Annotated in this window: 58 protein-coding genes and 1 pseudogene (1 of these 59 cut by a window edge); 49 read left to right on the forward strand and 10 right to left on the reverse strand. The window is 38.7% G+C overall.

Annotation, left to right across the window (positions count from 1 at the left end; genetic code table 11):
* Both ACFQZ1_RS01755 and ACFQZ1_RS01760 read right to left on the reverse strand, forming a co-directional pair.
* Positions 1–569 carry the start of a transglycosylase domain-containing protein gene (locus tag ACFQZ1_RS01755; protein WP_377880381.1) on the reverse strand. The gene continues 1,489 nt to the left of window position 1, outside the view, so only the first 569 of its 2,058 coding nucleotides appear in the window; the start codon lies at positions 567–569; its stop codon lies beyond the left edge, outside the window.
* 81 nt (positions 570–650) lie between these two features.
* Positions 651–1,376: a glycerophosphodiester phosphodiesterase gene (locus ACFQZ1_RS01760; RefSeq protein WP_377880382.1), complete on the reverse strand. Its 726-nt coding sequence runs from the start codon at positions 1,374–1,376 to the stop codon at positions 651–653.
* Between the two features lie 237 nt (positions 1,377–1,613).
* Here ACFQZ1_RS01760 and ACFQZ1_RS01765 point away from each other — a divergent pair, with 237 nt between their 5' ends.
* The 8 genes and pseudogenes from ACFQZ1_RS01765 (at position 1,614) to argS (ending at position 7,741) form a co-directional block, all read left to right on the forward strand.
* Positions 1,614–2,021 carry a MerR family transcriptional regulator gene (locus tag ACFQZ1_RS01765; RefSeq protein WP_377880383.1) on the forward strand — a complete coding sequence of 136 codons (408 nt, stop codon included), beginning with the start codon at positions 1,614–1,616 and terminating at the stop codon, positions 2,019–2,021.
* A 5-nt stretch (positions 2,022–2,026) separates the two neighbouring features.
* Positions 2,027–2,152 carry a hypothetical protein gene (locus tag ACFQZ1_RS01770; protein ID WP_377880384.1) on the forward strand — a complete coding sequence of 42 codons (126 nt, stop codon included), beginning with the start codon at positions 2,027–2,029 and terminating at the stop codon, positions 2,150–2,152.
* Positions 2,133–2,453, forward strand: a pseudogene (locus ACFQZ1_RS01775) (MFS transporter); the annotation flags it as partial. The gene ACFQZ1_RS01770 and the pseudogene ACFQZ1_RS01775, both read left to right, overlap by 20 nt.
* 185 nt (positions 2,454–2,638) lie before the next feature.
* Positions 2,639–3,466, forward strand: coding sequence for a spermidine synthase (gene speE, locus ACFQZ1_RS01780; protein WP_377880385.1), 828 nt, complete (start codon positions 2,639–2,641; stop codon positions 3,464–3,466).
* A 324-nt stretch (positions 3,467–3,790) separates the two neighbouring features.
* Positions 3,791–4,666: an agmatinase gene (gene speB / locus ACFQZ1_RS01785; RefSeq protein WP_020059760.1), complete on the forward strand. Its 876-nt coding sequence runs from the start codon at positions 3,791–3,793 to the stop codon at positions 4,664–4,666.
* Between the two features lie 348 nt (positions 4,667–5,014).
* Complete coding sequence (locus ACFQZ1_RS01790) at positions 5,015–5,374, forward strand: YxeA family protein (RefSeq protein WP_377880386.1); 360 nt, start codon at positions 5,015–5,017, stop codon at positions 5,372–5,374.
* 259 nt (positions 5,375–5,633) lie between these two features.
* Positions 5,634–6,071, forward strand: coding sequence for a YwiB family protein (locus ACFQZ1_RS01795; RefSeq protein ID WP_377880387.1), 438 nt, complete (start codon positions 5,634–5,636; stop codon positions 6,069–6,071).
* A complete protein-coding gene (gene argS / locus ACFQZ1_RS01800; RefSeq protein WP_336482138.1) occupies positions 6,071–7,741 on the forward strand; it encodes an arginine--tRNA ligase in 1,671 nt (556 codons plus the stop codon). The genes ACFQZ1_RS01795 and argS overlap by 1 nt, the downstream gene beginning before the upstream one ends.
* 168 nt (positions 7,742–7,909) lie before the next feature.
* Here the strand turns inward: argS and map are convergent, their stop codons facing one another.
* Positions 7,910–8,704 (reverse strand): type I methionyl aminopeptidase, encoded by a 795-nt coding sequence (map, locus tag ACFQZ1_RS01805; RefSeq protein ID WP_377880388.1) that lies wholly within the window; start codon positions 8,702–8,704, stop codon positions 7,910–7,912.
* Between the two features lie 147 nt (positions 8,705–8,851).
* On the opposite strand from map, the gene ACFQZ1_RS01810 reads away from it, so the two are divergent.
* From ACFQZ1_RS01810 to ACFQZ1_RS01825, 4 genes are read left to right on the forward strand one after another with little or no spacing between them, the layout of a single operon-like run.
* Positions 8,852–9,754 (forward strand): ABC transporter ATP-binding protein, encoded by a 903-nt coding sequence (locus tag ACFQZ1_RS01810; RefSeq protein WP_377880389.1) that lies wholly within the window; start codon positions 8,852–8,854, stop codon positions 9,752–9,754.
* Positions 9,751–10,485: an ABC transporter permease gene (locus ACFQZ1_RS01815; RefSeq protein WP_377880390.1), complete on the forward strand. Its 735-nt coding sequence runs from the start codon at positions 9,751–9,753 to the stop codon at positions 10,483–10,485. The genes ACFQZ1_RS01810 and ACFQZ1_RS01815 overlap by 4 nt, the downstream gene beginning before the upstream one ends.
* Positions 10,486–11,613, forward strand: coding sequence for a sensor histidine kinase (locus ACFQZ1_RS01820; protein WP_377880391.1), 1,128 nt, complete (start codon positions 10,486–10,488; stop codon positions 11,611–11,613).
* A complete protein-coding gene (locus ACFQZ1_RS01825; RefSeq protein WP_377880392.1) occupies positions 11,610–12,212 on the forward strand; it encodes a response regulator transcription factor in 603 nt (200 codons plus the stop codon). Before ACFQZ1_RS01820 ends, ACFQZ1_RS01825 begins: the two co-directional genes overlap by 4 nt.
* Positions 12,213–12,279: 67 nt before the next feature.
* Here ACFQZ1_RS01825 and ACFQZ1_RS01830 read toward each other — a convergent pair whose 3' ends face one another.
* The 3 genes from ACFQZ1_RS01830 to cls form a co-directional block, all read right to left on the reverse strand.
* Positions 12,280–14,970 carry a DUF4084 domain-containing protein gene (locus ACFQZ1_RS01830; RefSeq protein ID WP_377880393.1) on the reverse strand — a complete coding sequence of 897 codons (2,691 nt, stop codon included), beginning with the start codon at positions 14,968–14,970 and terminating at the stop codon, positions 12,280–12,282.
* A gap of 86 nt (positions 14,971–15,056) precedes the next feature.
* A complete protein-coding gene (gene uvsE / locus ACFQZ1_RS01835) occupies positions 15,057–16,010 on the reverse strand; it encodes a UV DNA damage repair endonuclease UvsE (protein ID WP_377880394.1) in 954 nt (317 codons plus the stop codon).
* A 22-nt stretch (positions 16,011–16,032) separates the two neighbouring features.
* Positions 16,033–17,226 carry a cardiolipin synthase gene (cls, locus tag ACFQZ1_RS01840; RefSeq protein ID WP_377880395.1) on the reverse strand — a complete coding sequence of 398 codons (1,194 nt, stop codon included), beginning with the start codon at positions 17,224–17,226 and terminating at the stop codon, positions 16,033–16,035.
* A gap of 335 nt (positions 17,227–17,561) precedes the next feature.
* Between cls and ACFQZ1_RS01845 the strand changes: the two genes are divergently transcribed.
* The 8 genes from ACFQZ1_RS01845 to pyrG all read left to right on the forward strand — a co-directional run bounded on the left by ACFQZ1_RS01845 (position 17,562) and on the right by pyrG (position 27,470).
* The gene (locus tag ACFQZ1_RS01845; RefSeq protein ID WP_377880396.1) at positions 17,562–19,670 is read left to right on the forward strand and encodes a 4Fe-4S dicluster domain-containing protein; all 2,109 of its coding nucleotides are present in this window, start codon (positions 17,562–17,564) and stop codon (positions 19,668–19,670) included.
* Between the two features lie 108 nt (positions 19,671–19,778).
* Positions 19,779–20,975 (forward strand): acetyl-CoA C-acetyltransferase, encoded by a 1,197-nt coding sequence (locus ACFQZ1_RS01850; RefSeq protein WP_377880397.1) that lies wholly within the window; start codon positions 19,779–19,781, stop codon positions 20,973–20,975.
* A gap of 17 nt (positions 20,976–20,992) precedes the next feature.
* On the forward strand, positions 20,993–21,844 hold the full coding sequence (locus ACFQZ1_RS01855) for a 3-hydroxybutyryl-CoA dehydrogenase (protein WP_377880398.1): 852 nt from the start codon (positions 20,993–20,995) through the stop codon (positions 21,842–21,844).
* Between the two features lie 90 nt (positions 21,845–21,934).
* Positions 21,935–23,065 (forward strand): acyl-CoA dehydrogenase, encoded by a 1,131-nt coding sequence (locus ACFQZ1_RS01860; protein ID WP_377880399.1) that lies wholly within the window; start codon positions 21,935–21,937, stop codon positions 23,063–23,065.
* 13 nt (positions 23,066–23,078) lie between these two features.
* Positions 23,079–24,218, forward strand: coding sequence for an acyl-CoA dehydrogenase AcdA (acdA, locus tag ACFQZ1_RS01865; RefSeq protein ID WP_377880400.1), 1,140 nt, complete (start codon positions 23,079–23,081; stop codon positions 24,216–24,218).
* A 69-nt stretch (positions 24,219–24,287) separates the two neighbouring features.
* Positions 24,288–24,917 carry a TetR/AcrR family transcriptional regulator gene (locus ACFQZ1_RS01870; RefSeq protein WP_377880401.1) on the forward strand — a complete coding sequence of 210 codons (630 nt, stop codon included), beginning with the start codon at positions 24,288–24,290 and terminating at the stop codon, positions 24,915–24,917.
* Between the two features lie 161 nt (positions 24,918–25,078).
* Positions 25,079–25,606, forward strand: a complete 528-nt coding sequence (gene rpoE, locus ACFQZ1_RS01875; protein WP_377880402.1) for a DNA-directed RNA polymerase subunit delta — start codon at positions 25,079–25,081, stop codon at positions 25,604–25,606.
* A 256-nt stretch (positions 25,607–25,862) separates the two neighbouring features.
* Positions 25,863–27,470 carry a CTP synthase gene (pyrG, locus tag ACFQZ1_RS01880; protein WP_377880403.1) on the forward strand — a complete coding sequence of 536 codons (1,608 nt, stop codon included), beginning with the start codon at positions 25,863–25,865 and terminating at the stop codon, positions 27,468–27,470.
* A gap of 37 nt (positions 27,471–27,507) precedes the next feature.
* Here pyrG and ACFQZ1_RS01885 read toward each other — a convergent pair whose 3' ends face one another.
* Positions 27,508–28,035 carry a DUF2529 domain-containing protein gene (locus tag ACFQZ1_RS01885; RefSeq protein ID WP_377880404.1) on the reverse strand — a complete coding sequence of 176 codons (528 nt, stop codon included), beginning with the start codon at positions 28,033–28,035 and terminating at the stop codon, positions 27,508–27,510.
* A gap of 190 nt (positions 28,036–28,225) precedes the next feature.
* Here ACFQZ1_RS01885 and ACFQZ1_RS01890 point away from each other — a divergent pair, with 190 nt between their 5' ends.
* From ACFQZ1_RS01890 to ACFQZ1_RS01950, 13 genes are all read left to right on the forward strand, one after another.
* Complete coding sequence (locus tag ACFQZ1_RS01890) at positions 28,226–28,594, forward strand: response regulator (RefSeq protein WP_377880405.1); 369 nt, start codon at positions 28,226–28,228, stop codon at positions 28,592–28,594.
* Positions 28,595–28,804: 210 nt separating this feature from the next.
* On the forward strand, positions 28,805–29,662 hold the full coding sequence (locus tag ACFQZ1_RS01895) for a class II fructose-bisphosphate aldolase (protein WP_098310043.1): 858 nt from the start codon (positions 28,805–28,807) through the stop codon (positions 29,660–29,662).
* 259 nt (positions 29,663–29,921) lie between these two features.
* Positions 29,922–31,211, forward strand: coding sequence for a UDP-N-acetylglucosamine 1-carboxyvinyltransferase (locus ACFQZ1_RS01900; RefSeq protein ID WP_377880406.1), 1,290 nt, complete (start codon positions 29,922–29,924; stop codon positions 31,209–31,211).
* A 175-nt stretch (positions 31,212–31,386) separates the two neighbouring features.
* Positions 31,387–32,352, forward strand: a complete 966-nt coding sequence (glpX, locus tag ACFQZ1_RS01905; protein WP_377880407.1) for a class II fructose-bisphosphatase — start codon at positions 31,387–31,389, stop codon at positions 32,350–32,352.
* Between the two features lie 212 nt (positions 32,353–32,564).
* Positions 32,565–33,836, forward strand: coding sequence for a transcription termination factor Rho (gene rho, locus ACFQZ1_RS01910; protein WP_377880408.1), 1,272 nt, complete (start codon positions 32,565–32,567; stop codon positions 33,834–33,836).
* Between the two features lie 141 nt (positions 33,837–33,977).
* Positions 33,978–34,223 (forward strand): type B 50S ribosomal protein L31, encoded by a 246-nt coding sequence (locus tag ACFQZ1_RS01915; protein ID WP_098543833.1) that lies wholly within the window; start codon positions 33,978–33,980, stop codon positions 34,221–34,223.
* 111 nt (positions 34,224–34,334) lie between these two features.
* Positions 34,335–34,919, forward strand: a complete 585-nt coding sequence (locus ACFQZ1_RS01920; protein ID WP_377880409.1) for a thymidine kinase — start codon at positions 34,335–34,337, stop codon at positions 34,917–34,919.
* A 270-nt stretch (positions 34,920–35,189) separates the two neighbouring features.
* Positions 35,190–36,257, forward strand: coding sequence for a peptide chain release factor 1 (gene prfA / locus ACFQZ1_RS01925; RefSeq protein ID WP_154713440.1), 1,068 nt, complete (start codon positions 35,190–35,192; stop codon positions 36,255–36,257).
* Positions 36,257–37,105, forward strand: coding sequence for a peptide chain release factor N(5)-glutamine methyltransferase (prmC, locus tag ACFQZ1_RS01930; RefSeq protein WP_377880410.1), 849 nt, complete (start codon positions 36,257–36,259; stop codon positions 37,103–37,105). Before prfA ends, prmC begins: the two co-directional genes overlap by 1 nt.
* Before the next feature lie 100 nt (positions 37,106–37,205).
* Positions 37,206–38,039, forward strand: a complete 834-nt coding sequence (gene spoIIR / locus ACFQZ1_RS01935; RefSeq protein WP_377880411.1) for a stage II sporulation protein R — start codon at positions 37,206–37,208, stop codon at positions 38,037–38,039.
* Between the two features lie 52 nt (positions 38,040–38,091).
* On the forward strand, positions 38,092–38,550 hold the full coding sequence (locus ACFQZ1_RS01940; protein ID WP_377880412.1) for a GNAT family N-acetyltransferase: 459 nt from the start codon (positions 38,092–38,094) through the stop codon (positions 38,548–38,550).
* Between the two features lie 107 nt (positions 38,551–38,657).
* Positions 38,658–39,701, forward strand: coding sequence for an L-threonylcarbamoyladenylate synthase (locus ACFQZ1_RS01945; RefSeq protein ID WP_377880413.1), 1,044 nt, complete (start codon positions 38,658–38,660; stop codon positions 39,699–39,701).
* Positions 39,702–39,758: 57 nt separating this feature from the next.
* Positions 39,759–40,319, forward strand: coding sequence for a manganese efflux pump MntP (locus ACFQZ1_RS01950; protein ID WP_377880414.1), 561 nt, complete (start codon positions 39,759–39,761; stop codon positions 40,317–40,319).
* 321 nt (positions 40,320–40,640) lie between these two features.
* Here ACFQZ1_RS01950 and ACFQZ1_RS01955 read toward each other — a convergent pair whose 3' ends face one another.
* Positions 40,641–41,249 carry a flavin reductase family protein gene (locus ACFQZ1_RS01955; protein WP_377880415.1) on the reverse strand — a complete coding sequence of 203 codons (609 nt, stop codon included), beginning with the start codon at positions 41,247–41,249 and terminating at the stop codon, positions 40,641–40,643.
* Between the two features lie 173 nt (positions 41,250–41,422).
* Positions 41,423–41,809 (reverse strand): DoxX family protein, encoded by a 387-nt coding sequence (locus tag ACFQZ1_RS01960; protein WP_377880416.1) that lies wholly within the window; start codon positions 41,807–41,809, stop codon positions 41,423–41,425.
* 359 nt (positions 41,810–42,168) lie between these two features.
* Here ACFQZ1_RS01960 and ACFQZ1_RS01965 point away from each other — a divergent pair, with 359 nt between their 5' ends.
* The 16 genes from ACFQZ1_RS01965 to ACFQZ1_RS02040 all read left to right on the forward strand — a co-directional run bounded on the left by ACFQZ1_RS01965 (position 42,169) and on the right by ACFQZ1_RS02040 (position 55,131).
* Positions 42,169–42,666 carry a PTS sugar transporter subunit IIA gene (locus tag ACFQZ1_RS01965; protein WP_377880417.1) on the forward strand — a complete coding sequence of 166 codons (498 nt, stop codon included), beginning with the start codon at positions 42,169–42,171 and terminating at the stop codon, positions 42,664–42,666.
* A gap of 261 nt (positions 42,667–42,927) precedes the next feature.
* Entirely contained in the window at positions 42,928–43,368 is a 441-nt protein-coding gene (locus ACFQZ1_RS01970; protein ID WP_377880418.1) for a low molecular weight protein arginine phosphatase, read from the forward strand.
* A 203-nt stretch (positions 43,369–43,571) separates the two neighbouring features.
* The gene (gene rpiB, locus ACFQZ1_RS01975; protein WP_377880419.1) at positions 43,572–44,015 is read left to right on the forward strand and encodes a ribose 5-phosphate isomerase B; all 444 of its coding nucleotides are present in this window, start codon (positions 43,572–43,574) and stop codon (positions 44,013–44,015) included.
* Positions 44,016–44,081: 66 nt separating this feature from the next.
* Positions 44,082–44,654, forward strand: a complete 573-nt coding sequence (locus tag ACFQZ1_RS01980; protein ID WP_377880420.1) for a TIGR01440 family protein — start codon at positions 44,082–44,084, stop codon at positions 44,652–44,654.
* A gap of 233 nt (positions 44,655–44,887) precedes the next feature.
* Positions 44,888–46,129: a serine hydroxymethyltransferase gene (gene glyA / locus ACFQZ1_RS01985; RefSeq protein WP_377880421.1), complete on the forward strand. Its 1,242-nt coding sequence runs from the start codon at positions 44,888–44,890 to the stop codon at positions 46,127–46,129.
* A 579-nt stretch (positions 46,130–46,708) separates the two neighbouring features.
* Complete coding sequence (upp, locus tag ACFQZ1_RS01990) at positions 46,709–47,338, forward strand: uracil phosphoribosyltransferase (protein ID WP_377880422.1); 630 nt, start codon at positions 46,709–46,711, stop codon at positions 47,336–47,338.
* A gap of 468 nt (positions 47,339–47,806) precedes the next feature.
* Positions 47,807–48,031: an AtpZ/AtpI family protein gene (locus ACFQZ1_RS01995; protein WP_141524975.1), complete on the forward strand. Its 225-nt coding sequence runs from the start codon at positions 47,807–47,809 to the stop codon at positions 48,029–48,031.
* Positions 48,031–48,423, forward strand: coding sequence for an ATP synthase subunit I (locus ACFQZ1_RS02000; RefSeq protein WP_377880424.1), 393 nt, complete (start codon positions 48,031–48,033; stop codon positions 48,421–48,423). The genes ACFQZ1_RS01995 and ACFQZ1_RS02000 overlap by 1 nt, the downstream gene beginning before the upstream one ends.
* Before the next feature lie 7 nt (positions 48,424–48,430).
* A complete protein-coding gene (gene atpB, locus ACFQZ1_RS02005; protein WP_377880425.1) occupies positions 48,431–49,150 on the forward strand; it encodes a F0F1 ATP synthase subunit A in 720 nt (239 codons plus the stop codon).
* Positions 49,151–49,211: 61 nt separating this feature from the next.
* Positions 49,212–49,430 (forward strand): F0F1 ATP synthase subunit C, encoded by a 219-nt coding sequence (gene atpE / locus ACFQZ1_RS02010; protein WP_251226953.1) that lies wholly within the window; start codon positions 49,212–49,214, stop codon positions 49,428–49,430.
* Between the two features lie 126 nt (positions 49,431–49,556).
* Positions 49,557–50,066, forward strand: coding sequence for a F0F1 ATP synthase subunit B (gene atpF / locus ACFQZ1_RS02015; protein WP_098307128.1), 510 nt, complete (start codon positions 49,557–49,559; stop codon positions 50,064–50,066).
* A complete protein-coding gene (locus ACFQZ1_RS02020) occupies positions 50,063–50,605 on the forward strand; it encodes a F0F1 ATP synthase subunit delta (protein WP_377880426.1) in 543 nt (180 codons plus the stop codon). Before atpF ends, ACFQZ1_RS02020 begins: the two co-directional genes overlap by 4 nt.
* Before the next feature lie 11 nt (positions 50,606–50,616).
* Complete coding sequence (gene atpA, locus ACFQZ1_RS02025; RefSeq protein ID WP_377880427.1) at positions 50,617–52,125, forward strand: F0F1 ATP synthase subunit alpha; 1,509 nt, start codon at positions 50,617–50,619, stop codon at positions 52,123–52,125.
* A 221-nt stretch (positions 52,126–52,346) separates the two neighbouring features.
* Entirely contained in the window at positions 52,347–53,204 is an 858-nt protein-coding gene (atpG, locus tag ACFQZ1_RS02030) for an ATP synthase F1 subunit gamma (protein ID WP_377880428.1), read from the forward strand.
* A 110-nt stretch (positions 53,205–53,314) separates the two neighbouring features.
* Positions 53,315–54,709 (forward strand): F0F1 ATP synthase subunit beta, encoded by a 1,395-nt coding sequence (gene atpD, locus ACFQZ1_RS02035; protein ID WP_377880429.1) that lies wholly within the window; start codon positions 53,315–53,317, stop codon positions 54,707–54,709.
* 20 nt (positions 54,710–54,729) lie between these two features.
* Positions 54,730–55,131, forward strand: coding sequence for a F0F1 ATP synthase subunit epsilon (locus ACFQZ1_RS02040; RefSeq protein WP_098307138.1), 402 nt, complete (start codon positions 54,730–54,732; stop codon positions 55,129–55,131).
* Positions 55,132–55,233: 102 nt separating this feature from the next.
* Here ACFQZ1_RS02040 and ACFQZ1_RS02045 read toward each other — a convergent pair whose 3' ends face one another.
* Entirely contained in the window at positions 55,234–57,165 is a 1,932-nt protein-coding gene (locus tag ACFQZ1_RS02045; protein WP_377880431.1) for a sensor domain-containing protein, read from the reverse strand.
* Positions 57,166–57,671 lie beyond the last annotated feature (506 nt).

Genomic DNA, 57,671 nt, shown 5'->3' on the forward strand with positions numbered 1-57,671 from the left:
TTAAAGTAGAGACGAGCTGCTGCTTCAATGCCATAAGCGCCATGCCCGTAGTAAATTGTATTTAAATACCCTTGTAAAATATCATTTTTATTGTAATTCACTTCTAGGCGAACGGTGTACATCGCTTCTAACAGTTTTCGTTTCCATGTTTTATCATGATCCAAATATAAATTTCGGGCGTATTGCTGTGTAATTGTACTTGCTCCTTGTACTTTTGCCATCGCTTTAATGTCAGCAATAACTGCCCCGCCGATGCGCTTTATATCAAAACCATGATGTTTATAAAAGCGCTGATCTTCAATAGAAAGGGTTGCCTCTCTCACGTAAGATGAAATATGGTCGAGTGACACATTATAGCGTTCCTGCGCTCCGTGACTTTGCCCCATAACAGAGTCGTCATTTGCATAAAAGATAGTGGTTTGCGGAACTGCAACAGGTGGTGGTCCTGCAATTTTTGCAACAAGTAAGACAATGAAAATAGTAAAAACAAAGAAAATAACACATGATAACAGTGCAGTGAGGAAAAAGCGTCTATATTTTGCTTGTTTTTCATTTGTTGTAAGTTCCATTTTTTTTTGTCACCCCTCATAGCATACTTTTATTAGTATTGAGGGTTTTGGCTGTTTTTAAACAAAAAAAAGAGCTTCTTATTAAGAAAGAAGCTCAAAAGCACGTGTTGGCCAGTCAGTAATAATTACATCGACGCCGTAATCTATCATCTTTTGTAAATCTTTGTATTCATTAATTGTATAAGGACGGAATATGTATCCTTGCTGCTGGGCTGTTTGTACAAACTCTTTTGTGAGTAATTCAAAATTTGGGTGAAGACCATTTGCCTGTCTTTTCTTTGCTTCAGCAATTGGATCCGCGAGCGGTTCATCGTATAAAATTGCGCGGGGGATCTCTGGTGCTAAAGCTGCAAGCAGCGCAACGGATTCATGATTAAACGAAGAAAATACAATTTGATTAGATAGATGAAATTCGCGAACAAGGTCGACGACTTTTTCTTCTATACGAGGATAACGAATAACATCCGTTTTTAATTCAATATTTAATTGCATTGTTGTTGTAGAAAGCCAAATAAGCACTTCACGGAGCGTTGGGATTTTTGCTTCATGGAAAGAAGGATCTTTATAACTGCCAGCATCGAGTGCTTGCAATTGCTGGACAGTTTGTTCATATACAAGTCCTGCTCCATTTGTAGTTCGGTCCACAGTTTCATCGTGAATGACAACAACTTCTCCATCTTTGGATATATGTACATCAAGCTCAATGCCATGCGCACCAACACGCTCAGCCTCTTGAAAAGCAATCATTGTATTTTCTGGGTGCGTACTTCTCACACCGCGATGCGCAAAAATAAGTGGTTGTTTCATAGCAAATTCTCCTTATGGTTCAATTTATCCCGCTATTAATGGACAGTAAGCTCCCTATCTCAAGATTTTGAGGATAGATGGGAGGTGATTCGGCTGATGGACATTTCACTTTGCTTCAATTATGGAACTGAGCGATCAAAAATACAATGACGGTAGAAAAAATTTACAAAGGCGTAATGATTACATAAAAGTTAACATTAACGTAAAGTGTAATATTGTTAGGAAGGAGGAATACACTTGTATAAAATCGATGAAGTTACAAAACAAACAGGTTTAACAAAGCGGACTCTTCGTTATTATGAGGAAATTGGCTTAATTCATCCGCCAGAGCGAAGTGAAGGGAACATTCGCTTATATACAGATAACGATGTGGAGAGAATTAAAAAAATTGTAGAAGCGAAAGAAGTATTAGGTATTACGCTTCAAGAAATGCAGTATTTCTTATCACTTAAAGAGCGTATGGAACAAAGAAAAAATAATGATAATCCGCGCAATCGGGAAGTAATTCAAGAAATAGCGCATATGCTGACAAATCAAATCGAGACGTTAGATAAGAAAATGCTACAAATGAAGCGCGTGAAAGAAGAATTAGAGTATAGCTTGGAAAGAGCAACGAAGTTTTTAGAAGAAACAAAAGGAGAATGATTCATATGGAGAGTAAACAACGAATTGGAAGACTCATTACAGTAGTCGCTACTTTTCTTGCCTTTTCGGGCATTGGAGTAGTTGATCCAATTTTGCCAATCATTGCAGAGAAAATCGGCGCAACGCTATAGCTTGCTTGTATTTGCCATCTTTTTAATCCTATTGTTCTTCGTACAAGTCATGTGGTTACAAATTGTACTAATTATTTTATCAGGACTAGCGTCTGGTCTTAATAACGCATTATTTACAAGTTACGTAATGGATATCTCACCTTATGAAAGATCTATTACATCTGGTGTATATAACTTTGTTCGTTGGCTGGGCGGGGCAATTGCACCGATTTTATCTGGAATTATTGCATTAGTTGGATGTGTGATGATTTGTATACCAGTTCAAGCAAATGAAAAAGTTGAGAGCAAAACTCTTTCCTAGGAAAGGATTTTCTTGCTATTTTATACATAATTGACTAAATATACGAACGAAAACGACTCGTTTGAAATATATTTACGTTCTTTTTACTATTTTTAACTATACATTTTACATGTTTTGTTTTATTTTTGTTAGGGGACATTAATGGTGTCCACATTATAATTTGCAACGAAAGGCGTGATTGTACAATGGAACTATGGTTCACTGAGAAACAAACAAAGCATTTTGGAATTACAGCGCGTATTAACCGCACTTTACATACGGAGCAAACAGAATTTCAAAAGCTAGATATGGTTGAAACTGAAGAGTTCGGTAATATGCTTATTTTAGATGGCATGGTTATGACAACACAAAAGGATGAGTTCGTATATCACGAAATGGTAGCGCACGTACCATTATTCACACATCCAAACCCTGAAAACGTTCTAGTTGTTGGCGGCGGAGACGGCGGCGTTATCCGTGAAGTATTAAAACACCCAAGCGTGAAAAAAGCGACGCTTGTTGAAATCGATGGAAAAGTAATCGAGTACTCTAAAAAATACTTACCAGAAATTGCTGGTGAATTAGAAAACCCACGCGTAGACGTAAAAGTAGGCGATGGCTTCATGCATATTGCTGAAAGTGAAAACGTTTATGACGTAATTATGGTTGACTCTACAGAGCCAGTAGGTCCAGCTGTAAACTTATTTACAAAAGGATTCTACGCTGGAATCTCTAAAGCGTTAAAAGAAGATGGTATTTTCGTAGCGCAAACAGATAACCCTTGGTTCACACCAGAATTAATTTCAAACGTATTTAAAGACGTAAAAGAAATCTTCCCAATTACACGTCTATATACAGCAAACATTCCAACGTACCCAAGCGGACTTTGGACATTCACAATCGGATCTAAGAAACATGATCCACTAGAAGTAAGTGAAGAGCGTTTCCACGAAATCGAAACGAAGTACTACACAAAAGAACTTCACAAAGCAGCATTCGTATTACCGAAATTCGTTGGCGATTTAATTAAGTAAGAAAAGCGGAAATGCCCCGTTTAGGACCGACTGACTAAAGTTCTTTCGCACAGAAAGTGATTTTTACTTTCTCGTGCGGAAGGTTTTTAGACACGAGGTCCTGGGCATTGGAGCTAGACAATAAGAAAAGCGAAAGCGGCTCGCCTAAGGTGTACGGTATAAAAGGACAGAATATGCTAGCCGCTTACGCTGTTATAAGTAAAAAATCTTCTTAGCGGTGTAAGAAGAGTGTGGTAAATCGATAAAGAGGAGCAAAACCGCTCCAAATTTGAGACAAAATGAAAGGTTGGGATACCTTCAGTTCCAGATAGGAGGAAAAAGAATATGCGTTTTGATGAAGCTTATTCAGGTAAAGTATTTATTAACAGTCATCCAAGTTTTGAAGATGCTGAGGTTGTTATTTATGGGATGCCGATGGATTGGACAGTAAGTTATCGCCCGGGTTCTCGTTTCGGTCCAGCACGTATTCGTGAAGTATCGATTGGACTAGAAGAATATAGTCCGTATTTAGATCGTGAATTAGAGGAAGTTAAATATTTTGATGCAGGTGATATTCCGCTTCCTTTCGGTAATGCACAGCGCAGCTTAGACATGATCGAAGAATATGTAACAAAACTATTAGATGCTGGTAAGTTTCCACTAGGTCTTGGTGGTGAGCACCTAGTGTCTTGGCCAATTTTTAAGGCGATGGCCAAAAAATATCCAGATTTAGCAATCATCCACATGGATGCTCATACAGATTTACGTGAGTCGTATGAAGGCGAGCCTTTATCTCACTCTACACCAATTCGTAAAGTGTGCGATTTAATTGGTCCAGAAAACGTATATTCTTTCGGTATTCGTTCTGGTATGAAGGAAGAATTTGAGTGGGCAAAAGAAGTTGGCATGAACTTATACAAATTTGATGTATTAGAACCATTAAAGAAAGTATTGCCAACACTTGCAGGACGCCCAGTCTATGTCACAATTGATATCGACGTATTAGACCCAGCGCACGCTCCTGGTACAGGAACGTTAGAAGCTGGCGGTATCACTTCAAAAGAACTACTAGATTCCATTGTTGCAATTGCAAATTCAAATATAAACGTAGTTGGAGCAGACTTAGTAGAAGTAGCTCCTGTATATGATCACAGTGACCAAACACCAATCGCAGCAAGTAAATTTGTGCGCGAAATGTTACTTGGATGGGTGCAAAAATAAAAGCGAAGCCGACTGTTTAGGCCTGGTGGCTAAGGTTCTTTCCCGCAAAAGTGTTTTTTACTTTTTGGCGGGGAAGGTTCTTAGACGCAAAGGCCTAGGAGGCGCAGCTAGATAAAAAACAAGGCTACCGGTCATTCTAGCCACTAGAGCTAGATGAACAGTAAGCAAAATAAAAAGGCTATTTCGAATTATATCGAAATAGCCTTTTTATTTTTATTAAATATTTCAGTTTACTTTCCTTACAATGATGTAAGAGAAATGTAAGGGAAATCGATAGAGAGTAGATTTGGCAGATTTTATACTGAATGTAGCATTATACAAGGATACATGTTAGAGGTGGAAAGATTCATGCGTATGATATTAAAAGTTACAGCAGTACTTGCTATTTTAGGCGGTGCAGGTGCCTTTTACTTACAATCAAAAACAGAGGGTGTGCAAGCCTTTGTAGATAATTTTTTCTCGAGTAAGGAAGTAAAGGAATATTATACTGTAACAAATCAAGGTGAGAAAAAAGGCGATAAGTATTTGTATACATTTACTGCGTATGATAGAGATGGAAATGAGCAAGTTGTGAAAAAAATGATAAATCGTGAACTTCATCAAGGCGTCTATTTGAAAATCTACGCAAAAGGTAGCCAAGGAAAAGGATGGGCAGAACTGCGAGAGAATGAAGTACCAGCGAAAGTGCTAAAAAAACTGAAAAAATAAAGTGAAATTTCCGTCAGTGGGGGTGTTACTGCCCACGAATAACGGGATAATGAAAAAACCAAGTTCATACTGAACTTGGTTTTTAATATTTTATAAGGATGATACCAACATTTTTATGAATTGTTTTTTGGAGCTACATCTTTCAATACGTTTCCTAATATTTCAGCAGACAGACACCGCTGTTTTTTGATATGATAGGAAAAGTGATTTATTATAAGCTATATTTAATATCTATAACATTTCGAAAGGTGTGCAAGACGTGGAGAAGCAACTTGCAGGCTTACCAGTAAAAGTTCACTTTGTAACGGAAATTCGTGAAGGGGCGCGAAAGGAAGCTATTGCTTTTGATGCAAATGGTCTATACTATGTAAAGGGTCAAAGTACATATGTAACGTTTCAAGAGCCGAACGAACAAGGCGAAGTGAAGACAATTATTAAAATTCAAGATGATCAAGTTCTCATTATGCGTTCAGGTGCTGTTTCTATGCGTCAAACTCATAAAAAAGGTGAATGGACAACAGGAACGTATACGAGTGAACTTGGAACGTTTGCATTGCAAACGAAAACAGATAACGTCCTTTTTAAATGGTCGGAAGAAAAGAAAAAAGGGCAACTCTTTCTAACGTATGCATTGCTTCTAAGTGAACAAGAAGCAGGCCGATATACAATTACCATTAATCTCAAGGAGGCACAATAATGAACTCTTTAGAACAAGTAAAAGAACTCATTAAAGAGGAAATTAAAGCTGCTGTAGTAAAAGCAGAATTAGCGACAGAAGAACAAATTCCAAACGTTGTATTAGAAACACCAAAAGATAAAACACATGGTGATTTCTCTACAAACATGGCGATGCAACTTGCACGTGTAGCGAAAAAAGCACCGCGCATGATTGCAGAAGAATTAATTGCAAATTTCGATAAAGCAAAAGCTTCTATTGAAAAAATCGAAATTGCTGGACCTGGCTTCATTAACTTCTACATGGATAACAGCTACTTAACAGATCTAATCCCAACAATTATTACAGCTGGCGAAGCTTATGGTGAAACAAACACTGGTAAAGGTGAGAAAGTACAAGTTGAGTTTGTATCTGCAAACCCAACAGGTGACCTTCACTTAGGACATGCGCGCGGCGCAGCAGTTGGTGATACTTTATGTAATGTATTAGCAAAAGCAGGATACGATGTATCTCGTGAATATTACATTAACGATGCTGGTAACCAAATTCATAACTTAGCGCTTTCTGTTGAAGCTCGTTACATGCAAGCGTTAGGGTTAGATAAAGAAATGCCAGAAGACGGTTACCATGGTGCAGATATTATCGGTATCGGGAAGCGTTTAGCAGAAGAGTTTGGCGATCGTTATGCAAAAGCTGACGCAAAAGAAAGCTATGAATTCTACCGTGAGTACGGTTTGAAATATGAATTAGCAAAACTTCAAAAAGACTTAGAAAGCTTCCGCGTTAAATTTGATGTGTGGTTCTCTGAAACATCCTTATACAAAAACGGAAAAATTGACGAAGCTCTTGCAGCGTTAAAAGAGCGCGAAGAAGTATTTGAAGAAGAGGGTGCAACATGGTTCCGTTCTACAACTTACGGCGATGATAAAGACCGCGTATTAATTAAAAACGATGGTTCTTACACATACTTAACGCCGGATATTGCGTATCACCGTGATAAATTAGAGCGCGGCTTTGAGAAATTAATTAACATTTGGGGTGCTGACCACCACGGTTACATTCCACGTATGAAAGCAGCAATTCAAGCGCTTGGATACGATAAAGATACATTAGAAGTAGAAATCATCCAAATGGTACAACTATACCAAAACGGCGAAAAAGTAAAAATGAGTAAACGTACTGGTAAAGCTGTTACACTTCGTGAGCTTATGGAAGAAGTAGGCGTGGACGCAATGCGTTATTTCTTTGCAATGCGCAGTGGTGATTCTCATTTAGACTTTGATATGGACTTAGCGGTATCAAAATCAAATGAAAACCCTGTATACTATGCACAATACGCACATGCACGCGTATGCAGCATCCTTCGCCAAGGTGAAGAGCTTGGATTAACTGCAGGCGGCGATGTTAACTACAAACTTGTTACTTCTGAGAAAGAAGTAGACTTATTAAAGAAACTGGGTGAATTCCCAGCAGCAGTTGCAGAAGCAGCGCAAAAACGTCTGCCACACCGCATTACAAGCTATGCATTTGACTTAGCAGCGGCGCTTCATAGCTTCTACAATGCAGAAAAAGTATTAAACCAAGATAACTTAGAGTTAAGTAAAGCCCGTTATGACTTAATGCGTGCAGTACGCATTACGCTTCAAAATGCATTAGCATTAGTAGGAGTATCTGCACCAGAGAAGATGTAATAAAGAAAAGCGGAAGCGGCTCGCTCAGAATGGGGGGGATGGAGCTCCTGACAAAGAGGCGTTTTTTGCCTCGGAGGAAGGCGCGAAGCCACCGAGCATTCTAGCCGCTGGAACTAGATAATAAAAAAGCAGGATGCACGGAAATATTTCCATGCATCCTGCTTTTTCTTATAGTTGTGTTAAAATGATTGGTTCACCGCGTGTAACAACAATTGTATGTTCACATTGAGCAACAAGGCTTTTATCCGGTGTTACAAATGTCCAGCCATCATCACCGCGTTCGATAATATGATCCGCACCCATAGATACGAATGGTTCTACGGCTAACACAAGTCCGTCTTTTAATAGAGCGCTATCCATTGGATCGAAATAGTTTAAAATGTGATTTGGTGCTTCGTGTAAGCTAAGTCCAATGCCATGCCCTGTTAAGTTTTGAATAACTGTAAAACCGTTTTTGCGAGCATCATTGGCAACCGCACGACCAATTTGGTTTTGTTTTGCGCCAGCTTTTATTTTTTTCATTGCTGCCCAAAGTGCGCTTTCAGCAGCAGCGCAAAGCTTTTCTTTTGCTTCGTCTTGTCCAAGAACGAACGAAATACCTGTATCTGCGTAGTAACCGTCAAGTGCTGCAGATACATCCACGTTTACTAAGTCGCCTTCTTTTAGGACACGATCTCCTGGAATGCCGTGAGCAACTTCTTCATTGACACTAATGCAAGTTGTACCTGGAAAATCATATTCTTTTTCAGGTGCAGAAATGGCACCGTGCTCATCTAATACTTTCTTACCAATTAAATCAAGCTCTTTCGTTGTCATACCTGGCTTCGCTTGTTTCTTCATTTCCTCGCGAGCAAGCGCAACGATGCGGCCGATTTTTCGTAAGCCTTCTAAATCTTTTTCATTACGAATAATCATGAAAACCACTGTCCTTCCTCGAATGTACATCTCACATGATTGTATCACGTTTGTTTTTGTCCTGCTACTTGCGTGGGAAAACCCGCATTTTAAGATTTCCTGACATTTGTCATATTCATATCATGACGTCTTTTACTGTTTTCCATCTCTTCCAATTTATACAATATAAATGTAAGTAACGATGGAGGTGGAGAAATGGAAAAAGTAATTGAAGTGAATGGTGTTTCAAAAACATTTAAACATAAAAAAGCAGTAAATAACGTTTCATTTACAGTAATGAAAGGACAAATTGTTGCACTCCTTGGACCAAATGGGGCTGGGAAAACAACAACGATTTCGATGATGCTCGGATTAAGAGATCCTTCGGAGGGTAATATTTCTATATTTGGAAAGCGCCCAAAGCACCGGGACGTTCGCAATCGCCTTGGGGCAATGCTGCAAGAGGTAAGCGTCATTGATAGTGTAACAGTAGAAGAAGCAATTGATTTGTTTCGTAGTTATTATACGAATCCAATCAAAAAAGAAACACTACTTCAGCTATCCAATTTAGAATCAGAAAGAAAGCAAAGGTGTGAAAAGTTATCCGGAGGTCAAAAAAGACGTTTAAATTTTGCGCTCGCACTTGCCGGAAATCCAGATTTATTATTCTTAGATGAACCAACAGTAGGGATGGACATCACGTCTAGAAAAAGCTTTTGGGATACAATTCGAAATTTAGCGAGTGAAGGAAAAACAATTATTTTAACAACACATTATTTAGAAGAAGCAGATGCACTAGCAGATCGAATTTTATTATTTGCAAATGGAAAGGTGATTGCTGATGGAACACCAGATGAGATGAAAGCAACAATTTCTCAAAAAACAATTTCATTTTATGCAAAAGAGGAAATACCAACGAGTCTGCTTCGAAGTTTACCTCATGTTACAAGTGTCCGGTGGCATGAAAAACGTGTGGTACTGACAACAGATGATACAGATGCTACGCTCCGAGAAATTTTTAAGAAAAACTTGCCTGTCATGGATATTGCTGTTGAGCGCGGCAGCTTGGATGAAGCTTTTGAACAGTTTGTTTCAAATCAGAAGGAGGGAATTGCATGAGAGCGTTTTGGATGCAATGTAAAATAGAAATATTACGTACGTTTCGCAATAAGTTATTTATCTTTTTTTCATTATTAATGCCGGTTATGTTTTATTACATTTTTACAAATGTCGTGTCAGTGCCGGACAACGGAGATGCATGGAAAGCACACTATTTAATTTCAATGGCTACTTTTAGTATTGTAGGAACAGCACTTTTTAGTTTTGGCGTTCGTCTTTCACAAGAAAAAGGGCAAGGGTGGACACAGCTTTTACAAATTACACCGCTGCCAGAAGGAGCGTATTTATCTGCAAAAATTGTTGCACAAACACTTGTAAATGCTTTTTCAATTGCAGTTATTTTTATCGCGGGAATATTAATTAATGATGTACAGTTAACGATTGGACAGTGGATTGGTGCTGGATTATGGTTGTTAATTGGTGTTACGCCATTTTTAGCGCTTGGAACGGTAATCGGTTCGATTAAGAAAGCTGATGCGGCTGCTGGGCTAGCAAATATTTTAAATATGTGTTTAGCCATTCTAGGTGGCTTATGGATGCCAATTGAAGTATTGCCAAAGGCGTTAAGAAGCATTGGGGAATGGACACCAACATATCGTTTTGGAAGCGGGGCTTGGGATATTGTTGCTGGTAAGGTAATTGGCTGGGAGAATGTTGTAGTGTTAGGAGGGTATTTCATCGTTTTTGTTGTATTATCAATATATATAAGAAAAAGACAGGAAGCGGTGTAAATGATCGAAAAGAAACAATTTGAAATATTTCCAAAACATATGGGGTTTTTCCCTTATATATGGCTCGTATACTTGTTGTTTCCTCTTTATTACTTGATGGGGCAATCAGGGTGGAAATTGATATTAGGAGGCGGGATGCTTGTACTCTTTGTTATTGCATACCGCCAGCTTTATTTTGTGCCAAAGACATTTATTATGTGGGCGTGTATTCAACTGGTGATTACATTCTTATTTAGTGCGTTTTATGACCCATATATGATTTTCTTTGGATTTTTTACAGCAAATGCAATCGGATTTGCACCGACAAAAAAGCAATTTCGCTTGTTGCTTTTCCTTTTGATCGTCATGATTGGTTCTTTTATGTTGATGCATATGAACGACCCTTCAAAAACGTCTTTTATAACGGGGATCCCGATGTTTATTTTAATGATTATTACACCATTTGCTATGCGTAATTTTAATCAGAAAAAAATATTAAGAACACAACTAAGTGAAGCGAATGAACAAATTCGTGATCTAGTGAAGCGAGAAGAACGCCAGCGTATTGCAAGAGATTTACATGATACATTAGGACATACGTTATCACTTATTACGCTAAAAAGTCAGCTCGTTGAGAAGTTGATTGTGAAAAATCCAGAACGTGCTTGTCTAGAGGCAAAGGAAATTACGCACACATCAAGAAATGCGTTAAAACAATTACGAGAATTAATTTCTAATATGCGTATGATTACAGTGGAAGAAGAACTAGAACAGGTGAAGGTAATTCTCCAAGCAGCCAATATATCATTAGAAGTGGAGCAGGAGATAAGTACGAATGTATTATCGCCGCTAGAACAAAACATTGTAGGAATGTGTTTACGTGAAGCGGTGACAAATGTTGTTAAGCATAGTAAGGCAACAGCGTGCGTGATTACTTTATTTGAAGCACAAGGGAAATTGATTGTGCAAGTAATGGATAATGGAATCGGACTACAAAAAAATCATGATGGGAATGGCATTCTTGGGATGAGAGAACGATTGGCTCTTATTGATGGAGTACTTGAGCTAGATGATATTCATAATGGGACGATGTTAACAATACATGTACCAATTGTTATAAGAACAGGTAAAGATGAGGTGAGGGCATGATTCGAATCATCATTGCAGAAGATCAGCGTATGCTTCGCGGAGCGTTAGGAGCTTTGCTGGATTTAGAGGATGATATTGAGGTTGTTGGGCAGGCAGAAAACGGAGCAGAGGCTTTAAAGTTAATAGAAGCGTTGCAGCCAGATGTTAGTATTATGGACATTGAAATGCCGATTCAGAGCGGATTAGATGTGGCTGAAACGTTACGGAAACAACAGTCACAGTGCAGAGTTATGATTTTAACAACATTTGCTCGTCCTGGTTATTTCGAGCGAGCGATGAAAGCGAATGTGCACGGATATTTATTGAAAGATAGTCCAAGTGAAGACCTTGCAGCGGCAATTCGAAATGTAATGAATGGGAAACGAGAAATTTCACCTGAGCTCATGTTTGGGCTTTGGCAAGAGCAAAATCCGTTAACAGATAGGGAAAAAGAGGTCCTCTTGTTAGCGAAAGAAGGAAAAACGGCAAACGAAATTGCAAAAACACTATACTTGTCATCTGGAACAGTTCGAAACTATATTTCTGATGTGTTAACGAAATTAGACGCAAAAAATCGGATTGAGGCCATTACAATTGCTGAAGAAAAAGGTTGGATATGAAAAAAGAAACAACTGTCTTATTTAGACGTTGTTTCTTTTTGTATCTATGTCATAGCCGATATACTCATTATGTTGTTTGAATCTGTATTTCTTTTTGTAACAATTCCCATACTTCTTCGGCATCGACAGGTTTGCTAATTAAGAAGCCTTGCATTTGGTCGCATTGTTTATCACCTAAAAATGCCCATTGCTCGTTGGTCTCTACTCCTTCAGCGATTACGGTTAATTGTAAATTTTTTGCTAGTGTAATAATTGAAGACGTAATTGCTTCTTCAAGTGGATTATTTTCAATTTCTTTAATAAATTCACGTGCAATTTTCAATGTATGAATTGGATATTTTGTTAAGTAAGATAGTGAGCTATATCCAGTACCAAAATCATCAATTGAAATTTTAACGCCTAGTTGTTGCATTTGTTCCAATTTTCCAATTACCGTTTGCTCTTTATTAATCGCAATACTTTCTGTAATTTCTAAGTCTAGCGCTTCTGGAGGTAATTGTGTTTCCTTCAAAACATGAGAGATTGTTGAGATTAAATCATGATGATTAAATTGAGCGGGTGATAAATTGACACCTACTTTTAGATGAGAAAATCCATTTTGATGCCATTCTTTTGCTTGCTTACAAGCAGTGTGAAGAACCCATTCTCCGAGCCGAATAATAAATCCGGTTTCCTCAGCGATTGGAATAAACTCTGCAGGGGAAACAATACCGAGTTTTGGATGTTTCCAGCGAACGAGTGCTTCAAATCCAATAATTTCTTTTGATTTTGTATTTACTTGTGGCTGATATTGTAAGTAAAACTCATTATGTTCTAGCGCTTTCATAAGTTCACTTTCAAGAAAGTACGCTTTATGTTCAATAGTACTCATTTCCTTTGAGAAGAAGATGAATTTGTTTTTTCCAGCTGCTTTTGCACGGTACATGGCGATATCAGCATGTTTCATCAATTCCGTTGCATTTGTTCCATCAAATGGATAAGTTGCAATACCGATACTTGGTGTTATTGTGAGTTCATATTCTTTAATAGAAATTGGCTTGTTTAATTCTTGTAACAAGCGATTTGCTATGAGAGTAGTTCCTTGTTTTGAGAAAGTATCTGGTAAGAAGATTGTAAATTCATCTCCCCCTTGACGAGCAACAACATCTTTTGGTCGTAAACAGCTCTGAAGTCGATTGGCTACTTCAATTAAGAGCAAATCACCTACATCGTGACCGAGTCGATCGTTAATGTTCTTAAATCGGTCTAAATCTAAAAACAAGATAGAAACAGTCGTATCTCTTTTATGTGCATCCTGCAACGTTTCTAATAATTCCTTTTCAAATTTCCTGCGGTTTGGAAGTCCAGTTAGCGCATCATGAAATGCCATGTGTTCGACTTGTTGTTGCTTTATTTTTAGCTCTGTAATATCACGAGCGATACCAAACATACCAATAATTTTTTCTTCAACAGTTGTTGGTATTAATGTAATGTGCAAGTAATGATACGTTCCCTTTTTTGTATATGTTCGTACTTCGAATGTTTGGGGAAGTCCCTGTCTTGCAATGTCTAGGGCAGTCTGTGCTTCAAAACGATCTTCATCTACAATGAAATATAAGAAAGAATGCCCAATGAATTCGTTATAGTAAGATTCGAATAAGTTTGTACATGTCCAGTTTGCATGTTGGAAATTCCCGGTCATATCGAGTGAAAAAACAGCATCCGGGTGATCTTCAAATAACGACTTATATTGTTGTTCGCTCTTGGAAAGTGCCTGGATACCTTCTTTTACTTTTACTTCTAGTTGTTCGTTTAAACTCTGATATGTGTATAATAATTTTTTATTTTCTTTCCACATAAGCATTTGCCGAAAGAACAATAATGTGAGAGGGATGGCTAATCCTATGAATAGTTCTTTTCCTTTTACAGCATTGGATAACATAAAAAATAGGATTACAAGAATGCTTACATAAGGAAGAAATAAACGAGCATAATTGAAACAATCGTATTTCTCGCTATTTATTTGTAGCGTTGTATCTTTTGGTTTATATAGAAGACTAGATAATCCAATTAATAAAAGAGAAGTAGTATGAACAAAGTAGGTTAATTCATGTGAAGGATAAACTCCCCTAACATTTTGATATAAACATATATATCCGTATACAAGAGCGATTAGAAACGACCCGATTAATATCTTTCTACTAGCTGTGTATCGCGGTTCGCTTTTGCAAAAGCTAATTAGGGCATACACAAAGAGAGATTGTACAATGAAATAAAAGGTCATCATCCGCATATTTAGAGACAAATTACCTATAGTTTCGATATCTAATATAACGTTAAACATAAAGTAGATGGTTATTATGATAATAAACACACTATCAAATAGAAATCGTAAAAATGTAGTTATTGGTTGCTTATGTATAAGTTCATAGCTGAAAGCGATAAATAATAAAGCATATTGCAAAAGAAAGAAGGGTACAGCATCGTAAGAAAAAATTTCTTGTTCATAAATAGATAAGGTTTTTAAAAATAAGGTGATTTCCATTATGAAGCCGGATATACCTGCACATAGAATGAGTATCCAAAATGTTTTTGTTGGCCTTTTACTAATATAAATTGCCTTTAATAGTCCCAAAAAGGAAATTATAGCAGCGAAATAAAAAAAGAAAAGAATCCCCAATTCTTTACTAGAAGTGTGTGAAGGAACTATTAAAATCCATATGAGAAATATAAGAATATACATAGAAACAATAGTGATATATATTTTCTGCTGTCGCATGATATAACTCCGTTTCAATATAAGTGATATATATATAAATAATAACATATATTTTATTTGAGAGATTATGAAGATACAATAAATAATCACCATTCGAGTGTAGCGCTGTCCCGTCGTTTTATTCCTTTTATAGCTGAAAGATCCTCTATTAATTTGAAAAGTGCTAAATCTTTCTGTTTACTTTCAATCATAATATCGAAGTCTTGATTCAGTTCTTTTGCTATGCATAGAAAGCTTCGAATAAATGGAACATCAATATAGTCAGAATGTGCCCGGAATTCTTTTTCTGATTTTGGCGAAGAGATATGAACTTTTGGAACGGTATTTGTATGATTCCACGTTGCAAAAATAGATGGAAGTAGTATTTCTAATGAATCTTCACATAAATTTGCCACATGATGGTGATAATCGAAGACAAAAGGAATTTGTTCTCGTTTGCAAACTGTTAATGTTTCAGCCGCTGTATATGTTTTATCATCATTTTCAAGTGTCATTTGCTTTTTAATATGAGCAGGAAGCTTTTTGATATTCTCATGAAAACGCAGTAAAGCTTGTTCTTTATTTCCGTATGCTCCTCCAACGTGAATGTTTATGTAAGAAGAATCTGCAATGTTCATTGCATCTAGTAAATTGTAGTGATACGTCATGTCCTGAATGGAATTTGTTGTAATATGAGGCTTATCACTCGTAAATAATGTAAATTGATTTGGATGAAAACTTATGCGCAAATGATGTTTTTTGATAAGGTCCCCTATTTCTTTCCATAATTTTTTAAACTTATAGATGTAATCGAATTTTACTTCAGGGTGTGTTGCCAATGGAACAATAGAAGAGGATAGACGATATAATTTAACTTCATGTGCGATATTGTAGTGTAAGATGCGTAATGTATGCAAAATATTTTGTTTTGTTACTTCATATAACCTTTCATCGCGTTCTTGTTTGTTCATTTGTTTCCATCTTGTAAATGTCATCGTTTTTGCAGGAGAACAGTCCCACAATGCAAGTGCATGTGAGACATAACCTAATCTTATTTTCATACGTACATCACCTTTCATTTGTTTACAGAAAAAAGGAAAGGACCGTTCCGATCCATTCTTTTCCCTTGCCTAAAAGAGAGTGAGGAGAAACATCTTGAATTGAAAGTAAAACGGAAGCTTCTAAATCTTGATTAATTTCTTTCTTTACTTCTTCTAAAAATGGTGAGCCATATAATATACAATTGATTTCATGGTTCAGATATAGGCTTCTCAAATCAAAATTTGCAGTTCCAATATCACAAATACAACCATCTATCATTACAATTTTGGCATGGAAAAATCCATCTTGAAATTCGTAAATATGGCAGCCAGCTTTAATAAGCTTCCGGCAATACGGGAGTTTCGCTTCACGAACAAATGGATGATCAGCTTTTTTAGGTACGAGAATGGTAACACGAACGCCTCGTTTTTTTGCGCGTAGCAATGCATTCATTAACTTTTTCCCAGGGATAAAATAGGGCGTACCGATATACAGCTCTTTTGTTGCATTTTCAATTAAATCGAGAAATGTTTGCTGTAAATAAGCGCCATCAGTTGGTACGAATTGATGAGAAGTTTCTCCCTTTTCGAGTATCGGAAAGTAATGATTTTCATGCAATAAGTCTTCATTTGTATCATCGCGCCAATCATGTAGAAATTGCGTTTGTAAGTCTTGTATGCCTTCTCCGGTAAGGCGTAAATGGTAATCACGCCACGGACCGAGCGCAGTATTATGCCCTAAGTATTCTTCGCCGATATTAAAGCCTCCGATATAGCCAATTTTCCCGTCAATAATCGTAATTTTTCTATGGTTCCGTTGATTAGCGGAAAAAAAGAGAAATGGGAGCCGGATTTTATGACAAAATGAAAAATGTATGCCATGTTGTTTTAATTTATGAACTGTTTGTTTTGATAAATGATGGCTGCCAATCCGATCAAGGAGAAGGCGCACTTCAATACCTTGTTGTGCTTTTTCCATTAAAAGCTGTAAAAATGTATGGCTAATCTCATCGTTTTTTACGATGAAAAATAAAATATGTACGTGATGCTTAGCCTGTTGTATATCAGTAAATAGCTCCTTATATAATGTTTGGCCATATGTATAAAGTTTAAAGTTACTATGGCGCAAAGGAAATGAACGAGGTTTAATTTGTTTTAAATGAAGTTTTCTTCCATATATGAAGTCGAAAGTTACCCACAGTAAGATAAGTACAAGGAAGAGAAATAAAAAGTTCATGTATTCATTCCCTCCGCTATATTTATTTTTATCTCGCTATTCGCGAGCGGTAAGAGTAGGGCTTATGTTGTTTTATAAATAGTACTTATATTGTAAGCAAAAGCATGGAAAGCGATTCTATTCTGGGAAGACTTTTTATTTTCATGGGCTGTAGGTGAAGGAGAGAAGGGGATTGTATAAAGGAGATAGAAAAAATATGTTGTTGTATAACAAAAAAACTGTTGACTGAATGCTCACTCATCATATAATGGAAATAGGGAATATAAATTCAGAAAATTATTTATTTTTGAAGATTCGAAAAAGGGGATATTACACGGAGAGGGGTTGGCAGAAACATGAATAGCTTATTAATTGTGAATTGGTTGGCGACAATCGCCATCATAGCGTATGCAGCATATTTATTTGTATATCTCATACGAACGCGGATTACCTACATACAATTAGGAAAGAAAGTAGAATTTGATCGCCGCTTCAAAGAAAGATGGGATCTTATTAAGGGGAATGTCTTCGGACAAAAGAAGCTTCTTAAAGATAAAAAGAGCGGTATCATGCATGTTATGTTTTTTTACGGATTTATTCTTGTCCAGTTTGGAGCAATTGACTTCATATGGAAAGGCTTAGCACCAGGATCACATCTTCCACTTGGACCACTATACCCTGCATTTACATTCTTCCAAGAAATCGTCACACTCATCATTTTAATTGCAGTCTTTTGGGCTTTTTATAGAAGGTATATTGAGAAACTTGTGCGCTTAAAACGCAATTTTAAAGCGGGACTTGTTTTAATTTTTATCGGCGGCTTAATGTTATCTGTTCTCCTTGGTAATGGAATGGGCATCATTTGGCATGGCGAGGAATTATCATGGAGTGAACCAATTGCTTCTGCAATCGCTTACTTACTCTCTGGAATTGGTGAAACAGCTGCGATTGTGGTGTTCTATTTTGCGTGGTGGCTGCATCTACTTATTTTGTTAACGTTTTTAGTTTACGTGCCACAATCGAAGCACGCACATTTAATTGCAGGACCAGCGAATGTATATTTTAGCCGTTTAACAAACCCAGGAAAATTAGAAAAAATCGATTTTGAAGACGAAACACAAGAAACATTTGGTGTTGGGAAAATTGAAGATTTCAAACAAACACAGCTTATTGATTTATACGCATGCGTAGAGTGCGGCCGCTGTACGAATATGTGCCCGGCAACAGGAACGGGAAAGATGCTATCACCGATGGATTTAATTTTAAAATTGCGTGATCATTTAACGGATAAAGGCGCAGCGATAACGTCGCGCGCACCATGGGTTCCAACTGTTGCATTTAATAATACACAAGGTAATCAGTTAGCCATGATGGCGACTGGAGATGGACAACATGAGTCTGCGGCAACATTGGCATACGATCCAAGCTTAATTGGCGATGTCATTACAGAAACAGAAATTTGGGCTTGTACAACATGTCGTAACTGTGAAGACCAATGTCCAGTTATGAATGAACATGTTGATAAAATTATTGATTTGCGACGCTACCTTGTTTTAACAGAAGGAAAAATGGACCCAGAGGCGCAGCGTGCTCTGACAAATATCGAGCGTCAAGGCAATCCTTGGGGGCTGAATCGTAAAGAGCGTGAAACGTGGCGTACGATGGAAGAAGAAGTTTCTATTCCAACTGTGAAAGAGAAAGCGAAAGCAGACGAAGAGTTTGAGTACTTATTCTGGGTAGGATCTATGGGGTCATATGATAACCGCAGCCAAAAAATTGCGTTATCGTTTGCGAAGCTGATGAACGAAGCTGGTATTTCCTTTGCTATCCTCGGAAATAAAGAGAAAAACTCAGGTGATACACCGCGCCGTCTTGGAAATGAATTTGTCTTCCAAGAGATGGCGAATAAAAATATTGAAGAATTTGAGAAAGCGGGCGTCAAGAAAATCGTGACAATTGACCCGCACGCATATAACACATTTAAAAATGAGTATCCGGACTTTGGCTTACAAGCAGAAGTCTATCATCATACAGAATTGTTAGCACAGTGGGTGAAAGAATGTCGCTTAAAACCAGTTCATCGCGTAGAAGAAACGATTACGTATCATGATTCTTGTTATTTAGGACGCTACAACGAAGTGTACGAAGCGCCGCGCAATATTTTAAAAGCGATTCCAGGTGTGAATCTCATTGAAATGGAGCGTAACCGCGAAACAGGAATGTGCTGCGGAGCGGGCGGCGGTCTAATGTGGATGGAAGAGACTGCTGGTTCGCGCATTAACGTTGCACGTACAGAGCAAGCACTTGCTACATCGCCGACGATCATCGGTACGGGCTGTCCATATTGCTTAACGATGATTAGTGACGGTACGAAGGCAAAAGAAGTAGAAGAACGCGTACAAACCCTCGATATAACAGAGATTTTAGAGCGCTCTGTCATCGGGTCAAAGAAAGAAGCAATGTAACATGTAAGAATTCGTACAACTTTAGATAAAAGGGGGTGCAAAGGTTGCACCTCTTTCTCACAACAGCTGCACTGAACGAGCGTTCAATCAACGCCGCAAAATGAAGAAATGGGGGAATATGTTTTGACTAGAACAGTAATTTTAAGTGCTGCAAGAACACCTGTTGGAAAGTTTGGGGGAGCTTTAAAGGATGTAAAGGCAACGGAGCTTGGAGGAATTGCAATTGGAGCGGCATTAGAGCGCGCGAATGTTGCAGCAAGTGATATTGAAGAAGTTATATTTGGAGCGGTTATTCAAGGCGGACAGGGACAAATTCCATCACGTCAGGCGGCAAGAGAAGCAGGGATTCCATGGGAGACGCGCACAGAAACAGTCAATAAAGTATGTGCTTCCGGACTTCGTGCAGTAACATTAGCAGATCAAATTATTCGTGTGGGAGATCAATCATTAATTGTAGCAGGCGGCATGGAATCGATGAGTAATAGTCCATATATTTTACGAGGTGCACGCTGGGGATATCGCATGGGGCATAACGAGGTTGTTGACTTAAACGTGGCAGATGGCTTAACGTGCTCATTTTCTGGCGTGCATATGGGTGTGTACGGCGGAGATGTTGCAAAAGAAGATGGTATTTCCCGCGAAATGCAAGACGAATGGGCATGCCGCAGTCATATGCGCGCCGTTGCATCACGCAAGGAAGGCCGATTTGAAGAAGAAATTGTACCTGTATCTGTGCCGCAGCGAAAAGGTGAGCCAATAGTTGTTGCTCACGATGAAGCGCCACGCGAAGATACAACAGTTGAAAAACTAGCGAAATTAAAACCTGTATTTGATAAGGATGCAGCGGTTACCGCAGGAAATGCACCAGGTTTAAATGATGGCGCGGCAGCGCTTGTATTAATGAGTGAAGAGCGTGCAAAGCAAGAGGGAAGAAAGCCGCTTGCGACAATTTTAGGTCATACAGCGATTGCGGTTGAAGCGAAGGATTTCCCGAGAACACCAGGTTATGCCATTAACGAGCTATTAAAGAAAACGGGTAAGAAAGTAGAAGAGATTGATTTATTTGAGATTAATGAAGCATTTGCGGCTGTAGCTATTGCAAGTGCAAATATTGCAGGCATTGATCCAGAAAAGATTAACGTAAACGGCGGAGCAGTTGCGATGGGACATCCAATCGGAGCAAGCGGTGCGCGCATTATCGTTACTCTTATTCATGCGTTAAAGCAGCGCGGCGGCGGAATCGGGATTGCATCTATTTGCAGCGGCGGCGGTCAAGGCGACGCAATTATGATCGAGGTTCATTAAAAAAGGGGGCTATAAACATGACGGTACAAAGCATTGTTGTAATTGGTTCGGGACAAATGGGATCTGGAATTGCACAAGTATGTGCGATGGCAGGTTATGACGTATATATGCAAGATTTAAAACAAGAACAGTTAGACCGCGGCATGGGGATTATTACGAAAAATTTATCTAGGCAAGTCGAGAAAGGCCGCATGAGTGAAGAGGATAAGCAGGCAACATTAAATCGTCTTACAGCAACGCTTACACTTGACTGCGTGAAAGAAGCAGATCTTGTCATTGAAGCAGCTGTAGAGAGAATGGACATTAAAAAACAAATTTTTGCAAACTTAGATGAGTTAGCACCGGCGCATACGATTTTAGCAACAAATACATCATCGCTGCCAATTACCGAAATTGCAGCTGTTACGAATCGTCCGGAAAAAGTGATCGGCATGCACTTTATGAATCCAGTTCCGGTTATGAAGCTTGTTGAGATTATTCGTGGTTTAGCAACAGAGGATGTTGTATATGAAACGATTGAAGATATTACAAAGAAAATCGGCAAAGTTCCAGTTGAAGTAAATGACTTTCCAGGATTCGTTTCGAACCGTATTTTATTGCCAATGATTAACGAAGCAATTTATACGCTATATGAAGGTGTGGCAACGAAAGAAGCAATTGATGAAGTTATGAAGCTTGGCATGAATCATCCGATGGGACCGTTGACACTCGCTGACTTTATCGGCTTAGATACGTGTCTATACATTATGGAAGTACTGCACGAAGGATTAGGAGATAGCAAATATCGTCCATGTCCGTTACTTCGTAAATATGTGAACGCAGGCTGGTTAGGGCGCAAGACAGGACGCGGTTTTTACGTTTACGAATAATAAAATACTCCGGTAGGGCACCTCTTTGCATGTACTAGTGGTCTTACCAAATAGTTGAATTACTATATAAAACAATTTGAGGTGGAGCATATGAACTTTCAATTTACAGAAGAGCAGCAAATGATGCGTAAAATGGTTCGGGACTTCGCTCAAAAGGAAATTGCTCCCTTTGTTCCTACTATGGAACAAGGGGTGTTTCCTAGAGAAGTCTTAAAGAAAATGGGCGAGCTTGGACTGATGGGAATTCCAATTCCAGCGAAATACGGCGGAGCGGAAATGGACTTTATTTCATATATTTCAGCAATTAATGAACTTTCAAAAGTAAGCGCTACAATAGGTGTAATTTTAGCGGTACATACCTCTGTTGGAACGAATCCTATTTTATATTTTGGAACAGAGGAGCAAAAGCAAAAGTATATTCCAAAGTTAGCGGCTGGTGAATATTTAGGAGCGTTTGCATTGACAGAGCCAGGTGCCGGATCAGATGCAGGAAGTTTGAAGTCAAGGGCAGTTAGGCACGGTGATGAATACGTTATTAACGGTTCAAAAGTATTTATTACAAACGGCGGCGAGGCAGATACATATATTGTCTTTGCTTCTACGAATCCGGATGCGGGTACACGCGGGATATCGGCATTTATTGTTGAGAAAGATACACCGGGTTTAATCGTTGGAAAAGATGAGCACAAAATGGGGCTATTAGGTTCTCGTACAGTGCAATTAACGTTTGAAGACATGAAAGTCCCTGCTGAGAACTTACTTGGTGAAGAAGGACACGGCTTCAAAGTGGCGATGGCAAACTTAGATGTTGGTCGCATTGGTATCGGGGCGCAGTCACTTGGCATCGCGGAAGCAGCGCTGTCGTGTGCTACGGATTATGCGAAAGATCGTCATCAATTTGGGAAGCCAATTGCCGCGCAACAAGGATTAGGCTTTAAGCTAGCGGATATGGCAACATCTGTTGAAGCGGCACGTCTACTTGTATACCGTGCAGCGTCATTAAGAGCGCAAGGCTTAGCGTGCGGGAAGGAAGCATCAATTGCAAAACTATTTGCTTCGAAAACAGCAGTAGAAGTTGCAATTGAAGCAGTGCAGGTGCTTGGCGGTTATGGTTATACAAAAGAGTATCCTGCGGAGCGATTCTTCCGCGATGCAAAAATATGTGAGATTTATGAAGGAACAAGTGAGATTCAGCGCTTAGTTATTAGCAGAGCGTTGTAAGGGGGAAATAGAGATGCATTTTAAACTATCAGAAGAACACGAAATGATTCGGAAAATGGTTCGTGACTTTGCGAAAAATGAAGTGGCACCAACGGCAGCGGAACGCGATGAGGAAGAACGTTTTGACCGCGCTTTATTTGATCAAATGGCAGAGCTTGGCTTAACTGGTATTCCGTGGCCTGAAGAGTACGGCGGAATTGGAAGCGATTACTTAGCTTATGTAATTGCGGTAGAAGAGCTGTCACGTGTTTGTGCATCTACAGGTGTAACGTTATCGGCGCATACATCGCTTGCAGGATGGCCAATTTTTAAATTTGGTACAGAGGAGCAAAAGCAGAAATATTTACGCCCGATGGCAGAAGGAAAGAAAATTGGCGCTTACGGCTTAACGGAGCCGGGGTCTGGCTCTGATGCTGGTGGAATGAAGACGACAGCAAAGCGAGACGGCGATCATTATATTTTGAACGGTTCGAAAATTTTCATTACAAATGGCGGGATTGCAGATATTTATGTTGTGTTTGCGCTGACAGATCCAGAATCAAAGCAGCGCGGAACAAGCGCATTTATTGTGGAAAGCAATACGCCTGGATTTTCTGTTGGAAAGAAAGAGAGTAAGCTTGGTATTCGTTCTTCGCCAACGACGGAGATCATATTTGAAGACTGCCGCATTCCTGCTGAGAACTTACTTGGCGAGGAAGGCCAAGGCTTTAAAATTGCGATGCAAACGTTAGATGGCGGCCGGAATGGTATTGCCGCACAGGCAGTCGGCATCGCACAAGGCGCACTTGATTCTGCTGCTGATTATGCGAAGGAACGTCATCAATTTGGGAAACCAATTGCCGCGCAGCAAGGGATTGGCTTTAAACTAGCAGATATGGCGACGGGTGTAGAGGCAGCACGTTTGTTAACATATCAAGCTGCTTGGCTTGAATCAGAAGGGCTGCCATACGGCAAAGAGTCGGCAATGTCGAAATTATTTGCGGGAGATACAGCGATGAAAGTGACAACCGAGGCTGTGCAAGTATTCGGAGGATATGGTTATACGAAAGATTATCCAGTTGAGCGTTTTATGCGTGATGCGAAGATTACGCAAATTTATGAAGGAACACAAGAAATTCAACGCCTTGTTATCTCACGTATGTTAACGAAGTAGAATCTAGAAGAAGCGTAGGGAATTTCCTACGCTTCTTCCTGCAAAATGACAGGAAAAGGGGTGAAGGAGATGGTTAAGCACAATGTACAAGCGTCTGTGAAAGATGAAAGACTTATTGCACTTCGGCGTGAGCAAATGATTAAAGGTGCTGTGCAGCTCTTTAAGCAAAAAGGATTTCCGCGCACAACAACGAGAGAAATTGCGAAAGCAGCAGGCTTTAGCATTGGTACACTCTATGAATATATTCGAACGAAAGATGATGTGCTTTATTTAGTGTGTGATAGCATTTATGAGCATGTAAAAGAGCGCTTAGCGCAAGTGCTGTGCAGAGAAAAAGGCAGCGTTGATAGTTTAAAAACTGCGATTACAAATTATTTTAAAGTTATGGATGAGCTGCAAGAAGAAGTTCTTATTATGTATCAAGAAGTTCGTTTCTTGCCAAAAGAGTCGCTGCCTTACGTATTAGAGAAAGAATTTCAAATGGTAGGGATGTTTGAAGATATTTTGCAGCAATGTGTTCAAAATGGGGTATTTACTTTAACAAAAAAAGAGATTCAACTGCTTGCTCATAATATTTTTATTCAAGGACAAATGTGGGGATTCCGGCGCTGGGCGCTGCAGAAACTTTATACATTGGAAGAATATACAGAGATGCAAATTCGTTATGTGTTAAACGGTGCTCATATGATTCAAAACTAAAAAGGACAATAACACTGTAATATGTAGGGGGATCACTTTACGATTCCCCATTTTTTTGTGGCATATTTGGTGAAGTTTTGTTTATAATGAATAGTATGGATTTTTTTAGAACAGGCCTTTATATAATTAGGATATATTTTAAGAAAGGAAGTGCCGCATAAGTGAGTTTAAAGCAATATTCACCAGAAGAGCTAAAAGAATTGTCCATGATCGAAGCTGTACATAGCTTGTTAGAGGAAAAACAACAAGCAACAACTTTTCACGATCTAGTTCAAGAAATTGCTCAATTACTGGGACTGTCTGAAGAGCAAGTTGCTGCGAGAATCGCACAATTTTATACAGATTTAAATATCGATGGGCGCTTTATCAATCTCGGAGAAAATCGTTGGGGACTACGCGGATGGTATCCATATGAGCAAATTGATGAAGAAATCTTACCTCAACCGAAGCCTAAGAAGAAACGTAAGGTAGAAGAGGACGAGCTAGATGAATACATCGAAGATGAAGAGGACGACTTCGAAGAAGAGCCAGATGAAGACTTTGAAGAAGAAGAAGAAGATGTAGATGATCTTGATGAAATTCTGGATGAAGACGATGACGATCTTGAAGATCTAGAAGACGACGATGATTTTGCCGATGACGATGAGTTAGAATACGACGAATCAGACGAAGAAGAGGAAGAACAGTAGTCCTTGACTTTTTATTATCGTCCATGTAGAATCATTTTTGGGCTCTTTAAAAAAGACGATAATAACTTTTACGTGTAAATATAAAAGAAAATTGCTCCCTACTTATTACTTTCAGTGATAAAGGGAGCAATTTTCTTTTTTGTTTTTTGTTTAGAAAAACGAAAGAGTCTAACAATAAGATAAGGTAAGTGTTATCTACATACGTTGCGATTTGCAGCGGTGATTATATAACAGCAAACTAGAAGGGAGTACTTTCATGACTAAGTATATTTTTGTCACAGGCGGTGTAGTATCTTCTTTAGGAAAAGGTATTACAGCAGCATCTTTAGGAAGACTTTTAAAAAACAGAGGATTAAACGTAACAATTCAAAAGTTTGATCCATACATTAACGTAGACCCAGGGACAATGAGCCCATATCAACACGGTGAGGTTTTCGTAACAGATGATGGTGCAGAAACAGACTTAGACCTTGGTCACTATGAGCGTTTCATCGATATTAACTTAAATAAATACAGCAACGTAACAACAGGTAAAATTTACTCTTCTGTTCTTCAAAAAGAGCGTCGTGGTGAATATTTAGGAGGAACAGTTCAAGTTATTCCTCACATTACAAATGAAATTAAAGAACGTGTATATCGTTCTGGTCGCGAAACAAATGCAGACGTTGTTATTACAGAAATCGGAGGAACTGTTGGTGACATCGAGTCTCTACCATTCTTAGAGGCAATTCGCCAAATTAAGAGCGATATTGGCCGTGACAATGTAATGTACATTCACTGTACGTTAATTCCGTACTTAAAAGCAGCGGGTGAAATGAAAACAAAACCAACGCAGCACAGTGTTAAAGAACTTCGCAGCTTAGGTATTCAACCAAACATTATCGTTGTTCGTACAGAGCTTCCTGTTTCTCAAGATATGAAAGATAAGCTTGCGTTATTCTGCGATATCGATCCAAAAGCAGTAATTGAAGCACGCGATGCAGATACATTATACGCAGTTCCATTATCTCTTCAAGAGCAAAATATGGACCAAATCGTTTGTGATCACTTAAAACTAGATAATCCAGCTGCAGATATGACAGATTGGAATGTATTAGTAGAAAAAGTACGCAACTTGTCTAAGAAAACAAAAATCGCTCTTGTTGGTAAATATGTAGAGCTTCAAGATGCATATATTTCTGTTGTAGAAGCACTTCGTCACGCAGGTTACAAATTTGATGCAGATGTAGAAGTGAAATGGGTAAATGCCGAGCATGTAACAGCAGAAAACGTGAAAGAATTAGTTGGCGATACAGATGGTATCCTTGTACCAGGTGGTTTCGGTGACCGCGGTGTTGAAGGTAAAATCGCTGCAATTCAATATGCACGTGAAAACAAAGTTCCATTCTTAGGAATTTGCTTAGGTATGCAACTTGCGTCAATCGAGTTTGCACGTAACGTATTAGGATTAGAAGGTGCGAACTCTTCTGAAATCAATCCTGACACGCCTTACGCAATTATCGATTTATTACCAGAACAAAAAGATGTAGAAGATTTAGGCGGCACACTTCGTCTTGGTCTATACCCATGTAAGCTTACACCAGAAACAAATGCTTACAATGCGTATAACGAGCCAGTTGTTTATGAGCGTCATCGTCATCGTTATGAGTTCAACAATCAATTCCGTCAAGATATGGAAAATGCAGGATTCATTTTCTCTGGTACAAGCCCAGACGGCCGCTTAGTAGAAATTATCGAATTAAAAGAGCATCCTTGGTTCGTGGCATCACAGTTCCACCCAGAACTTGTATCTCGCCCAAATCGTCCGCAACCATTGTTCCGTGACTTCGTAGAAGCTTCTATTATTAATAAAGAAGGTAAGTAATAAGAAAAAGGCGTCCTATATAGGGCGCCTTTTTACATTATTCATATTCATTCATAATGTCATCGATTGTAAATTTTAATCCATGATATGCAAATAAAGCTGTTATTAAACTTGGAAAGCCGTAGCGAGAGCCATCGTCGTTTGGAATTAATGCTTTTACAAGTTTTGTATCGATATGTGCATCGGTGAATTGTTCTAGTGACAATTCGCCTTCTTGTTTTGCAGAAATACCGACAATGAAATGACCGTTTTCCTGCAACTGTTTTGCTAATGAAATGATATCTTCATCTGTGGAAAAGCGGCTAATAAGCAGTATGCGGTCAGCGACGGTTACGTCTGCTTGTTTACCGTCTTCAAATAGGCGTTTTGCATTTTGCATAGGCTCGGGTCCATACAAAGCCTCACAAATCACACCTTCCATCTCTTTCGTACCGTGTAAATAAATGTGGCCATCTCCAACTAATGCTTGCGCAAGTAAACGAGCGCTATCTTCTATATTCATCTCTTCTTTCTGGGCAATTCTTGTGAAATAGCCACCCAGCTGAGTGGAAAAAATTTTAAACATAAGGATGCTCCTTTCTAACGTGTTAGACGGCTTTCATTATAGCTCATTTTTTCATAAAGGCGCTAGCGCTAGTAAATGTTAGGCGGTAAAATAAGAAAGAATAGGAAGGATTTTGATAAAAGGTATCGAAAATAATCGAAAGAGATATGAGAATTATAAATTTTGTGTTCATATAGAAAGGTTGGATAGAATGGAAGGGAAAATTCTAATCGTTGATGATCAATACGGCATTCGTGTTTTATTACACGAGGTGTTTCAAAAGGAAGGTTATCAAACATTCCAAGCAGCAAACGGTTTTCAAGCCCTTGATATTGTGAAAAAAGACTGTCCTGATTTAGTTATTTTAGATATGAAAATTCCAGGTATGGATGGAATTGAAATTTTAAAACATGTGAAAGAAATTAATCGAGACATTAAAGTAATTTTAATGACGGCTTATGGTGAATTAGATATGATTCAAGAAGCGAAAGAACTTGGTGCATTAATGCACTTTGCAAAGCCGTTTGATATTGATGAAATTCGCAGCGCGGTGCGAAAAGAGATTACGGTACAAGCGTAATCGTGAATTTTTTATTAAAAAATATTGGAAAAAGCGTTTTCATGGGCTGATGAGCAGGTGAATGCGGTTGAGTTTTTGAGTACAAGTTGGTATCCTATGGAGTGTAGAAAAAAGTCCGGTATGTGATTATACATATTTTTCCTGGTCGTGGTCATACTACCATCGATAAGAACTTATCGGATACAAAAAACGTTTTTAGGAGGATTCACCATGCCTTTAGTTTCCATGAAAGAAATGCTAAACAAAGCGCTAGAAGGAAAATACGCAGTTGGTCAATTCAACATGAACAACTTAGAGTGGACGCAAGCGATCTTAGCTGCTGCGGAAGAAGAAAAATCTCCTGTAATTTTAGGCGTATCTGAGGGTGCAGCTCGTCATATGACTGGTTTCAAAACAGTTGTAGCTATGGTTAAAGCTTTAATCGAAGAAATGAACATCACTGTTCCTGTTGCGATTCACCTTGACCATGGTTCAAGCTTCGAAAAATGTAAAGAAGCAATTGATGCAGGTTTCACATCTGTAATGATCGACGCTTCTCACCACCCATTTGAAGAAAATATTGAAACTACTAAAAAAGTAGTAGAATATGCACACGCTCGTAACGTATCTGTAGAAGCTGAGCTTGGTACAGTTGGCGGACAAGAAGATGACGTAGTAGCTGAAGGTGTTATCTACGCTAATCCAGAGGAATGTAAAGAACTAGTAGCTGCAACAGGTATCGACTGCCTAGCTCCAGCATTAGGTTCTGTACATGGCCCTTACAAAGGTGAGCCTAACTTAGGATTCAAAGAAATGGAAGAAGTTCGTGACTTAACTGGTGTACCTTTAGTACTTCACGGTGGTACTGGTATCCCAACAGCTGACATTAAAAAATCTATCTCTTTAGGTACTTCTAAAATCAACGTAAACACTGAAAACCAAATCGAGTTTACAAAAGCGGTTCGTGAAGTATTAAATAAAGACCAAGAAGTTTACGATCCTCGTAAATTTATCGGACCTGGTCGTGAAGCAATTAAAGCGACTGTAATCGGTAAAATTCGTGAATTTGGTTCTAACGGTCAAGCATAATTCTAAAAATGTTTTTAGAAACCGTCTAGTCTTTTAGACGGTTTCGTTTCGTTGTATAATGAAAGCGTGAACAATTTTTGGGATAGACAATTTTCTACTTGTTAAGGCGTTTGAAAGGAAATATTTTTATAATTGTGTAAAAATAGAGGAAACAAAGCATGGTTATACTCATACGTGTAAAAACGTATCCGAAGCGTGAAATCAACCGTTATAGTGGGGGGCTGGAGCGGTAGATGAATTCACAAGAAGGGGGCTCAAAATGGACAAGTTGCTGATTGAAGGCGGTGTGCCTTTACAAGGTTCGATTCGTGTAAGTGGTGCAAAAAATAGTGCTGTTGCGCTTATTCCCGCGACCATTTTAGCAGAAACACCAGTTACAATCGGTGGTGTACCTAATATTTCTGATGTGAAAATACTTGGTGACTTATTGGAGGAAATTGGTGGTTCTGTTACGTATCATCAAGACGAAGAAATGACAATTGATCCTTCCAAAATGGTAGCCATGCCTCTTCCGAATGGAAAGGTAAAAAAACTGCGTGCTTCCTATTATTTAATGGGAGCAATGCTCGGTCGTTTCAAAAAAGCAGTAATTGGGCTTCCTGGTGGATGTCATCTAGGACCAAGGCCAATTGATCAGCATATTAAGGGGTTTGAAGCGCTTGGAGCACATGTAACAAATGAGCAAGGTGCAATATATTTACGTGCAGATGAACTGCGGGGAGCACGTATTTATTTAGATGTTGTCAGCGTAGGTGCGACGATTAATATTATGCTTGCTGCAGTGCGTGCAAAAGGTAGAACAGTAATTGAAAATGCAGCGAAAGAACCAGAAATTATTGATGTAGCGACGCTTCTTACAAGCATGGGTGCTCGTATTAAAGGAGCAGGAACAGACGTGATTCGTATTGATGGTGTTGAATCGCTTCATGGTTGTTACCATTCTATTATTCCTGATCGCATTGAGGCTGGAACATATATGATTTTGGGCGCAGCTTCTGGTGGCGAAGTTACAGTTGATAATGTGATTCCGCAGCATTTAGAATCCATAACGGCTAAGCTTCGAGAAATGGGTGTAAAAGTAGATACACACGATGATCAAATTGTGGTAAATGGAAATCACCAGTTAAAAATGGTGGATGTAAAAACACTCGTATATCCAGGATTTCCGACTGATTTACAGCAACCATTTACATCGTTATTAACGAAGGCGAATGGAACAGCAGTTGTAACGGATACCATTTATGGAGCGCGTTTTAAACATATAGATGAGTTGAGAAGAATGAATGCACAAATTAAAGTGGAAGGTCGTTCTGCTATCGTAACAGGACCTGCTTCGCTGCAAGGAGCTAAAGTAAAAGCGAGTGACTTACGCGCTGGGGCCGCTCTTGTAATTGCAGGCTTAATGGCAGAAGGAATCACAGAAGTTACAGGATTAGAGCATATTGATCGTGGATATGAAAATCTAGAAGATAAGCTTCGAGGTCTTGGAGCGAAAATTTGGCGTGAAAAAATGACAACACAAGAGATTGAACAGATGAAAAATGCATAAAAAGCTTTACATGGGTAAAGTGATATATGTATAAGGTGTAAGTAAAAACAGCATAAGATAAAAATTTTATTGGAAGTTAAGTGTGGAATAAAGTGAAACTTCCATCAGTGGGGGATCTTCATCCCCCACTGGTTGGTATGACATAAATATTACGGCTTAAAGGAGAGGGATTATAGTGGAAAGAAGTTTATCCATGGAATTAGTACGTGTAACAGAGGCTGCAGCGTTATCATCTGCGCGTTGGATGGGACGCGGTAAGAAAGATGAAGCGGATGGTGCAGCAACGTCAGCGATGCGCGACGTATTTGATACAGTACCAATGAAAGGAACCGTGGTAATTGGCGAAGGGGAAATGGACGAAGCGCCGATGCTATATATCGGTGAAAAATTAGGAACTGGATATGGTCCACGCGTTGATGTAGCGGTTGATCCGTTAGAAGGGACAAATATCGTTGCAGCAGGAGGATGGAATGCATTAGCTGTTATTGCGGTAGCAGACCATGGAAATTTACTGCATGCACCTGATATGTATATGGAGAAAATTGCAGTTGGCCCAGAAGCAGTTGGTGCTGTCGATATTAATGCACCGGTTATTGATAATTTACGCGCTGTGGCAAAAGCAAAAAACAAGGATATTGAAGATGTTGTAGCAACGATTTTAAACAGACCACGCCACCAAGCGATTATTGAGGAAATCCGTAAAGCGGGAGCTCGTATTAAATTAATTAACGATGGTGATGTAGCTGGTGCAATCAACACAGCATTTGATCGCACAGGCGTTGATATTTTATTCGGATCTGGCGGTGCACCTGAAGGGGTACTAGCAGCCGTTGCATTAAAATGTTTAGGCGGAGAGATTCAAGGAAAGCTTCTTCCGCAAAATGAAGCAGAATTAGAGCGTTGCAAAAAGATGGGCATCGATGATATAAACCGCATTCTTCGTATGGAAGACTTAGTAAGAGGTGACGATGCAATCTTTGCGGCAACAGGTGTTACGGACGGAGAATTACTGCGCGGCGTTCAATTTAAAGGCAGTATCGGTACAACACACTCCCTTGTTATGCGCGCAAAATCTGGGACGGTTCGCTTTGTTGACGGGCGTCACAGCTTAAGTAAGAAACCAAACTTAGTTATAAAGTAAGAAGTGTGCAAAAGATGGGCAGAGCGAAGACAAATTTTCTTGTCTTCGCTTCTTGTATTTGTCGTGCAATGTATTGATTAAAACGAGGTAAAAGGGTTACAATAGTGAATATTACTCTACCTGTACTTATTGCCTTTCATTATTACGTATTTGCCCTCCGTAATTTCCCTTACCCATGTGAAAAGAGAATAATGTTAAAGTGTGGTGTCTGAATGAATTTAACAATTTCAGCGTTAGAGAACATGAAATTAAAAGAGTTATATGAGCTTGCGAAAGAATTTAAGATTTCCTATTACAGCAAATTAACAAAGAAAGAGTTAATTTTTGCGATTTTAAAAGCGCGAGCAGAAAAAGAAGGTTTCTTCTTCATGGAAGGTGTACTTGAAATTATTCAATCAGAAGGATTTGGATTCTTACGTCCAATCAACTATTCTCCAAGTTCTGAAGATATTTATATTTCAGCTTCGCAAATTCGTCGTTTTGATTTGCGTAATGGAGACAAGGTTTCTGGTAAAGTACGACCTCCGAAAGAAAATGAACGTTATTTTGGATTGTTGCAAGTTGAAGCAGTTAATGGAGATGATCCAGAATCAGCGAAAGAGCGTGTGCATTTCCCTGCGTTAACACCGTTATATCCAAATCGTCAGATGAAATTGGAGACGGAAACGAAGAAACTATCAACACGTATCATGGATTTAATTGCACCAGTTGGGTTTGGGCAGCGTGGTCTAATTGTTGCGCCTCCAAAGGCTGGTAAAACGATACTGTTAAAAGAGATCGCTCACAGCGTTACAACGAATCATCCAGAAGCAGAACTGATTGTACTTTTAATTGATGAGCGTCCAGAGGAAGTAACAGATATTGAACGTTCTGTAAAAGGTGATGTTGTAAGCTCTACTTTTGATGAAGTTCCAGAAAACCATATTAAAGTAGCTGAGCTTGTGCTAGAGCGTGCAATGCGTCTTGTTGAGCATAAAAAAGACGTTATCATTTTAATGGATAGTATTACCCGTTTAGCGCGTGCCTACAACCTTGTAATTCCGCCAAGCGGACGTACGTTATCAGGTGGTATTGATCCGGCGGCATTCCACAGGCCAAAGCGCTTTTTTGGAGCGGCCCGTAATATCGAAGAGGGCGGTAGCTTAACAATTTTAGCAACAGCTCTTGTTGAAACAGGGTCTCGTATGGATGATGTCATTTATGAAGAGTTCAAAGGAACAGGAAACATGGAGCTTCATTTAGATCGTTCTTTAGCAGAGCGTCGTATTTTCCCAGCCATTGATATTCGTCGTTCTGGAACACGTAAAGAAGATCTATTAATTCCAAAAGAGCATCTAGACAAGCTATGGGGTATTCGCAAAACGATGAGAGATACGCCAGACTTCGTAGAAAGCTTCTTACGCAAGTTGCGTCAAACGAAGACAAATGAAGAGTTTCTAAAAAATATTCCTGAAGATTCAAAGAGATACGTCGCGATGAAGTAATGCTAAAAACAGGTAGTTGCAAAATGCAGATAGCCTTGTTATAATTTCATCATGTGTGTTTCATCATTATAGTTGTGATTGCAGCTAACGATGAAAAAACTCTGTTTCGAAAATGATTCAGGGCGGAAGGAGATGAAAAGAATGAAAGCAGGAATCCATCCAGATTACAAAAAAGTTGTGTTTATGGATACGAACACAGGCTTCAAATTCTTAAGCGGATCTACAAAAGGTTCTAACGAAACTGTTGAGTGGGAAGATGGTAACACTTATCCATTATTAAAAATCGAGATCAGTTCTGATTCTCACCCATTCTACACAGGCCGTCAGAAGTTTGCTACTGCAGACGGACGTGTTGATCGCTTCAACAAGAAATACGGTCTTAAGTAATAACAAACATAAAGCAGGCAAGTGTATATATCCGCTTGTCTGTTTTTTTTGCGAAAATATAAACCTTTACCTACTTACAGTAAGAATAAGTAGACGAAAGGAGGGGCTCTCATGTACTTAATAAATCAAGACGGTTGGATTGAAGTGGTTTGCGGAAGCATGTTTTCAGGGAAATCAGAAGAGCTCATCCGCCGTGTACGCCGGACGCAATTTGCAAAGCAAAATGCAATTGTATTTAAACCGTGTATTGATAATCGTTATAGTGAAGAAGATGTTGTGTCGCATAATGGATTGAAAGTAAGAGCAGTTCCTGTTGCGGCTTCAAAAGAGATGTTTGAGCATGTAACAGAAGATATAGATGTTATAGCAATTGATGAAGTGCAATTTTTTGATGGGGACATTGTGGAAGTGGTGCAAGAATTGGCAAACCGCGGCTATCGTGTGATTGTTGCTGGTTTAGACCAAGATTTCCGTGGTCTACCATTTGGACAAGTTCCTCAGCTTATGGCAATTGCGGAGCATGTGACGAAGCTACAAGCAGTATGTGCTAAGTGCGGATCTCCTGCAAGTCGTACGCAACGTTTAATCGATGGGGAACCAGCATCTTTTGATGATCCTATTATTTTAGTTGCTGCATCAGAATCATATGAACCACGTTGTCGTCATTGTCATGCTGTGCCAACTAAACAGAGATAAAAACTCGCTACATAAGGCGGGTTTTTTTAGAAAATACGTAGGGGCTGAATGAGCCGCCTCCGCTTTTAAATATTATCTAGTTCCGCCTCCTAGGCCCTTGCGTCTAAGAACCTTTCCCGCGAGAAGATAAAAAGCACCTTCTGCGGGAAAGAACCTTAGCCACCGGGCCTAAACAGTCGGCTCCACTTTTAAATATAATTTGCGTTTTTTTTGTTATGTACCATATACTATTTGTATTAGATTAGAGACTAGGATGTTGAGGTGAATGTTGTGTTAGATCGTTTGCAAGCTGTAGAGGACCGTTATGAAAAGTTAAACGAGCTTTTAAGTGATCCAGAGATTATAAGTGATCCGAACAAACTTCGTGAGTATTCAAAAGAACAATCTGATATACAAGAGACGGTAGAGGTGTACCGTGAGTATAAAGATGCTCGTGAACAATTAAGAGATGCAAAAGCGATGTTAGAAGAGAAGTTAGATGCTGACATGCGTGAAATGGTAAAAGAAGAAGTGTCTGAGTTAGAGGGACAAGAGAAGGAATTATCAGAGCGTCTGAAAATTTTACTTGTTCCAAAGGACCCGAATGATGATAAGAACGTTATCGTAGAGGTTCGTGGTGCTGCTGGTGGTGATGAAGCGGCATTATTTGCTGGTGATTTATACCGTATGTATAGCCGTTATGCTGAGGTGCAAGGTTGGAAAACTGAAATTATCGAAGCGAGCTATACAGAACTAGGTGGATATAAAGAGATTATCTTTATGATCAACGGTAAAGGCGCTTTTGCAAAGCTGAAATTTGAAAATGGTGCGCACCGTGTGCAACGTGTTCCGGAAACAGAATCTGGAGGACGTATCCATACTTCTACAGCAACTGTAGCTGTATTACCGGAAGCAGAAGAAGTAGAAATCGATATTCATGAAAAAGATGTTCGTGTGGATACGTTTGCTTCTAGTGGTCCTGGAGGACAAAGTGTTAATACAACGATGTCAGCGGTACGTTTAACGCATTTACCGACTGGTGTAGTGGTTTCTTGTCAGGATGAAAAGTCACAAATTAAGAATAAAGAAAAAGCAATGAAAGTATTACGCGCACGTGTTTATGATAAGTTTAGACAAGAAGCGCAAGCTGAGTACGATCAAAACCGTAAACAAGCTGTTGGTACGGGAGACCGTTCTGAGCGTATTCGTACGTACAACTTCCCGCAAAATCGTGTTACAGACCATCGAATCGGTTTAACGATTCAGAAGCTGGATCAAATCTTACAAGGTAAGTTAGATGATTTCATCAATGCCTTAGTGATGGAAGATCAGGCGCAAAAGATGGAGGCAGCTGAGTAATGCGTGTCTATGAAGCCCTGAAATGGGCTTCTTCTTTTTTACAAGAAAATGGGCGAGATGAAAATGCGGGAGAAATTGTCCTTTGTCATGTATTAAAGACGAATCGAACAGGTTTAATGATGAACATGCGTGAAGAATTAACGGCAGAACAAGAGCGTATTTTTGCAGACTTTATCCACAAGCATGTAGCAGGCATACCTGTTCAGTACTTAATTGGATATGAAATGTTTTATGGGCGTCCATTTTTCGTCAACGAGGAAGTGCTAATTCCAAGACCGGAAACAGAGGAGCTTGTGCTAGGAATATTAACACGTATTCGCCGTAAATTTGGAGATAAGGACGTACATGTGGCTGATATTGGCACTGGTAGCGGGGCAATTTCGATTACACTTTCTTTAGAAAATCCCTGTTTACATGTATATACAGTCGATATTGCTCCGGAATCGATTGAAGTGGCGCAGAAAAATGCAGCAGAACTAGAGGCGAATGTAACGTTCTACCACGGTGATTTATTGTCACCGTTTCAGGAAACGAAGCAAAAGCTCGATGTTGTTGTATCGAATCCTCCTTATATTCCAGAAGAAGATTGGAGAGGACTTTCTTCTGTTGTAAAGGAGCATGAGCCAAAGCGTGCGCTTGTTGGCGGTGAAGATGGGCTCGATTTCTATAGACGCTTTATGGAAGAGCTGCCAAAAGTCCTGCAAGAAGAAGCGATTGTTGCATTTGAAGTAGGTGTAGGACAAGGAGAAGATGTGCGTGCCTTGCTCCAAGAAACATTCCCGCATGCACATGTTGAGGTTGTCTTTGATATTAATGGGAAAGATCGTATGGTTTTTGCGGAAATGTAACAAATTAATTGTCTGAAAAATTGAATAGATTCTGAATTTAGTAGTTTAGAAAGAAAAAAACTTGTCTACACTGTTTTACTGAAGGGGCGGTGGAGATAGGATGAAAAAACAAGCGATTGCTTATCTACTTTTATTATTAATCGGTGCACAAATGGTTGCGCACTTTGGATATATGAAAGTTGATGCAAAGGAACCTGTCGTGATTCCTAAAGAAGCGATTCGATTACGTATTTTGGCTAATAGTGATTCGAAGGAAGATCAAGAGTTGAAACGTAAAGTGCGCGATGAAGTGAAAGTACAAATCGATGGCTGGGTGGCAGATTTAAAATCGTTTGAAGACGCACGTCGTATCATCCGAAGCCGTATTCCAGAGCTTGAACAAACAGTGGCAAACACGTTGAAACGAGAAGGCAGTAAGGAAACTTTTACAGTTCAGTTTAATAAACATATCAAATTTCCAACGAAATTGTATGGGAACTTTATTTATCCAGCTGGAGAGTACGAAGCGGTACTTGTGACAATTGGTAAAGGTGAAGGTGCAAATTGGTGGTGCGTGTTATTTCCTCCAATGTGTTTCTTAGATTTCTCTAGTGGTACAGCTGTGAAGAAAGAAGAGCATGTTGTAAAGGCGGAAACAATTGATGAGGACGATATAGAAGAAAATTATGTGCAAAAGGAAGTTGTAAGAGAAGAAGTAAAGCAATCTCTTAAAGCTAAGAAAGAGACAAACCTTGCACCTAAACAAAAGGTGAAAGCAAAGTCCCTGCGAGAAAACAGAGCTGAGAAAGAATTACAGGAACAAGAAGAAGTAAAGCAAGATGAACCACGTGCTATTCAAAAAGAAGAACATGTGAAGGTAGTGGAAGAAACGGAAGAAAAACCAAAGGTAAAATTGTTTATCGTTGAAGCATTTGCATCTTTATTTTCAAAATAAGTTCTAAAGGATAATCCCTCCTCATATATAAAAATATGGGGAGGGATTATGTATGAAACAAATACGTTTTGCTACAAAAACAGATGTAGAAAGATTGCAGGCCTTTTTTGGACAAGCTTATATGAACGAAGAACGACTAGATCAATTATATGAGAACTTTATGATATTAGAGGAAGAGGGAAAAATTCAAGCAGCCGTTGGATTTGAGCAAACTGGAACAGATGCGCTGCTTCGCTCTTGTTTGTTCACACCTGCTGTGGATAAAGTTACATTCTTACATTTTTTCGAAACGTTTTTGCAGTATATTAAAGAGAAAAATATTGAACAATTATATTTACTCACAAAGAGTCCACAGTCGGTTACAATATTTCAGTTTTTTCAATTTGAAATTGTAGAAAAGGATGTTGTGTCAGAAGAAATTCAGGCATTAGAACATTTTTGTAAAAATATAAAGCAACCGAATGTAATTATACTAAATTGTCAGCTATTCACAAAGTTATCCACCGATTAAATGAGTTTATCCACATTTTGTGGATAAACCTTATTTGTCTTTTGGATAAATCTCATAGTAAACTACAAATAACAAGTATTTCATGGTAGAAAAGGACGTGGAAAGAAATGAATACAAAAATGTGGGTTGTGGATAATGTTGTGGAAATAAAAAAAGATTATCCACAGTTACAAGAAGCGGCGCAGTTATTACGAGAAAATGAAGCGGTAGCGTTCCCAACTGAAACAGTATACGGACTTGGTGCGAATGCATTAAACGATGAAGCTGTTTTGAAAATTTTTGAAGCAAAAGGAAGACCAAGCGATAATCCGCTTATTGTACATATTGGTACGGAAGAACAATTAGATGGTATTGTAGCTCATGTTCCACCAGTGGCGAATGTATTAATGAAACACTTTTGGCCAGGGCCATTAACACTCATTTTTCCGAAAAAAGAAGGCATTTCTGAAAAGGTAACAGCTGGATTACATACAGTGGCAGTTCGAATGCCAGATCATCCAGTAGCATTGGCGCTTATTGAAGCAGCGAATGTACCAGTAGCAGCTCCGAGTGCGAATCGTTCCGGCCGCCCTAGTCCAACGCTTGCTTCTCATGTATATGAAGATTTAAACGGAAAAATTGCGGGTATTGTTGATGGCGGGGCAACTGGTGTTGGTGTTGAATCTACTGTAGTAGATTGTACGAGTGAAATACCGACGATTTTGCGCCCAGGTGGTATTACGAAAGAGCAACTAGAAGAAGTGATTGGAACTGTTTTGTTAGATCCGGCATTAAAGGACGAAACGGAAAAACCAAAATCACCGGGAATGAAATATACACATTATGCACCGAAAGCACCGCTTAGCATTGTTGAAGGTTCGCGTGCATTTATTCAACAACTTGTGGATAACAAAGAGCAAGAAGGTTATAAAGTAGGTGTATTGACAACAGAGGAATATCAGCATGCATATAAAGCAGAGGTTGTTCTCTCTTGTGGAAAGCGTAGTGATTTAGCGACAGTTGCGACAAATCTTTATGATGTATTACGTACATTCGACGCGAGTGGTGTTAATATCATTTTTAGTGAGTCGTTCCCAAGCGATGGAATTGGTAGTGCAATCATGAACCGTTTAACGAAAGCGGCAGGTCATCAAGTCATCTTCGAAAAATAAATTCTATCTCTCCTCGGACGTGCATATTTTGAAGTAGCAGGTCCGAGGAGGGGCATTATGACGATTGAACATATTATAAGCGAATTGTTGCCGCTTTTTATTATGGCATTTGCGCTAGGGCTTGATGCGTTTTCTGTTAGCCTCGGCATGGGGATGATTACGCTTAAGCTGCGTCAAATCTTTTATATCGGCATTACAATTGGTATATTTCATATAATCATGCCGTTTATCGGCATAATTCTTGGCCGCTTTTTATCAGAGCAATTTGGCTCTATTACTACAATTATAGGTAGTATTTTATTAATGGGATTAGGATTTCACATTGTATATAGCTCAATTTCTCATGATGATGAGTATAGGAGCGTCCCTGTCGGCGGGAGTTTACTGTTGTTTGCTTTTAGTGTGAGTGTGGATAGTTTTTCTGTTGGTTTAAGCCTTGGTATTTACGGAGCACGTACGTTTGTAACCATTTTTATGTTTGGCGTTGTGAGTATGCTGCTCACCTGGATCGGATTGTTAATTGGCCGCAGAGCACAAAGTTTTCTTGGAACGTATGGAGAAGTACTTGGCGGGATTATACTTGTTGGGTTTGGAATCAAATTACTATTTTCCGTATGAAATGAAGTAAATAATGTAAGGAAGCCCAGCCATTTATTGTGGCTGGGCTTTCATTTTATAGCCGCTTCCGCTTTTGGTTCTATCTAGCTTCGGCTCCTAGCCCCTTCCGTCTAAGAACCTTCCGCACGAAAAGGTAAAGAGCACCTTTCGTGCGAAAGAACCTTATCCGACGGGGCTGAACAGTCGCCTCCGCTTTTAATTTTATCCAGCTCCAGCGGCTAGAACAGTCGGTGGCTTCGCGTCTTCCGCCGAGGCAAGGAGCGCCTCTATGTCAGAAGCTCCATCCCCCTCCTGTTCTGAACGAGCCGCTTCCGCTTTTAATTAAGGCCTTACAAGTTCAAATTGTTCTCCAAGTTTTGCGTAGTTATGTCCCGCTAATCGGCTTATTGGTTTTAAAGCTTCAGCATGAATACGTCCATTTTCATATAAGTGCTCAGCGATATGGAAACGTACAATGCGTCCGATTAATAGATCACATGCCGGGGAATCTTCTGTTCCGCCTAGCTGAATAGCGCGCTCTAACACGCATTCCATACGAATACTGGCTTCTTTTACCCCTGGTACAGAAATGACATCACTGTCAATTGGTGTTAGTTTTGCAAGTTCAATTTCACTTTCATTAGGAGGGAGGTTAGCTGCTGTTTCATTGATAGCCTCCGCGTACGATTCATCAGAAATATGCACGACAAATTCTTCTTTTTCCATCGCATTTCTTGCTGTATCTTTTGGCTCTCCATCTTTGCGCTGCACAGAAACTGAGATAAGAGGTGGATTAGCAGCAACAATATTAAAGTAGCTAAACGGTGCTCCGTTTAGTATTCCATCTTTTGTAACAGTTGTGACGAAGGCAACTGGGCGTGGAATAATACTTCCTGTTAACAATTTGTAATTGTCTCTTTCGGTTTGTTCATTTGGATTAATAGACAGCATGTATGTAATCTCCCTTCTTATATCTGTAACACTTCTTTGTTTGTTTACAAGATAAAGGAGGAAAACTCCTGCTGAAAAAATATTTTTTTGCCGATTTTTGTAAAGGGTATGAAAAAATCCCTCACAATTGTGAGGGATTGAATGAATAGGTATCTCGAATTCGAGATATTTAGTTAAATTAAAGTGTAAGCGCCAGGTCCAATAAGAGCAACGCCAACAGCAACTGCGATTAAGATAAGGTTATATTCAAAACCATTTTGTGTAACCCAGTAACCATTTTTACCATGAACTGTGAAGATAGCTATTAACATTGTACCGACAATAAATAGAGCACCTACCCAAGTGAAAATACCAGCAGCAAATAAGAAACCACCTAATAATTCAGTTGCTCCGGCCATAAACGCCATAAACACTCCTGGTCGTAAGCCAATTGATTCCATCCAGCCGCCAGTACCTTTTAAACCATAACCGCCAAACCAGCCGAATAATTTTTGAGTACCATGACCCATGAATGTAACCCCGATAATAAGACGAATAATAAGAAGACCAATGTTCATCATTTTATAATACCTCCAAAAAAGTTATTTACTTACCTTATGTAAGTTATGATAAAACAGTTACTTACTTTAGTCAAGTAACTTTAATAAAAATAATAAAAAATTTTACAAACGATAAATAAAAAATAATTATGTTGTTAAGACCTCTAGATAACTTAAGAAAAAAGAGCTTAAATAGAAATGAAGAAGTTAACTTCTTTCTGTTTAAATTCAGACTGTCTGAATTGACTGGAATTTTGCAAGGCGATACAATAGGGGTCTGGTTGACAACGAAAGTGTTTTTACGCTAGTAAAGATTTGAGTTGTAACTAATGAGCTCTATGAAATGTATTATAAGTAAGGATTATAAGGAGGATTATCCTATGTTTAAAAAATTATTTGGCCTTGGTTCTAAAACAAATGCAGAAACAATCGTAGCTCCATTAACTGGAGAAGTGAAAAATATTGAAGAAGTACCAGATCCAGTATTCGCTGGCCGTATGATGGGAAATGGTGTTGCAATTGATCCAACTGAAGGTGTAGTAGTATCTCCAGTAGACGGTGAAATCGTACAATTATTCCATACAAAACATGCTGTAGGTATTAAATCGAAAAACGGTGCAGAGATCTTAATCCATGTTGGATTAGAAACTGTAACAATGGCAGGCGAAGGTTTCGAAGCACATGTTGCTGAAGGACAAGCTGTTAAAGCTGGCGATAAATTAATCTCTTTCGACTTAGAATTAATTCGTGAAAAAGCAAAAAGTACAATTACACCAATCGTTATTACAAACACAGATGCAACAGAATCTATTGAAACAACTATAGGTGTAACAGCTACAAAAGGTTCAACAACAGTAATGAAAGTAACAATGAAATAATTGTTTTGATTCATAAGGAATCCATTTCATATTTGAAGTGGATTCCTTTTTTACAGCTGATATTAAAATGAAAGAATAACAGTAGATTTTTTCCTGCTCTGTGTTACTATATTGTAGTCACTTGAAAATAGGGTTTCACATACATAATGAGAGCGCATTTCTTCTAAAGGAAATGCGCTTTTTCATATATACATTTCTTTTTTTCAGTATCATTGTGCGTTATGATGAAAATAGATATTCATCATAAGGAGTTGATGTTTGGTGAAGCGAGTATTATTCGTTTGTACAGGAAATACATGCCGCAGTCCGATGGCAGAGGCGTTATTACGACATTACGGAGAAGAGCATTTTGAAGTACAATCTGCGGGTGTATTTGCCGCGGTAGGAAGCGATGCATCTGCGCATGCTAAAAGTGCATTAGGGGAAAAGGGGATTTCGATTGCACATGCTTCTCAGCAAGTGACTGTAGAGCTGTTAGAGTGGTCTGATGTTGTATTAACGATGACAACGGGGCATAAACAGCTTTTACTGGCTCATCATCCAGAAGTAAATGGAAAAGTGCATACATTATATGAATTTGTAGAAGGTACAAATAAGGACATTTCCGATCCTTTTGGCGGTTCACTTGCTATTTATAAAGCAACGCTGGAAGAAATGGAACAACTTGTCCAAACTTTGCTGAAAAACCATTCAGAAAGTTAATGTTTCGTGTATAATACGATATTGGAGATTATCTTGATTTAACGGGTAATATATCTTATATCCCAATGGGGATTAACTGTTCAGTTCATTGTTAGCGAGGAGAAGAGAAATCCGCTGGCATGAGCCAGGGTTGGTTCAACTAACCATTCGGAGAAAAAACATCTTCGAACGGAAGTTTCACTTTATATTTGGAGGGGTTTAGAATGAAAGTTGTAGTAGCATCTGATCATGGCGGAATGAATATTCGCAAAGAAATCGTAAGTCTATTAGAAGAGTTAAATATTGAATATATTGATTTAGGTTGTGAGTGTGAGGCGGGTTCTGTAGATTACCCTGATTTCGCATTCCCAGCGGCAGAAATGGTTGCAAGTGGCGAGGTGGACCGTGGTATTTTAATTTGTGGAACAGGCATCGGTATGTCAATTGCAGCAAACAAAGTACATGGTATTCGCTGCGCATTAGTACATGATACATTTAGTGCAAAAGCAACGAGAGAACATAATGATACAAACATGTTAGCAATGGGTGAACGTGTAATCGGAGCTGGATTAGCGCGTGATATCGCGAAAATTTGGTTAACAACGGATTATGAAGGCGGCCGTCACGAAAATCGTGTAGGAAAAATTAAAGCATACGAAGCGAAGTAATCCTATTCTAACTTCTAGTAAGAGTTAATATAATTTGTTGAACCTACCTGCGAAAGGAAGAGCGTAATGAATGAAATATTACAATTGAAAGAGCAGCTGCAGACAGCGCTTTCTGAGTTTCAAGAGCAAGCTTCGCTGCGAAATGGGAACATTTTTGTTGTGGGCTGCAGTACGAGTGAAGTGCTAGGTGAAAGAATTGGAACATCGGGAACGATGGAAGTAGCAGAAGCAATTTTTTCTGCGTTACAACAATTTCAAGAGCAGTTTGGTATTAAACTAGCGTTTCAATGCTGCGAGCATTTAAACCGTGCTTTAGTTATAGAAAGAGAAGTTGCAGAGAAGCACCAGTTCGAAATTGTAAATGTTACGCCTGTCAGATCAGCAGGTGGGGCTCTTGGAACATATGCATATCATAATATGAGAGATCCTGTTATTGTAGAGTTCGTAAAAGCAGATGCGGGTATTGATATTGGAGATACGTTCATTGGTATGCATTTAAAACATGTAGCTGTTCCTATACGTACACGTGTAAAAGAAATTGGGCATGCACATGTAACGATGGCAAAAACGCGTCCGAAGTTAATTGGCGGGGCGCGTGCAGTATATGCAGTAAAAGAGGAAACGTTTACTTGTAGTTAAGTCATATATGCAGTAAAAGAGGAAACGTTTACTTGTAGTTACGTCATAAATTTACAAGAAAAAAAAGACCAGATTCGGTCTTTTTTTTCTTTTATCATGCGTAGAGTCGTGTTAGAATGTAGTTGAAAACATGAAGGTTTAGAAGAATTACAACTGGAATTTTCGTTTTTTCTTGAGAAATGAAGAAGAAATGTCGGGAATAGATGTAATTCGTTCAGAAAAGGGGGATTTTGATGGAGCATTTAAAACGTCAAGATGAAAAGGTGTTTGCTGCAATTGAATTAGAATTAGGAAGACAGCGTTCAAAAATCGAGCTTATTGCATCTGAAAACTTCGTAAGCCAAGCTGTAATGGAAGCACAAGGTTCTGTATTAACGAACAAGTATGCAGAAGGATATCCAGGGAAACGTTATTACGGTGGTTGTGAGCATGTAGATATCGTAGAAGATATCGCACGTGATCGTGCAAAAGAAATTTTTGGCGCAGAGCACGTAAACGTTCAACCGCATTCTGGTGCACAAGCAAATATGGCTGTATACTTCACAATTCTAGAGCAAGGTGACACAGTGCTTGGTATGAACTTATCTCACGGTGGTCATTTAACACACGGAAGCCCTGTTAACTTTAGTGGTGTACAATACAACTTCATCGAATATGGTGTAGATCCTGATACACATCATATCAATTATGAAGATGTATTAGAAAAAGCGAAAGAGCATAAGCCGAAATTAATCGTTGCGGGTGCTAGTGCATATCCTCGTGCAATTGATTTCAAAAAATTCCGTGAAATCGCTGATGAAGTTGGCGCATATTTAATGGTAGATATGGCACATATCGCAGGACTTGTAGCTGCTGGTTTACACTCAAATCCAGTACCATACGCTGATTTTGTAACAACAACAACTCATAAAACATTACGTGGACCACGCGGTGGTATGATTTTATGTAAAGAACAATTTGCAAAACAAATTGATAAATCAATCTTCCCTGGTATTCAAGGCGGACCGCTTATGCACGTAATTGCTGCAAAAGCTGTTGCATTTGGAGAAGCATTGCAGGATGACTTCAAAACATATGCACAAAACATTATCAACAACGCAAGTCGCTTAGCAGAAGGTCTGCAAAAAGAAGGTATTACACTTGTTTCTGGTGGAACGGACAACCACTTAATCTTAATTGATGTTCGCAGTTTAAACATTACTGGAAAAGTTGCAGAGCATGTATTAGATGAAGTTGGTATCACAACAAACAAAAATACAATTCCATTTGATCCAGCTAGCCCATTTGTAACAAGCGGACTTCGTATTGGAACTGCAGCTGTAACATCAAGAGGCTTTGGACTTGCTGAAATGGATGAAATTGCATCCATTATCGCTTACACATTAAAAAATCATGATAATGAAGCAGCATTAGAAGAAGCACGCGTGCGTGTAGATGCTTTAACAGATAAATTCCCAATGTATAAAGAGCTATAATAGAAGAAAGCTGTTGAAACGTATTGTTTCAGCAGCTTTTTTTATGGGTTAAGCTATGTTAAATCACTTTGTTGATATTTAATATAAACACTCTCTAATATTAATAAGAGAATACAACTACTTAGAGGATTTGAAATGACGTTGAAAGAATTAATAGAGGGGATTAAAAATTTGAATTCAGAAGAGTACCCTTGATTATAAGATAACTTTTCACGTGTATTTAATGAAAGGCTTGATCGTTTCATATATTTATAATGTTCTTAATAAAATAATAGGTGTTTTAGTTGAATAACAAATTAAATAACATTATTTACCATAATTTCTGCAAAAAAACATTACATATGAAGAAGTAGGGCATATGAACTGTACCATGTATGTATACAAATCATGAATACATTTTAAAAATATAATGAAGGATGTTGTTCCCATAATTGGTAAAACTATTCTTGTAAAAGAAAGAAGCGTTTGAAACTTTACCAAATTCACCCTTGAATATTAGTAGCGTTTTCTTTACAATCGTACATAGTGTAAAAAACGGCGTGTCCTCACGCATCAATATCATCTGAAGGAGAGATTCACATGGGAAAACTGTATGTTTTTGATCACCCTTTAATTCAGCATAAGATTACATATATTCGCGATAAGAATACAGGTACGAAAGAATTTCGTGAACTAGTGGATGAAGTAGCAAGTTTGATGGCGTTTGAAATTACACGCGATCTTCCACTTGAAGAAATCGAAATTGAAACGCCTGTAAGTAAAGCGAAAACAAAAGTGATTGCAGGTAAGAAACTTGGTTTAATTCCTATTTTACGTGCGGGCTTAGGAATGGTAGATGGAATTTTAAAATTAATTCCAGCGGCGAAAGTAGGTCATATCGGTTTATATCGCGATCCAGAAACATTACAACCTGTAGAATACTATGTGAAACTTCCAACTGATGTAGAAGAACGTGATTTTATCGTACTTGATCCAATGTTAGCGACAGGCGGATCTGCATCAGAAGCGATTACTTCTTTAAAGAAGCGCGGTGCGAAACATATTAAATTAATGTGTATCGTTGGTGCTCCAGAAGGGGTAAAAGTTATACAAGAAGACCATCCTGATGTGGATATTTACGTTGCTGCATTAGATGAAAAATTAAACAATCATGGATATGTTGTACCAGGTCTTGGAGATGCTGGTGACCGTTTATTCGGAACGAAGTAAGACAACAGACGAGAAGAATGCCTTCTCGTCTGTTTTTTATGCAACATAACATGCAATTAAATTGCATATAATATAGCAACTCCTGCTTGAGAAAGCTATATCACAAAAGGAAAACGTTATATATAGAAACAATAATAGTGACAAAAATGTGAACTTTTTTCTTCCATTATAAAGAAAGAGGTTTAGAAATGTGATATTTATTAACAGTATTTTGAAGGGGAACGTTTTCATTTCTGCCAATAAATGACTAATACTCAAATTTTTTGATTTTTTTCGATTTGACGTTGACACTGTTTAATACCCTATTGTATGCTAACAACGGGGATAGATGGTAGGGTTTTCATTGACAATTTTTCGTCTATTCTTTGACAAAAAAGTTAAGTTTCTTATTTGAGTAGAATTTATACAAAAGAATGAGTTATTATTAACGCATAGTGAATGAGGTTTACATTATGGAGGGATGAATCCTTGGAAGAAAACAAGCGTAGTCCATTTAAGGCATATGCTTTAATGACTGGAATTCTTTCTCAGCTCGTTGGTGCTATTTTAGTTGGAATTTTTGGCGGGCAGTGGATTGATAGTAAGCTTGGAACGTTTCCTTTATTCCTAGTAATCGGTTTATTATTAGGTCTTGGAACAGGGGTTTATGCTATGATTCGACTCATTCGACACTTTTATTCAGGAGAGCAATGATGATAGAAGTACATGAACTTGTCCGAAGACAAAAGAAATATATGTACAACCTTCTTGCACTCTTTGTATTAGGATGGGGCTTTACCTCATACAAAGAGGTCTTTTTAGGGCTGATTATCGGAACGATTTTCGGTTTTCTTAGTTTGCGCATTGTTGCACACAAGACGGACAAGCTGTTAGATCGCGTTACACAAGGAGAGAATGTAAAGTATAAAGCGACGGCAGTAAGTACATATTCGAGATTGGCCGCAATAGGGCTATTAATTTTATTTGCAGCGAAATATCAACATTTAATGGCGATGTGGAGCTTAGGAGTAGGATTGCTGACAGGATATCTTGTCATGATCATAGATTTTCTTTATTTACAGTATAAGAGCAGGGAAGAGAGGTGAATTACTAGTGGAACACGGTAAATTAGTTGAATTTCTAGGTTTAACGTTCGACTTGTCCGCTGTTATGATGACGACTGTTGCGGCAGTAATCGTATTTATTATCGCTGTTGTTGGTACACGTAGCTTAGCTTTACGTCCAACTGGAATGCAAAACTTCCTTGAATGGATTATGGACTTTGTGAAGGGTATGATTAGCAGTACGATGGATTGGCAAACAGGCGGACGCTTTTTAACGCTTGGAGTTACACTCATTATGTACATATTTGTAGCAAACATGCTCGGTTTGCCGCTCATGCTTACGGTAGCTGAGGGTGGTGAGCACCTTGCAGGTTGGAGATCTCCAACGTCTGACCCAGCAGTTACTCTAACATTAGCCGTGATGGTAGTTACCCTCACCCATTATTATGGAATTAAGATGAAGGGTACGAAAGAATATTTAAAAGGCTATATTCAACCAATGAAATTCTTACTCCCATTAAAGGTGATTGAGGAATTTGCTAATACATTGACGTTAGGTCTTCGTTTATTTGGTAACATCTATGCTGGTGAGATTTTATTAACATTACTTGCTCAGTTAGGAGCAAGCGGTACGTTTGGCGCATTAGGTGCTGTTCTGCCGATGTTAGCATGGATGGGCTTCAGTATTTTCGTAGGTGCTATCCAGGCATATATCTTTACAATGTTAACGATGGTGTACATGGCTCATAAAATAAGCCACGACCATTAATATATTTATTTAAAGTAAGTACAAAATTTATTTTTTAATGATAAAAAGGAGGACTTTTAAAATGAGTTTAGGTGTAATCGCAGCTGCAATCGCAATTGGTTTATCTGCATTAGGTGCTGGTATTGGTAACGGTCTTATCGTATCTCGTACAGTTGAGGGTGTTGCTCGTCAACCAGAATTACGTGGTACTCTTCAAACAATCATGTTCATCGGGGTAGCGTTAGTTGAGGCGCTTCCAATCATCGGTGTAGTAATCGCGTTTATCGTATTAAACAAATAAGGGATAGCTCCCCTTACAATAAGTGGCGAAGATCGTTTTGGGACCTTCTTCGCCATTGCTTTATGAATGAAACATTACTTGTCTTTTCATTTATTTAATTTAGATTTTTGAAGGGAGTGAATCCTTGTGCCAACTCTATTATTAGGAGCTGCTGCTGTTCCATACGGAACGGTACTTTATACATTAGTCGTTTTCCTAATTCTATTAGCACTGCTTCGTAAATATGCATTTGGACCTTTAATGGGAATTATGAAGGAACGTGAAAATCATATTTCTAGCGAAATTGACGCTGCAGAAAAGAACAATGCAGAGACGAAAAAGTTAGTAGAAGAACAACGTGAAATGTTAAAACAATCACGTGTTGAAGCGCAAGAATTAATTGAGAGAGCGAAAAAGCAAGCAGAGGATCAAAAAGAAAGTATCATTGCTGCTGCAAAAGAAGAAGCAGTATCTATTAAAGAATCTGCTGTACAAGAAATTCAACGCGAAAAAGAGCACGCGATTGCTGCTCTGCAAGAACAGGTTGCTTCTTTATCTGTACAAATTGCTTCTAAAGTAATGCAAAAAGAACTGAAAGAAGAAGACCAAGTTCAATTAATTCGCGATTATATTAAAGAGGTAGGAGAAGCGCGATGAGCAATGAGATTGTAGCTAAACGTTATGCTGTCGCTCTTTTTCAAATCGCAAAAGACAAACACGCACTAGAAATGTTTGAGGAAGAACTGCGCCTTGTACAAAGTATTTTTGTAAGTAGTAAAGAACTACATACTTTTTTAGGACAACCAAGCATTTCAAAAGAAGAGAAAAAACAATTCCTTTCTAACGTGTTTTCTACTGTTTCTCAACCAATTTTAAACACGTTATATCTTTTAATCGATAATCATCGCGAAACATTAGTGCCTGAAATTGTAGATACGTATGTTGCACTTGCAAACGAAGAGCGTAACGTAGCTGATGCAATTGTTTACTCTACTCGTTCTTTATCAGAAGACGAGAAGCTTAGCATTGCAGAAGTATTTGCAAAGAAAACAGGAAAAGATGCAATTCGCGTTCAAAATGTTGTAGATGAAAATTTACTAGGCGGTATTAAAGTACGCATTGGAAACCGCATTTACGACGGCAGTTTACAAAGAAAGTTAGCACGTATCCAGCGTGAACTTATGAAGAATAGATAGGGGTGAAGCACATGAGCATCAGAGCTGAAGAAATTAGCGCACTGATAAAGCAACAAATTGAAAACTATCAATCTGAGATCGAAGTTAGCGATGTTGGTACAGTTATTCAAGTTGGTGACGGTATTGCACGTGCTCATGGTCTTGATAACGTTATGGCTGGTGAACTTGTTGAGTTCGCTAACGGCGTTATGGGGCTAGCACAAAACTTAGAGGAAAATAACGTAGGTATCATTATTTTAGGACCTTATACTGAAATTCGTGAAGGTGACGAAGTACGTCGTACAGGTCGCATCATGCAAGTACCAGTAGGGGAAGAATTAATCGGCCGTGTTGTAAACCCATTAGGTCAACCAGTAGACGGTTTAGGCCCAATTAATACAACAAAAACTCGTCCAATCGAAAGCCCAGCACCAGGTGTAATGGACCGTAAATCTGTTCATGAGCCACTTCAAACTGGTATTAAAGCGATTGACGCTCTTGTACCAATTGGTCGCGGACAACGTGAGTTAATCATCGGTGACCGCCAAACTGGTAAAACAGCTGTTGCGCTTGATACAATCTTGAACCAAAAAGATCAAGATATGGTTTGTATCTATGTAGCGATCGGACAAAAAGAATCTACAGTTCGTAACGTAGTTGAAACATTACGTAAGCATGGTGCATTAGAGTACACAATCGTTGTAACTGCATCTGCTTCTCAACCTGCTCCATTATTATACTTAGCTGCATATGCTGGTGTAACAATGGGTGAAGAGTTCATGTACAACGGCAAACACGTATTAGTTGTATATGATGACTTATCTAAACAAGCAGCTGCATACCGTGAGCTGTCATTACTATTACGTCGTCCTCCAGGTCGTGAAGCATATCCAGGGGATGTATTCTACTTACACTCCCGCTTACTAGAGCGTGCGGCAAAATTAAGTGATGCAAAAGGCGCTGGTTCTTTAACAGCATTACCTTTCATCGAAACACAAGCAGGGGACGTATCAGCTTACATCCCAACAAACGTAATCTCTATCACAGATGGACAGATTTTCTTACAATCTGATCTATTCTTCTCTGGTGTACGTCCAGCGATTGACGCAGGTACTTCTGTATCTCGTGTTGGTGGTGCGGCTCAGATCAAAGCGATGAGCAAAGTATCTGGTACACTTCGTCTTGACCTTGCATCTTATCGTGAATTAGAAGCGTTCGCTCAGTTCGGTTCTGACCTTGATAAAGCAACACAAGCGAAATTAAACCGTGGTGCACGTACAGTAGAAGTATTAAAACAAGGCTTACATAAGCCATTAAAAGTAGAGAAACAAGTTATGATTCTTTACGCATTAACACGCGGATTCTTAGATGATATCCCAGTAGCAGATATCACTCGTTTCGAAGACGAGTTCCATGCTTGGTTAGATACAAATGCTGCTGAATTATTAACTGAAATTCGTACAACAACAAAACTTGCTGAAGACGAAAAAATGGCAGCAGCTATTAACGGCTTCAAAAAAGTTTTCGTAGTATCTGAATAATAATAAAAAGCGGAAGCGGCTTTTGTAGCCGCTCTACTTAAATATAGAAACATGCAACTCTTACATAGAGTGCTAACGGATATGTAGAGGAAAAGAGTAGGTGCACCTATTCTTTTCCTTCAATCATGAACAAGTTTAACTTGTTAATTAGATTGGGAAGATGAACAAACGGAGAGTCTTTCTAATCATGCCAACTTCCGGAAAAAAGGTGGTGAAAACCTGTGGCATCTTTACGCGATATAAAAGCAAAAATTAACTCGACAAAGAAAACGAGTCAAATTACGAAAGCGATGGAGATGGTATCTGCATCAAAATTAAACCGTGCAGAGCAAAATGCTAAATCTTTCGTTCCGTATATGAATAAGATTCAAGAAGTAGTAGCGGATATAGCGCAAGGTAGCGGGGTAAATCACCCAATGCTAACAGCGCGTCCTGTGAAGCGAACAGGATATATTGTTATTACATCGGATCGCGGACTAGCAGGTGGATATAACAGTAACGTTTTACGTGCAGTAAGCAACGTAGTGAAAGAGCGTCACAACATGGACACAAGCCAGTACGCGATTATTGTACTAGGACGTCTAGGCCGTGATTATTTAAAACGTCGTGGTTTTAATATCATTGATGAAGTAATTGGATTATCTGATCAACCGTCATTTGCTGATATTAAAGATATTGCTTCAAGAGCAATTTCTATGTTTACAGATGGTGCTTATGATGAATTGTATATTTATTACAATCATTATGTAAGTAAGATTTCACAAGAAGTAACGGAGAAGAAAATTTTACCGCTTACTGATGTGGCATCTGAAAAAGCAAGAACTTTATATGAGTTTGAACCGTCTGAAGAAGATATTTTAAAAGTATTATTGCCTCAATACGCAGAAAGCTTAGTGTACGGTGCATTGCTAGACGGTAAAGCAAGCGAGCACGCAGCGCGTATGACAGCAATGAAAAGTGCTACAGACAACGCAATGGAAGTTATCGATACACTTACACTTTCTTTCAACCGCGCTCGTCAAGCAGCGATTACGCAAGAAATTACGGAAATCGTCGGCGGTGCAGCAGCGTTAGAATAGGAATAAAAAGCGGAGCCGATAATCTCAAAGCGAAATGAAATATAAAAAAATTTAAAGCCGATTGCTCGTAGAAAAGCTGGCTAATTTAAAGAAAGCTAGGAGGGAACCCGATGAATAAAGGGCGCGTTACGCAAATCATGGGTCCGGTTGTAGACGTTAAGTTTGACGGCGGAAAGCTACCTGAAATCTACAATGCCCTTAGAATTAAACAAGATGCAATTAACTTAACTTTAGAAGTTGCGATTCATCTTGGTGATAATACAGTTCGTACAGTAGCAATGTCTTCTACAGACGGACTTGTTCGTGGCGTTGAAGTAGAAGATACTGGTAAAGCAATCTCAGTTCCAGTTGGTGATGCAACACTTGGCCGTGTATTTAACGTATTAGGTGATGCAATTGACTTAGGTGAAGCAGTAGCAGCGGATGTACGCCGTGATCCAATTCACCGTCAAGCACCTGCATTTGAAGAGTTATCTACAAAAGTAGAAATTCTTGAAACTGGTATTAAAGTAGTAGACTTATTAGCTCCTTATATTAAAGGTGGTAAAATCGGTCTATTCGGTGGTGCCGGTGTAGGTAAAACAGTATTAATCCAAGAATTAATTAACAACATCGCACAAGAGCATGGCGGTATCTCTGTATTCGCTGGTGTAGGTGAGCGTACTCGTGAAGGTAACGACTTATACCATGAAATGAGTGATTCTGGCGTAATCAAGAAAACAGCGATGGTATTCGGACAAATGAACGAGCCACCTGGAGCACGTCAACGTGTTGCATTAACAGGTTTAACAATGGCTGAACATTTCCGTGATGAGCAAGGGCAAGACGTACTTCTGTTCATCGATAATATCTTCCGTTTCACGCAAGCTGGTTCTGAAGTATCTGCCCTTCTTGGTCGTATGCCATCTGCGGTAGGTTACCAACCAACACTTGCAACTGAAATGGGTCAATTACAAGAGCGTATTACATCAACAAATAAAGGGTCTATCACGTCTATCCAAGCGGTATATGTACCAGCCGATGACTACACTGACCCAGCACCAGCAACAACGTTCGCTCACTTAGATGCAACAACAAACTTAGAGCGTCGTTTAACACAAATGGGTATTTACCCAGCGGTAGACCCATTAGCGTCTACATCTCGTGCACTTTCTCCAGAAATCGTTGGAGAAGAGCATTATGCAGTTGCTCGTCAAATTCAGCAAACGCTGCAACGTTATAAAGAGCTTCAAGATATCATCGCTATCTTAGGTATGGACGAGTTATCTGAAGAAGATAAATTAGTTGTACATCGTGCTCGTCGCGTTCAGTTCTTCTTATCACAGAACTTCCACGTAGCAGAGCAATTTACAGGTCAAAAAGGATCTTATGTACCTGTAAAAGACACAGTTCGTGGATTCAAAGAAATTCTAGAAGGAAAACATGATGACCTTCCAGAGGACGCATTCCGTCTTGTTGGTGGTATTGAAGAAGTTGTTGAAAACGCGAAGAAAATGATGGCGTAAGGCCTTAGGAGGGACGAATTATGAAGACATTTCCAGTCAGTATTGTAACTCCTGATGGACCGGTTTACGAAAATGAAGTTGAAATGGTAAGCGTAAAAGCAGAGAGCGGGGAAATGGGGATCTTGCCAGGTCACATTCCAACTGTTGCACCACTTAAGGTTAGTGCAATTCGCTTGAAAAATGGTGGACATACAGATTACGTAGCAGTTAGCGGTGGCTTTATTGAAGTTCGCCCTGAGAAAGTAACAGTATTAGCACCATCTGCTGAAACAGCAAGTCATATCGACGTTCATCGTGCAAATGAAGCGAAGCGCCGTGCTGAGCAACGTCTGCAAGATAAACAAGCACATGTTGACTTCAAACGTGCAGAAATGGCACTACAACGTGCAGTGAACCGTTTGAACGTTTCAAATATGAAGTAAAAAAAAGCCGTAAAGGAGTAAACCTTTGCGGCTTTTTTGTAGTTATTAGCAGTAAAAACCCTATTGGTGAAAGCTTCCCATCAGTGGGTTTTTCTTGCCAATTTACTGATAAATTGAAATACCATTTTTTCCTTTATTTTTTGCCTCATACATCGCCATGTCAGCATGTTGCAGAAGTGATATAGCGTCATCTCCTGCATCTGGATAAGTGGCAATTCCAATGCTTGGTGTAATGTGCAATGTGTGATTTTCTATTTGAATTGGTTCATTCATGACCTTCAAAATTTCATTTGCAATTGTTTCAACTTTTGAGAAACTGTCGTATTTTTCGATTAGAACAGTAAATTCGTCTCCGGCAAGCCGAGCCACTTTTCCACCTTGTCCAACAGCGCGTTGCAATCGCTTTGCAACTTCAATTAAGAGAAGGTCCCCCATTTTATGACCCAGTGTATCATTAATAATTTTGAATCGATCTAAATCGAGAAACATGATCGCGAATTGAGTTTCGTCTTTACCGGCTTGAATAATTGCATTGTCCAACTGCTCTTCAAATGCACGGCGATTAGCAAGATGTGTTAATGCATCATGATATGCTAAAAAATTAATTTGCTCTTGCTGCTTTTTGCTCTCGGTGATATCTTTTACCATTACATAAATACCCATAATTTGTTCTTTAAATATGATTGGTACAACTGTTACATGTAAATAATAAATATCTCTATTTTGATGGTATGCGCGTATATCTAAAGCTGTGGAATGTCCCTTTTTTACATAACGAAAAACGTCCACAATCGTTTCTAAATCTTCTTCATACACAAGAGAATAGTAGGGCTTGTTCAAGATTTCATCTGCTTGATAGCCAAGCAATGTGATTCCAGCGTTATTTATATTTAAAAAATTCCCATGTAAATCTAATGTGAAAATTGGATCAGGATGATGCTCGTATAATGATTTAAACATTTGTTGGCTTTGAAATAATGCGTTTGTTTGATTTACTAAGTCCTCTGTTCGCAGTTTAATTTGTTTTTCTAACTCTAGATTAAATTGCTGCTGTTTTTGTAATAGTTTTTTATTTTGATTTCGTACTAACATATGGCGAATGAGTACAAAGAAAAATGTTAAGAAAACTCCTTTTACTAAAATGGGTGAAAAAGTGTTTTCATATAAGGTAAATATAATTAATGCAGCAACTGATAAATAAGGAATGGATAACCGAATCTTCTCGCCCATTTGGATAGTGAAAAGAACTTGTACATATTTGTTTTGTTCGTTTGTATGAAGCAGACAAGCGATTGCAACTATCCCTAATATAACTTGATAAAGAGGTGCTACGGTAAATGTAGAACCATGTGGCAAAAAATATTTTATGTACGCATAGGTAGAGTCAACTAATGCATATAAGATGAGCGAACAACTTAGCAATGAAATAACTAGCTTGGAAGTAATGGAAACGAGTTGAAATAATAAACAAACTCCAATTAATAAAAATAGTAAATTCGCAACTGGATACGCAAGTTGAACAAATTCAGAAATGATAGATATTTCAGTTTGGTTCACAGCGTTTTTAATGAATAGATAGTAGTTTAAAGTAAATATTGTTGTAATGATGATACAGATATCACATAAAATAAATATTCTTTTCCAATTTTCGCAGTCATGCATAAATTTATAGAAAAAAGCTAGCGTATAGAAGAGTAAAAATAATAAATAGAATATATCTGATGGATCTACAAATTTTCTATATTCGTGCAAAACTAAACGTTGATACATAACAATCGTATCTCCAATAAAGTAAAAAAGCGAACCGATTGCTAATAGCATCCAAAACGTGTAGGCGTGTCCTTTTTTTCGGGAAGTAGAATAAAATAAAGAACTACATATCACTAGATCAATGATGAGAGTAGTTATACTAGTTTCCATTTGAAAAAGAAACGAGTGCTCTCCCCATATTTGTAAAGCTATATAATGAAATACAGTGTAAATAAATAAAAGTCCTAGAAGAAAAAACAAATGGGTTTGTTTGTTTTTTGTCATAATCGTTCACCTGTGATGTTAGATGTCATGTTCTTGTTATAAACATACAACATTTCTTCTCTTATTTATAGTATGCCATATTCTTTTAAAAGGAATAGGATTTTCAAGACATATTTTTTATCCCGCTATTCGCGGGCAGTAAGACCCCCACCTCAAGATTCAAAGAGAAACGAGGAAGATAGGTGGGGGATAACTGCCTGTAAAAGCCCAATTGGTGAGAGCTTTCCATCAGTGGGAGATGAAGAACCCCCCACTGATGGAAGTTTCACTTTATCCCGATACTTTGGGGCTCATCTCAAGATTTAGAGAAAGCGAAGGGAGCTGTTCGAAAATCCCGATTGAGCAATAATTCGATTAGAGGCTGTGATGTGAAATGAAAGCTAAGCAACCTTTGAAGCTTTTTTAGTAAATTGCTAACACTTTTCCTTTCTTTTGAATGTGTATTTTTATATATATAAATAGTAAAATGATATTACTAGGATTTGTTTATATTAAAATTCATGAAT

It is taken from the genome of Bacillus sp. CGMCC 1.60114, assembly GCF_042676365.1.
GTDB classification, from domain to species: Bacteria; Bacillota; Bacilli; order Bacillales; family Bacillaceae_G; genus Bacillus_A; species Bacillus_A rhizoplanae_A.

Bases quoted from the DNA above. Each gene is read 5' to 3' on its own strand.
- ACFQZ1_RS02020 (WP_377880426.1), top strand. From the start codon at position 50,063: ATGAGCAATGAGATTGTAGCTAAACGTTATGCTGTCGCTCTTTTTCAA.
- ACFQZ1_RS01790 (WP_377880386.1), top strand. From the start codon at position 5,015: ATGCGTATGATATTAAAAGTTACAGCAGTACTTGCTATTTTAGGCGGT.
- upp (WP_377880422.1), top strand. From the start codon at position 46,709: ATGGGAAAACTGTATGTTTTTGATCACCCTTTAATTCAGCATAAGATT.
- ACFQZ1_RS01950 (WP_377880414.1), top strand. From the start codon at position 39,759: ATGACGATTGAACATATTATAAGCGAATTGTTGCCGCTTTTTATTATG.
- ACFQZ1_RS01900 (WP_377880406.1), top strand. From the start codon at position 29,922: ATGGACAAGTTGCTGATTGAAGGCGGTGTGCCTTTACAAGGTTCGATT.
- argS (WP_336482138.1), top strand. From the start codon at position 6,071: ATGAACTCTTTAGAACAAGTAAAAGAACTCATTAAAGAGGAAATTAAA.
- ACFQZ1_RS01810 (WP_377880389.1), top strand. From the start codon at position 8,852: ATGGAAAAAGTAATTGAAGTGAATGGTGTTTCAAAAACATTTAAACAT.
- ACFQZ1_RS01945 (WP_377880413.1), top strand. From the start codon at position 38,658: ATGAATACAAAAATGTGGGTTGTGGATAATGTTGTGGAAATAAAAAAA.
- ACFQZ1_RS01870 (WP_377880401.1), top strand. From the start codon at position 24,288: ATGGTTAAGCACAATGTACAAGCGTCTGTGAAAGATGAAAGACTTATT.
- ACFQZ1_RS02040 (WP_098307138.1), top strand. From the start codon at position 54,730: ATGAAGACATTTCCAGTCAGTATTGTAACTCCTGATGGACCGGTTTAC.
- ACFQZ1_RS01965 (WP_377880417.1), top strand. From the start codon at position 42,169: ATGTTTAAAAAATTATTTGGCCTTGGTTCTAAAACAAATGCAGAAACA.
- ACFQZ1_RS02045 (WP_377880431.1), bottom strand. From the start codon at position 57,165: ATGACAAAAAACAAACAAACCCATTTGTTTTTTCTTCTAGGACTTTTA.
- ACFQZ1_RS01815 (WP_377880390.1), top strand. From the start codon at position 9,751: ATGAGAGCGTTTTGGATGCAATGTAAAATAGAAATATTACGTACGTTT.
- ACFQZ1_RS01760 (WP_377880382.1), bottom strand. From the start codon at position 1,376: ATGAAACAACCACTTATTTTTGCGCATCGCGGTGTGAGAAGTACGCAC.
- atpD (WP_377880429.1), top strand. From the start codon at position 53,315: ATGAATAAAGGGCGCGTTACGCAAATCATGGGTCCGGTTGTAGACGTT.
- pyrG (WP_377880403.1), top strand. From the start codon at position 25,863: ATGACTAAGTATATTTTTGTCACAGGCGGTGTAGTATCTTCTTTAGGA.
- ACFQZ1_RS01960 (WP_377880416.1), bottom strand. From the start codon at position 41,809: ATGATGAACATTGGTCTTCTTATTATTCGTCTTATTATCGGGGTTACA.
- ACFQZ1_RS01940 (WP_377880412.1), top strand. From the start codon at position 38,092: ATGAAACAAATACGTTTTGCTACAAAAACAGATGTAGAAAGATTGCAG.
- ACFQZ1_RS01850 (WP_377880397.1), top strand. From the start codon at position 19,779: ATGGGGGAATATGTTTTGACTAGAACAGTAATTTTAAGTGCTGCAAGA.
- ACFQZ1_RS02000 (WP_377880424.1), top strand. From the start codon at position 48,031: ATGATAGAAGTACATGAACTTGTCCGAAGACAAAAGAAATATATGTAC.
- ACFQZ1_RS01820 (WP_377880391.1), top strand. From the start codon at position 10,486: ATGATCGAAAAGAAACAATTTGAAATATTTCCAAAACATATGGGGTTT.
- ACFQZ1_RS01955 (WP_377880415.1), bottom strand. From the start codon at position 41,249: ATGCTGTCTATTAATCCAAATGAACAAACCGAAAGAGACAATTACAAA.
- glyA (WP_377880421.1), top strand. From the start codon at position 44,888: ATGGAGCATTTAAAACGTCAAGATGAAAAGGTGTTTGCTGCAATTGAA.
- atpA (WP_377880427.1), top strand. From the start codon at position 50,617: ATGAGCATCAGAGCTGAAGAAATTAGCGCACTGATAAAGCAACAAATT.
- ACFQZ1_RS01890 (WP_377880405.1), top strand. From the start codon at position 28,226: ATGGAAGGGAAAATTCTAATCGTTGATGATCAATACGGCATTCGTGTT.
- ACFQZ1_RS01980 (WP_377880420.1), top strand. From the start codon at position 44,082: ATGAATGAAATATTACAATTGAAAGAGCAGCTGCAGACAGCGCTTTCT.
- rpiB (WP_377880419.1), top strand. From the start codon at position 43,572: ATGAAAGTTGTAGTAGCATCTGATCATGGCGGAATGAATATTCGCAAA.
- rho (WP_377880408.1), top strand. From the start codon at position 32,565: ATGAATTTAACAATTTCAGCGTTAGAGAACATGAAATTAAAAGAGTTA.
- ACFQZ1_RS01825 (WP_377880392.1), top strand. From the start codon at position 11,610: ATGATTCGAATCATCATTGCAGAAGATCAGCGTATGCTTCGCGGAGCG.
- speE (WP_377880385.1), top strand. From the start codon at position 2,639: ATGGAACTATGGTTCACTGAGAAACAAACAAAGCATTTTGGAATTACA.
- ACFQZ1_RS01830 (WP_377880393.1), bottom strand. From the start codon at position 14,970: ATGCGACAGCAGAAAATATATATCACTATTGTTTCTATGTATATTCTT.
- spoIIR (WP_377880411.1), top strand. From the start codon at position 37,206: ATGAAAAAACAAGCGATTGCTTATCTACTTTTATTATTAATCGGTGCA.
- cls (WP_377880395.1), bottom strand. From the start codon at position 17,226: ATGAACTTTTTATTTCTCTTCCTTGTACTTATCTTACTGTGGGTAACT.
- acdA (WP_377880400.1), top strand. From the start codon at position 23,079: ATGCATTTTAAACTATCAGAAGAACACGAAATGATTCGGAAAATGGTT.
- speB (WP_020059760.1), top strand. From the start codon at position 3,791: ATGCGTTTTGATGAAGCTTATTCAGGTAAAGTATTTATTAACAGTCAT.
- ACFQZ1_RS01770 (WP_377880384.1), top strand. From the start codon at position 2,027: ATGGAGAGTAAACAACGAATTGGAAGACTCATTACAGTAGTCGCTACT.
- prmC (WP_377880410.1), top strand. From the start codon at position 36,257: ATGCGTGTCTATGAAGCCCTGAAATGGGCTTCTTCTTTTTTACAAGAA.
- ACFQZ1_RS01845 (WP_377880396.1), top strand. From the start codon at position 17,562: ATGAATAGCTTATTAATTGTGAATTGGTTGGCGACAATCGCCATCATA.
- ACFQZ1_RS01920 (WP_377880409.1), top strand. From the start codon at position 34,335: ATGTACTTAATAAATCAAGACGGTTGGATTGAAGTGGTTTGCGGAAGC.
- atpE (WP_251226953.1), top strand. From the start codon at position 49,212: ATGAGTTTAGGTGTAATCGCAGCTGCAATCGCAATTGGTTTATCTGCA.
- ACFQZ1_RS01915 (WP_098543833.1), top strand. From the start codon at position 33,978: ATGAAAGCAGGAATCCATCCAGATTACAAAAAAGTTGTGTTTATGGAT.
- ACFQZ1_RS01860 (WP_377880399.1), top strand. From the start codon at position 21,935: ATGAACTTTCAATTTACAGAAGAGCAGCAAATGATGCGTAAAATGGTT.
- ACFQZ1_RS01855 (WP_377880398.1), top strand. From the start codon at position 20,993: ATGACGGTACAAAGCATTGTTGTAATTGGTTCGGGACAAATGGGATCT.
- ACFQZ1_RS01895 (WP_098310043.1), top strand. From the start codon at position 28,805: ATGCCTTTAGTTTCCATGAAAGAAATGCTAAACAAAGCGCTAGAAGGA.
- uvsE (WP_377880394.1), bottom strand. From the start codon at position 16,010: ATGAAAATAAGATTAGGTTATGTCTCACATGCACTTGCATTGTGGGAC.
- ACFQZ1_RS01885 (WP_377880404.1), bottom strand. From the start codon at position 28,035: ATGTTTAAAATTTTTTCCACTCAGCTGGGTGGCTATTTCACAAGAATT.